This is a genomic window from Mycolicibacter algericus DSM 45454, from assembly GCF_002086455.1.
Lineage (GTDB): Bacteria > Actinomycetota > Actinomycetes > Mycobacteriales > Mycobacteriaceae > Mycobacterium > Mycobacterium algericum.
This window is the reverse complement of the sequence record NZ_MVHC01000019.1, coordinates 1-57496: the sequence shown is the minus strand read 5'-3', so window position 1 is coordinate 57496 and position 57496 is coordinate 1. Positions and strand designations below refer to the sequence as shown.

Below are 57496 nucleotides of genomic sequence, written 5' to 3'. Positions count from 1 at the left end.
TGGTGGGCCGGTGCGAGCACTGGTCACCGGAGCAGCCGGATTCATCGGATCGTCGCTGGTCGACCGCCTGCGGGCGGACGGGCACCCGGTGGTCGGGCTGGACAATTTCGCGACCGGACGGGCCACCAACATCGAGCATCTGGCCGGTGACGCCGACTTCAGCTTCGTCGAGGCCGACATCGTCACCGCCGACCTGGCCGACGTGCTGGCGCAGTACCGCCCGGAGGTCATCTTCCACCTGGCCGCCCAGATCGACGTGCGGCACTCGGTCGCCGACCCGGCCTTCGACGCCTCGGTCAACGTCGTCGGGACGATCCGGCTCGCCGAGGCGGCGCGTGCCGCCGGCGTCCGCAAGATCGTGCACACCTCGTCGGGCGGGTCGATCTACGGCACCCCGCCGCGCTATCCGACCACCGAGGACGACCCCACCGACCCGGCGTCACCCTATGCCGCCGGCAAGGTGGCTGGTGAGATCTACCTCAACACCTTCCGGCACCTCTACGGGCTGCAGTGCTCGGCCATCGCGCCGGCCAACGTCTACGGCCCGCGGCAGGATCCGCACGGCGAGGCCGGCGTGGTGGCGATCTTCGCCCAGGCGCTGTTACAGGGCGCCCCCACCAAGGTGTTCGGCGACGGATCCAACACGCGCGACTACGTGTTCGTCGACGACGTGGTCGACGCCTTCGTGCGGGCGTCGGGTCCGGCGGGCGACGGCCAGCGGTTCAATGTGGGCACCGGCGTGGAAACCTCGGACCGCCAACTGCATTCAGCGGTCGCCGCCGCGGTCGGGGCACCCGACGACCCGGAGTTCCACCCCCCTCGGCTGGGTGATCTGAAACGGTCCTGCCTGGACGTCTCCCGGGCGCGGGAGGTGCTGGGCTGGCAGCCGCGAGTCGCGCTGGCCGACGGCGTGGCCCGCACCGTGTCGTATTTCCGGCAGGTGAAATCGGCCTGAACGATGTGGCATACTGGCCCGTCGGAGGGGAGTATTCCTTCGTCGCAGTGTCGTCATCTCGTCGCCCGTCATCGGACGACCGGTGCTGTGGGCCGGTTACCGGCGGAAGAGACCTCCAGCGCATCAAAGACGCTGGAGGCAATCCATGGACGTGTTCTCGATCGGCCGCTTCGGTCTGGAGACAGTCGGCGCGGCGGCAACGTCGGTTCTGGGGGCCAGCCTGGACTTGGCCGCCATCCCACTGCGCGAAAGCGCCAAAATCCTTGCCGGTGAGCGCTCCGATCTGACCAGCCGGCGCAGCTGGCGCGGTGCCGGACGGGCCTGGATCGAGATCCGCGGGCTCGACGAGGACGGTGGGGCCGATATCGGCGCCGAGGTGCTCGACGCGCTGCGGGCCCGCCCGGACGTGACCTCGGTGCGGCTGAACCGCCCGCTGTCGCGGGTGATCGTCGAGATTGACGACGACGCGTCGCTGGCCGACCTGTGCGCCACGGTGGGTGCGGTCGAAAAGTCCGCAGCGCTCAGCGTCACCGAGACCGCCGCACTGCCCGGCGACGGGCTGTTGTTGGCCGCCAAGGGTGCGATGGTGGGCGCCAACGCGGTGGGGTTGGCGATCGCGACAGCGGGCAGCGTGCTGCGCTGGCCGGCAGCGCCCAAGATCTTCGACGCCGCGGCGTCGGTGGCGCGCTACCAGCCGCTGGTCCGGAACGCGCTGGAAAGCCGGATCGGGCCCGCCCGCACCGACGCGGTGCTGTCGCTGGCCTCGCTCGGCTCGCACATCATCACCATGTCGCCGGCGATCCTGGCGGTGGACCTGATGGTGGAGGGCCTGAAGGCGTCCGAGGCCCGCGCCGGGGCGCTGGCCTGGAATCGCTACGAGCCGGAGCTGGCCCGCTGGGCGGAGCACTCGGAGGTGCACCGCGCGCCGCGTCCGGTGCCACGGCCGCACGGGCCGGCCGAACGGTATCTGAGACGAACCGCGGTCGCCCAGGTGCTCGCCACCGGGGTGGTGGGCGCCATCACCCGCAACGTGGACATGACCTCGAGTGCGATCCTGGCGACCTCGCCGAAAGCGGTACGCACCAGCTGCGAGTCGTTCGCCGCGACCCTGGGGCAGGGACTGGCGGACTCCCACGAGGTGCTGCCGCTGCGGCCGGACAGCCTGCGCCGGCTCGACAAGATCGACACCGTGGTCATCGATCCGCGGGTGCTCGCCGGCGAACAGCGCCGCGTGGTGCAGATCCACGGCGCCACCGAGCACGAGCTGCCACAGGCCTGGAACAACGCGCAGCGGCTGCTCGACAAGCCCGGGCTGCGTCCCGGCTGGCACCGGGTCCGCATGACGGCACGCGACCGCGCCGAAGCGGTGGAGGCGTTGATCCTGCCCACCCACCACGCACTGGCCTCTGCGGTGGTGCTCGAGGGTCGGGCCTCCGGCGCGCAACTGGTCACCGTGGACACCGACATCCTCGGTGAGCTGCGCCCCGGTTTCGACGACATCCGCCCGGCGCCCGGCGCCGGTGACATCGACGGGATGGACGCCGCACTGGCTGCCGCCGTGACCGAGCTGCAGCAGGCGGGCCGCACCGTCGCCGTGCTGTCGAGCTCTGCGGCGCAGGCGCTGGCGGCGGCCGATCTGGCGCTCGGGGTCATGCCGGCAAGCGAAAATGACTCCCTGCCTCCTCCTTTCTATGCCGACCTGCTGCTGGCCGATCTGGGTGCGGCATGGCAGTTGCTGCGCGCGCTACCGGCCGCCCGCGACGCCACCGAGCGCGGTGTGGCGATCTCGATCGGCGCGTCGACCATCGCCGGGCTGCTGTTGGTGCGCGGTGTCCGGGCGACCATTCCCGGTCTCGGGGCGGCACCGGGCCGCGGCCCCGGCCCCGTGACGGTCGGTGCGGGCGCCGGGATGCTGTCGGGGTATCTGCTCGCCCGCCGGGTGCTGCGTGCCCGCGCTCCGCAGCCGGCACCGGCCTACGAGTGGCACGCCATGTCGGTCGAGCAGGTGCGTGAGTTGTTGGGGCCGGATGCGGTGACGCCGCTGGCCGAGCGCGCCCCGGTCGACACGGGCCCGCAGGGCATGTTCTGGCCGTACTTCCACGCCGTGCGCGCCGAATTGTCCGACCCGATGACCCCGATCCTGGCGCTGTGCTCGGCGGCGACCGCCATGCTGGGTTCGCCGATCGATGCCGTGATGGTGGGCACCGTGCTCACCGGCAACGCCATGCTGGCCGCCTACCAGCGGCTGCGTGCCGAGAGCCGGCTGAACACCCTGCTGGCGCAGCAGGCCCCGCCGGCGCGGGTCGCCTTGACCGGGGCGGACGGTTCGCGGACTTACCACGAGATCGTGGCCGAACAGCTGCTGCCCGGCGACGTGATCGAGGTGCGCAGCAACGAGGTGGTGCCGGCCGATGCCCGGCTGATCGAGCAGTGCGACGTCGAGGTCGACGAGTCGTCGTTGACCGGTGAATCGTTGTCGGTCGGCAAGCAGCTGGACCCGACGCCCGGCGCCGAACTGGCCGAGCGCAGTTCCATGCTCTACGCGGGCACCACGGTGATCGCCGGGACGGCGCTGGCCATCGTGACCGCGGTGGGCGCCGACACCCAGTCCCGTCGGGCCTCCGAACTGGCCTCCGGAGAGCTGCCCGAAGTCGGCCTGCAACACCACTTGTCGCAGCTGATGCATCGGACGTTCCCCTACAGCGCTGCCGGCGGTGTGGCCGTCGGTGCGCTCGGCCTGCTGCGGCAGGGCGGCCTGCGGGTGGCACTGGGCAACGCGATCGCGGTCGCGATCGCGGCGGTTCCGGAGGGGATGCCGCTGATGGCGACCCTGGCCCAGCACGCGTCATCGCAGCGGTTGAGCAAATCCGGTGCGCTGGTGCGGATCCCACGATCGGTGGAGGCACTGGGCCGGGTCGACGTGGTCTGCTTCGACAAGACCGGAACGCTGTCCGAGAACCGGTTGCGGGTCACCACGGTGCACCCGGTCGGGGGATACTCCGACGACGACGTGCTCGGCACTGCGGCGCAGGCGGCGCCGGCTCCCGGCGGTGCGGCGTACGCGCACGCCACCGACCAGGCGATCGTCGAGGGCGCGGCCGCCGCAGCCGGCGCGCGGCCGTGGACCGAACCGGACGCGCACCTGCCGTTCCGCTCCGGGCGCGCGTTCTCGGCCTCGGCGCTGGGATCGGAGCTCGTGGTCAAGGGCGCACCCGAAGTGGTGCTCGAGGCCTGCAAGAACGCCGGTGCCGAGGAGGAACAGCAGGTTGCCGAGATGGCTGCCCGCGGGCTGCGGGTCATCGCCGTGGCGCAGCGCAAGCTGACCGCGGCGCAGCTGCGAGCGGTTCGCGACGACCCGGAAGGCACCGAGCGGATCACCGAGGTGGCCGGTTCCGGATTGACGCTGATCGGGTTCCTCGGCCTGGCGGACACGCCCCGTGCCGACGCCCCGCAGTTGCTGTCCGATCTGGCGGCCCGTGGCATCGACATCCGGATGATCACCGGCGACCACCCCATCACAGCCTCCGCGATCGCGGCCGAGATGGGCGTCACCGTCGCCGCCGAGCAGGTCATCACCGGCTCGGAGTGGAACGCGTTGAACCGCAAGGAACAAGAGCGAGTGGTCTGCGAGCGGGTGATCTTCGCGCGAATGTCGCCGGAGAACAAGGTGCAGATCGTGCAGACCCTGGAGCGCGCCGGCCGGGTGTCGGCGATGGTCGGTGACGGCGCCAACGACGCCGCCGCCATCCGGGCCGCCACGGTGGGGCTGGGGGTGGTGGCGCACGGCAGCGACTCCGCGCATGCCACCGCCGACGTGGTGCTGACCGACGGGAAGATCGGGGCACTGGTCGACGCGATCGACGAGGGCAGGCGGCTGTGGCGGGGTGTTCAACTGGCCATCTCCGGGCTGCTGGGCGGCAATGCCGGCGAGGTGATGTTCTCCGTCATCGGGACCGCGGTCACCGGCGATTCGCCGCTGAACACCCGGCAGTTGCTGCTGATGAACACCCTGACCGACGCACTGCCGGCCACCGCGGTGGCGGTCAGCACCCCGGCGGGCCCCATCGGCGACGCCGTGCCCGGCCTCGACGAGAAGAAACTGTGGCGCGCGGTGGCGTTCCGCGGCGGGGTCACCGCGGCGGCGGGCACGGCCGCCTGGGCCATGGGGCGGGTGAGCGGCACGCCGCAGCGGGCCTCGACGGTGGCGCTGATCTCGCTGGTGACCACCGAACTCGGTCAGACCGTGGTCGACTCGCGGGCGCCGCTGGTGCTGGCGACCGCGGCCGGATCCTTCGTGTTGTTCGCCGCGATGGTCTCCACGCCCGGAGTCAGTCAGTTGCTGGGCTGCACTCCGGTCGGCCCGATCGGTTGGGCGCAGGGGGTCGGCACCGCGGCGGTGGCCACCGCCGCGGTGGCCGTGGCGGGCCGGCGCTCCGACGTCGTTAAGGAGATCGCTGCGGCCGTGCCCGAGGCGCCGACGGTGGCGGCGGCTCCGGCGGACAAAGCGGTGGCGGCCAAGAAGGTTCCGGCGAAGAAAGGTCCGGCGGCCAAGAAACCTCCAGCCAAGAAGGCTCCGGCGGCCAAGAAAGCCGCGGCCAAGAACGCCTCGGCGAAGAAGGCCGCCGCGAAGAAGCCGACCCGGAAACTCGAAGTGGTGCGCTGAGGCGGAGCTTCATCACGCCGACCTGAGGACCGGCGCGGCGGCTGCCGGGCGGGTTGAGCGGCGTTGCTCGACGTCGAGCACGCCGGCCCGCCAGAGCACCGCGTACAACTCGACGATAGGCACCGTCAGGGCCGTGGCCGTGACTTCGGCCAGTGGCTCCGCGAGGACTTCGGTCGCCTTCATAGGCCTCAGGGTGTCCGCCGCAACCAGACGAATGGGAAACCGACTGTTACGAGTCGGCCAACTGTCGCCGAACTACTGTGTTTTTTGCGGCAGTTACAGCCGCGGCTCTCCTTCGTCGGGCCTCGCTGAACCGCGGTGTTGATGCGGCGGGCCCAGCTTCGGCTCTCCTTCGTCGGGCCTCGCTGAACCGCGGTGTTGGTGCGGCGGTTCCAGCTTCGGCTCTCCTTCGTCGAGCCTCGCTGAACCGCCGGGTTCAGGCGATTGGGCCTGGGCGAGCGCGACCACTCGCGCCAGCCGTGCATAACGCAACTCCAGGTCGCGGAACCGCATGTAGGTGCTCAGCGTGGTGAACGCGAACACCATGATCAGCACATACAGCATCAGGTCGGTGCCGCGGCGCACCCCGAGCCAGTTGGCCACCACCGTGGTGTCATCGGGGCGCAGCACCGCATAGATGCCGGCCACCACGAACCCCAGGTAGCCGATCTTGACCCAGGCCCGGGACTGGGCGGACCCCCGCGACAGCAGTAGATAGATCAACAGTGCCAGCACCGCCGCGATCAGCAGCACTTTGATCCAGTTCACGAGGCGATCCTTGTCATCGCGACATCCTTTTGCGCAGTAACCCGTCGAACAGGATGTTGACGCCGTTGAGCAGCGGCTGACCCTTCGACTTGGAGTAGTCGGTGTAGAGCACCTCGACCGGCTCTTCGCCTACCCGCCAACGGTTTTCGGCGATCAGAGCGATGATCTCCCCGGCGTGGCTCATCCCGGTCATGGTGAGATCCAGCCGGTCGGCGACCCGCCGGTTGAACACCCGCAGGCCGTTGTGGGCATCAGAGAGCCCAAGTCGGCGGATCCGCGGGTTCAGCCACACCGCGGCACGCAACACCAGCCGTTTGAGTGGCGGTACGGCGGCTGCCGCCTCAGCAGCGGCGAACCGCGTGCCGATCACGATGTCGAGGTGGTCGTCATCGAGGCGCTCGATCATGCGCAGCACGTCGGCCACCCGGTGCTGACCGTCGGCGTCGAAGGTGGCGAACAGCCGGGCGCCGGGTCGGCTGCGGGCGAACTCGACCCCGGTCTGGATCGCCGCGCCCTGGCCGAGGTTGACCGGATGCCGCACGACATGGGCGCCGGCGCGCCGGGCGATCGCGGCGGTGTCGTCGGCGCTGCCGTCGTCCACGCAGACCACCGCATCGAAAACGGAGCGGATTCCGGCGATCACGTCGCCGATGACTGCCGCCTCGCCGAAGGCCGGGACGATGATCCAGACGTCGGGGTACATGCGGCGGTTCCAGCTTCGGCTCTCCTGCGTCGAGCCTTGCTGAACTGCCGGGTAACGGGTCTTTGACCTGGTATCGATGCCTAAAAAATACACGTGGGGACGCCGCCGTCGGCGCAGCCGGGCCGGTCGGCGGGTCAGGGCGCCGCACGCAGCGCGGTCAGGTGAGCCGCGATTCCGACCAGCGGTCCGCACAGCAGTGCCACGACGGTTCGGGTCGGCAGTTCCAGCGGCAGCATCAGCAGCAACGTGGAGGCCACGGTCGCCCCCACCCAGCCCAGCGCGTAGGCGCGATGCAGTGCCGCGGCCACCGTCGCCGCGCCGGTGAGTGTCAGCAGTGCGATCGCGGTCGCCCCCGCCGTCAGTCCGGCCAGCAGCGGCCCGCTGGCATGGTAGTCCGGACCGAACACGGTGCGCAGCAGCCACGGGCCGACCAGGCCGGCGGCCACCGCTCCGGCCGCGCCCACCGCGGCGACGGACGCGGCCGGGATGCTCAGCGCTCGCAGTCGTCGGCCGCGCTGGTCGACGAAGTGCGCGATCAGGTTGCCCTGCAGCGCGGTCAGCGGCACCAGCAGCGGCGCGCGGGTCACGGTGACCGCCAGGATCACTACGCCGCCTTGGGCGCCCAGCTCGCCGTAGGTGGCCTGCAGCAGCACCGGGAAACCCATCACCAGGATGGCGCTGGCACCGGCCGCGGTGATCGAATGCGCGGCGCCGCGCAGGAAGTCGGTGGTGCCCACCGGGGTCAGCAGCCGGGCCGCCGATCGGGCCGCGGGGGAGGCGGCCAGCAGCAGCAGCCAGGCCATCGCGCCGGCGACGGTGGCCCACAGGAATCCGACCAGCCCCCAGCCGACGGCGAATGTCGCGGTGGCCACCGCCACCCGGATGCCGGCGTCGGTCACCATCAACGCCCCGTACTGGGTCCACCTGTTGGTGCCGGCCAGCATGCCCAGCAGCGTGGCGTGCACCGCGAAGTTGGCCAGCCCGAAGCACAGTAGCCCCACCGACAACCAGCGGGCCTCGACGAACACATGGCCGCTCCACAGCGGCGAGGTCCCCGCCAGCAGCCCGGCTGCCACCACCCCGGCCAGCCCGGCCACCCACAGCGGGCGGGTGTGCCGAGTCGACGGGCGGCCCGCACCGACCTCCCTGGCGAACCGGACCTCCCGGGTGGTTTCCTGCAGCAAGCCGTTGGCGGCACCGGCGACCAGGCCGAACGCGCCCCAGAACACGCTGAAAACCGAGAAACCGGCCGGATCCAGGTCACGTGCCGCCAGGTAGAGCACCGCATAGCCGCACAGTGCGCTGAGCAGGGTTGCGGTGCCGACCCGGGCCACACTGGCCCGGGTGACGGGACCGGCGGGCAACCCGCCGGTGGATCGGCGGGGTCCGGTACCACCGATTTCGGTCACCACGGCGAAAATACTAAGCGGGTCGCACGGTAGGTTCGGGCGGCCCGCTCAACACCGCAGACTCGCCGACCGGAGGCCCACCCTTGGACCCGTCGCTGTTGGAATGGCTGGTGACGGTCGCGGGGCTGTCCGCGGTACTCGGATTCGACCTGTTCCTGGTCGCCCGCCGGCTGCATGAGCCGACGATCCGCGAGGTCGCGATGCGGTTGACGTTCTACATCGGTCTGGCGGTGGCGTTCGGCGTCTGGGTGTGGGCGCATCACGGTTCGAAGTACGGCATGCAGTTCTTCGCAGGCTGGCTCACCGAGTACAGCCTGTCGGTGGACAACCTGTTCGTCTTCGTGATCATCATGAACAGCTTCAACGTGCCCAAGAAGTACCGGCAGGAGGCACTGTTCGTCGGGATCGTGCTGGCGTTGTCGTTCCGGTCGGTGTTCATCGCGTTGGGTGGGGTTGCCGCGCAACGGCTCTCGTGGACGTTCTACCTGTTCGGGGCGTTCATGGCCTACACCGCGATCAAACTGCTGCGCCACGGTGACCACGTCGGCGACGGCGGCGAGGGCAACAACTTCGTGGTGCGGTTCGCCCGCAACCACTTCAATGTCACCGATCGCTGGGCAGGCGTGCGGTTCTTCGTCCGGGACGGCGCCGGGGCCTGGGCTGTCACCCCGATGTTCCTGGTGGCGCTGGCGCTGGGCACCACCGACCTGGTGTTCGCCATGGATTCCATACCGGCCATCTACGGCCTGACCCGCCAGCCCTACCTGGTCTTCGCCGCCACCGTGTTCGCCCTGATGGGTCTGCGTCAGCTCTACTTCATCCTCGGCAAACTGCTGAACCGGTTCGTGTATCTGTCCCGCGGTCTGGCCCTGATCCTGGGTTTCATCGGGGTGCGGATGGTGTTGCACGCGTTGCGCACCAACGAGGTGTGGTTCATCAACTCCGGCCGTAATTTCAATGTCCCGGAGATCCCCACGCCGGCGAGTCTGGCGGTCGTCGCCGGGGTGCTGGTGCTGACGACGGTGGCCAGCCTGTACCGGACCCGCGGCGGGGCCAAGGCCGGCGGGTTACCCGAGTGAGAAGACCGGGATCGAGGGCGCCGCGGACCGCAGTTCGTCGTCGTCGGAGTCCGGTGTCACCCCCGCCATGAACCCCTTGACCTGCCAGTGCCACCGCCGAAGGTACTGGCGCAGCACCACCGGTTTGTCGTCGTCGGAGACTTCGGTGACCCGGGTCGGGGTCCGCCGCCACCGCGGCCCGAGCAGCACCTCGCCGGCGGCTCGCGCATTGCGTACCCACTCGGTTTCGCCGCGGGGCGCCACCAGGTAGTCCACCCCGTCGACGGACAGCAGATTGATCACGACACCGCGGAGTTCGCCGCTCTTGCGGCCTCGCACGGTGAGCGCGCGGGTGCCGGCGACGCTGATGCCCGCCTCGGCGAGCCGGCGGATCAGCGCATTGCCGAATCGGGCCGTCGCGCTCGGTCGGTCGTAACGGGTGGTCATGCCCCGCCCCTTCCACTATGAGAGCATTGCTCTCGCTTGAAGGTGATCCTGGCACGACGAGCCGGCAAATACAAGAGCGGTGCTCTCGAATCTGTCAGACTCAACCCCATGGGTAAACGGCAGGAGGCGCGGGAACGCATCGAGGCGAAGATCATCGAGGTCGGCCGGCGCCAGCTGCTGGCGCACGGCGCCGCGGGGCTGTCACTGCGTGCCGTCGCCCGAGACCTCGGCATGGTCTCGTCGGCGGTCTACCGCTATGTGGCCGGCCGCGACGAGTTGCTCACCCTGCTGGTGGTCGACGCCTATTCCGACCTGGCCGACACGGTGGACCGGGCCCGCAGCCCGGGGGCTCGGTGGCGCGACGAGATACGGGTCATCGGCCACGCGGTGCGGGACTGGGCGCTGGCGCATCCGGCCCGGTGGGCATTGCTGTACGGCAGCCCGGTTCCGGGGTATCACGCGCCGGCCGAACGGACCGTCGTGCCCGGCACCCGGGTGATCGCGGCCATGCTCGAGACCGTCGCGGCCGGCATCGCCGCCGGGGACATACCGCCCACGAGTCAACTTGCGACGCAGCCGTTGTCGGCCGACTCCGACCGGATCCGCGCGGAATTCGGCTTCATCGGCGACGACGGCGTCATCGCGAAATGCCTCCTGCTGTGGGCCGCCCTGGTCGGCGCCATCAGTCTGGACGTGTTCGGCGGCTACGGCGCCGACACCCTGACCCGACCGCGGGCGGTGTTCGACGCCCAGCTCAGCCTGCTGCTGGGGATGCTGACCCAGCCGCCGGATTAACGCGGCGGTCCCAGCTTCGGCTCTCCTTCGTCGAGCCTCGCTAAACCGCCGGATCAGTGACCGGAGGTCTTGAACCGCTCGATCGACCGGGTGATCTCGGCCTCGGCCTCGGCGCGGCCCACCCAGTCGGCGGCCTTGACGAACTTGCCCGGCTCCAGGTCCTTGTAGTGCACGAAGAAGTGCTTGATCGCGTCCAGCTCGTACTCCGGCACGTCGCCGATGTCGGCGATGTGGTCCCAGCGGTGGTCGCCGGCCGGCACGCACAGCACCTTGTCGTCGCCGCCGGCCTCGTCGGTCATCCGGAACATCCCCACCGGACGAGCCTCGACGATCACGCCGGGGAACACCGACTGCGGCAGCAGCACCATCGCGTCCAGCGGGTCGCCGTCCTCGCCGAGGGTGTCCTCGATGAAGCCGTAGTCGGCGGGGTAGCCCATCGGCGTGTAGAGGTAGCGGTCGAGCTTGACCCGCCCGGTGGCGTGGTCGATCTCGTACTTGTTGCGCTGGCCCTTGGGGATTTCGATGGTCACGTCGAATTGCACGCCGCACAGTCTAAGGCGGCCGGAGTCATGCCCCCACCCCGCCCTTCCGGCACAATTGGCCCCGACAGGCAGGGAGGGACATGGACTCCACTCGGTGGCGGCACAGCAGCACCCATCTGGGCATCGCGGGCGCGGTCCTGGCATTGGCCGCCGCCGTGGTGGTGGTGGCAGCGATTGTGCTCCCGGACGAGTCCGGCGCCGGCGCCCACGTCGTCGCGCCGGCACCGACCGCGACCGCCGAACCCGGGGTCGTCCCGGTCGTCGACGACGCCCCGGTGCCGACCGGCAGCGCCCTGACAGCAGCCATGTCGGCCGCGCTGGCCGACCCCAACCTGGGCCGCCTCACCGGCCGGATTACCGACGCGCTGACCGGCAAGGCGCTGTGGACACAGCAGGAAGACCTGCCGATGCAGCCGGCGTCCACCAACAAGGTGCTCACCGCGGCGGCCGCGCTGCTGGCGCTGGATCTGAGCACCCGCGTCACCACCCGGGTGACCGCGGGTGACCAGCCCGGCGTGGTGGTGCTGGTCGGCGCCGGCGACCCGACGCTGTCGACGGCCGAGGTCGGCCAGGACACCTGGTACCGCGACGCCGCCCGGATCAGCGACCTGGCCGATCAGGTCCGCCGCAGCGGCGTGACGCCCACCGAGGTCCGGGTGGACGTGTCGGCGTTCAGCGGCCCGAGCATGGCGCCGGGCTGGGACCCGGACGACATCGAAGGCGGCGACATCGCCCCGATCGAGGCGGTGATGGTCGACGGCGGCAGGATCCAGCCGACCACGGTCGAATCCCGGCGGTCGCGGACCCCCGCGCTGGACGCCGGCGAGGCGCTGGCCGCCGAACTCGGACTCGACGCCGACAAGGTCAGCATCGCGACCGCGTCGGTGACCGGACGGGAACTGGGCGCGGTGTCCTCGGCGCCACTGGTGGTGCGACTGGGCGAGATGATGAACGCCTCGGACAACGTGATGGCCGAATGCATCGGCCGGGAGGTGGCCGCGGCGATGGGCCGGCCGCGATCCTTCGCCGGCGCGGTCGACGCGGTGACCAACCGGCTGGCCACCGCCCATATCGCGGTCAGCGGCGCCAGTCTTTATGACTCCAGCGGGCTGTCGGTCGACAACCGGTTGTCCGCCCGCAACCTCGACGCGGTGGTGCAGGCGGCGGCCGGCCCCGACCAGCCGGAGTTGCGGCCGCTGTTGGACATGCTGCCGGTTGCCGGTGGCAGCGGCACGCTGTCCGATCGTTTCCTCGACCCCAGGACCGGCCGCGGTGCGGCCGGCTGGCTGCGTGCCAAGACGGGCTCGTTGACCCGGACCAACGCGCTGGCCGGCATCGTCACCGACCGCGACCGCCGGGTGCTGACATTCGCGTTCATCTCCAACGACGCCGGGCCGACCGGTCGGACCTCGATCGATGCCTTGGCCGCGGTGTTGCGGACGTGCGGATGCGGATGACCGAGCCCGATATCGGCCGCGCGGTGGACTGGGGGTTCGCCGCCACGGTGGGCGGCTGGCTGGTGCGCCCGGCGCCGCCGATGACCGACTACACCCGACGCCAGGTGATCGACGACCTGCACCGCAGCGCCCGGGCCGCCGAACCGCTGGTGCGGGAGGTCACCGGGCTGGGCGCCGACGGCCCGGTGCCCGAAGCGCGCATCATCGACCGGCCGCAGTGGATCGCCGCCGCCGCCGACTCGATGCGGGTGATGACGGGCGGCACCGAGACGTCGGTCGGGTTCTTCAGCGGCCGGCTGGCCGGGGCGCAGACCGGCGCGTTGCTGGCCTTCGTCTCCTCGGGCATCCTGGGCCAGTACGACCCGTTCTGTGCCGAAGACGGGCACGGGACGGGGCTGCTGCTGCTGGTCTACCCCAACGTGGTCGCCGTCGAGCGGCAACTGCGGGTCTCACCGGCCGACTTCCGGCTGTGGGTGTGCCTGCACGAGGTGACTCACCGGGTGCAGTTTTCCGTGAACCCGTGGCTGGCCGACTACATGTCGACGGCGCTGGGGGTGCTCACCGGCGACGGCAGCCCGGACCTCACCCAGGTGGTGAGCAGATTGGCCGACTACGTGCGGGGCCGCCGCGATGAGGCCGGACCGTCGGGAATCCTGGGTCTGGTGCGGGCGGTGCAGTCCGAGGACCAGCGCACCGCGCTGGACCAGCTGCTGACGCTGGGGGCGCTGCTCGAGGGACATGCCGACCACGTGATGGACGCGGTCGGTCCGGCGGCGGTGCCCTCGGTGGCGACGATCCGGAACCGCTTCGAGGAACGTCGTCAGCGCAGCCAGCCGCCGCTGCAACGGTTGTTGCGCGCGCTGATGGGTCTCGACGCCAAGCTCAGCCAGTACACCCGCGGCAAGGCCTTCGTCGACACCGTGGTCGGCCGGGTCGGCATGGACCGGTTCAACGCGGTGTGGTCGAGCCCGCAGCACCTGCCGTTGCCCGCCGAGATCGAAGAGCCGCAGCAGTGGATCGATCGGGTGCTGTAGCCGGGCTGCGCGCCGCGCTGCTGGCGTTCGCCGAACGCCACCTGCCCGAAGTGGAGCCCTGGTGCGTGGCGCTGTCGGGCGGTCCGGACTCGCTGGCCCTGACCGCCGTCGCGGCGCAGCTGCGGCCCACCACGGCGCTGATCGTCGACCACGGCCTGCAAGCCGGCTCCGCGCAGGTGGCCGGTCGTGCGCGCAGCCAGGCTATCGAGCTGGGATGCGTTGACGCGCAGGTCATCCCGGTGACCGTCGGAGGCAAAGGTTTTCGAGGCGGGCCGGAAGCCGCGGCACGCACCGCTCGTTACGGCGCGTTGGAGCGCGCCCGTGACCGGCGCCCGGTGTTGCTGGGTCACACCCTTGACGACCAGGCGGAGACGGTGCTGCTCGGGCTGGGGCGCGGGTCGGGGCCCCGGTCGCTGGCCGGAATGCGGCCCCATGACCCGCCGTGGTGCCGGCCGCTGCTGGGAGTGCGGCGTGCGGCGACCCGGGAGGCCTGCACCGAGCTGGCATTGACGCCCTGGCTCGATCCGCACAACAGTGATAAGCGCTTCACCCGGGTGCGACTGCGCTTGCAGGTGCTGCCACTGCTGGAGGATGTGCTGGGCGGCGGGGTGGCCGAGGCGCTGGCCCGCAGCGCGACCGCGTTGCGGGAGAACACCGAGCTGATCGACGCCCTGGCCGAGCAGGCCGCGCCGGAGGTCACGGCCGGCGCCGGGCTGGACACCGCTGGTCTTGCCGGTCTGGCCGGTCCGGTGCGCCGGGCGGTGATCCGTCGCTGGTTGCTGGCCGGTGGCGGCCGCGGGCTGACCGACCTGCAGATCCGCGCGGTGGATCGGCTGGTCACGCAGTGGCGCGGCCAGGGTGGGGTGGCGGTCGGATCGGACCTGCGCGGCGAGCGGCTCTTCGCCGTCCGCGACGACGGCGTGCTGCGGCTGCGCCGGGAGCCGGTCTGAGCATCGGGAGTTGGTCGTCGCGCGCCGGGCATGGCACGCTGTGCTGGTGGCTGCGTTCTCGCCGGGGGAGACACCCGAGTCGTACGCGGGCGACATCAAATCGGTGCTGCTGACCGAGCAGCAGATTCGAGCCCGCACCGCCGAACTGGGCGCGCAGATCGCCGCCGACTACACCGACGGCTCGAGGCCGGCCACCCAGGGTGAAAGCGGAGATCTACTGCTGATCACCGTGCTCAAGGGCGCCGTGCTGTTCGTCACCGACCTGGCCCGCGCCATCCCGCTGCCCACCCAGTTCGAGTTCATGGCGGTCAGCTCCTACGGTTCCTCCACGTCCTCGTCGGGGGTGGTGCGCATCCTCAAGGACCTGGACCGCGACATCAGCGACCGCGACGTGCTGATCGTCGAGGACGTCGTCGACTCCGGCCTGACCCTGTCGTGGCTGCTGCGCAACCTGGCCGCCCGCCGGCCCCGGTCGCTGCGGGTCTGCACGCTGTTGCGCAAACCCGAGGCGGTGCGCGCCGGAGTCGACATCGCCTACGTGGGTTTCGACATCCCGAATGACTTCGTGGTCGGCTACGGGCTGGACTACATCGAGCGCTACCGCGACCTGCCCTACATCGGCACCCTGGATCCGCGGATCTATCAGAGCTGATCGCCGACGAATGCTCTCCGTTCCGCCGAGCGTTATTCGGGGTGACGCGCCGGGGTGGCCGGCTTACTGATTTGGTTGGCGTTGGCGGAACTCTAGCGTCGGTTGCCGCTTTCAGTGTGTCGATGCCACGGCAACATCGGACGGCGCGCGAGAATCGCTGGATGAGCCACCCGGAGAATCAGCCAGAATCGTTCTCATCAACCGGTGGTGCCGCCTCGGATCCTCGATCTGCATTACGTCATCGCGATCCCGGCATCCCCGCCGCTCAGGACAAATGGCCAGCGCCGTGGCTGATAGTTGCCAGCGTTGCTGCGGCTTTGGCTCTGATATTTTTTCTCGGCGTTGGCTATGGGCTGCAGTGGGGTGCACAACAATGGGGGCCGGTGGCCGTATGGATTGGAACCGCAGCGACGTTCGCGGCTGTGGTCGTCGCGCTTGTGCAGTCGCGCGCTGCGCAGCGCACAGCCCAGCAACAAGAACTGGACAGGCGTATAGACCATGAAGTCAGTCGACGCCGGGAGTGCATCAGAGCACTGAGCGACCTCTGGGGCGGGATCAACAGCTTGAATCTCGACTTCCGTGCTTACGTCCTCTATCTACGACATTCTTTACCGCCAAATTTTAACTCCAAAGATCAGCATCCCGACGCGGCGCCGGGGCAAACGTACTCGAATGTGAATTATAACGAATTGCATAAATTTGTTGCTAAGCGCGCAGATAATCTCGAAACGCCGCTGTTCTACGCTATGGCACTGCTTAATGGGACGCCAATGGATGCCGCTTTGGACCAGCTTCAGGAACGAGTCAACAGCTGGCATGACGAGATTTACGCAATCCAACGAGACCTAACCGATGGCGCACGGCCCTGCCTCGACTTGTGGGTACAAGCATGGGACGACGTTCTAGCCCTGCGCCCCGAACATCTCGACTTGACACGACAGCACTTCGGTTTGGTCCGCGCGGACATTGCATCGCATATACGCAGTTGATCGTGATCTCATGGGGCGGGCGCTGGGAGGACCGCTAGCGCGGTCTTGAGGGAGCAACCCTCTCGTGCTCGACTGATCCGGTGATTCCGGCCCCATACCTTCGCCGACCGATCCTCAGCTCAGTTCCCACACCGCGGTCACCGAGAAGCCCACCGTCTGCTGGCCGGGCTCCACCGGGGGCGGTGCGGCCATCGCGCGCGGCATCGGCGCCTCGACCGATGTCGGCGACGGCGTGCCGCCGGCCACCTCGGAGATTGAGAGCACCCGGCCCAGCTGCAGGCCCGACAGCTGGGCGTACTGCTCGGCGCGGTCCCTGGCGTCGTTGAAGGCGCGCTCGCGGGCGTCGCGCACCAGCTGCGAATCATCCTCGATGGAGTAGCTGATCCCGTGGATCCGGGTGGCGTCCCCGCCGGCGCGCACGATCACGGCCAGCACCTGGGAGGCGGATTCGCGCTCGACCTTGACCCGGATGGTGTTGCCGGCCCGGTACCCGGTGATGTTCGCCGACCCGCCGGGCTCGGCGTTGCCGTACTGCGGCTGCAGGCTGACTCCGGTGGTGCTGATGTCCTTGCGGTCCACCCCGGCGTCGATCAGCGCGTCGATCACCGCCTGCTGGCGCTCGCTGGTCTGATTCATCGCGGTGGTGACATCGGCGGCGACGAACTCGATGCTTGCCTCGGTGGTCAAGGTATCCGGGATGCCTTGCACCTCACCGGATCCGACGACAGTCACCTGCCGGGACGGTTCCGGGCCGTCGGCACCGGGCACGGCGTCGCAGCCGGCCAACGCGGCGGTGGTCAGGCCCGCCAGGGCCAGCGTCGTCGACCAGCGGAGGCTCATCCGGGCGCGGCGTGTCGGCATGACTGGCACCTTATCGGAGTCGGGGACCGGGTCTTGCCAAAAGCCCGATGCGGCACACTGGGACGATGACCGTTGCCCCCGCGAGAGCGCTGTCCAAGGCCATCGAAGCCTTCGCCGGGCAGGTGTATTTCGCGCCGGAGTGTCACCGCGGCTACGCGGCGCTCGGTTTCGGGGCCAGTCCGGGGACGTCCGGTGGCGTCGAGCTGCCCGACGGCCCGGCCTACTTCTGCAGTCGTGGCTCGGCGCTCGGACAGGCCTCCGGGCAGGTGATCGCCGCGACCTTCGGGGTGTTCAACCCGGCGGTGGTGGTTCCGGCGGTCGACTACGGCTGGACGCTCACCGACGCGCCGGCCATCCGCGCGGCGCGCACCGACGGCTCGGCGGCCCAGCTGCGCCGCGTCCTCGGCGATGCGCCCGAGGGTCTCGATCGGGCGACGGCGCTGCTGGGCCGAGCCGCTGACGGGCTGCCGTTGGCGGGCAAGCCGCTGTTCGCCGGGCTGGTCGCCGCCGGACTTCTGGGCGACCCGCTCACCGACGCCTGGCTGTTGGCCGACCAGTTGCGGGAGTTCCGTGGCGACGCGCACGTGAACGCCTGGGTCGCAGCGGGTTTCGACGCCGTCGAGATCGGCCTGATCACCGAGCTGTACCGCGGGTTGCCGCCGCGCAGCTATGTGCGCAGCAGGGCTTTCAGCGAGGATGAGCTGAGTGCCGGCGAGGCGCGGCTCGCCGAGCGGGGCTTGGCCCGCGACGGCGTGCTCAGCGACGCCGGGCGCGCGGCCCGCGAGTCGGTGGAGACGGCGACCGATGCGGCGTGCGAACAGATCGTGGCCCGGCTCGGCGACGAGCTGCCCGAGTTGGTCGAGCTGGTGGGCGGCTGGTCGAAGCGGTTGCGTGAGGCCGGCGCCTTCCCCGCCTGAGCCTGCTTCAGGGTGTGACCAGGATCTTGCAGTGCCGGTCCGGGTCGGCCAGATCGTCGAATGCCGTCCCCACGGCGTCGAGTCCGACCTCGCCGGTGATCAGCGGTGCCACGTCGATCCGGCCCTCGGCGATCGCCTGTAGCGACGCGGCGAACTCCGCGGGCTCGTAGGCCAACACGAACTGCACGTTGATCTCCTTGGCGACACCGAAGAACGGGTGCACGGTGTCGGGCTGCATGCACACTCCCGCGACCACCAGCCGGGCCCCGACCGGCGCGCGCCGCAGCACGTCGTCGATGATGCCGGGCACGCCGATCGCTTCGAAGACCACCTTCGGCGTGACCGTGTCGAACGGAGAACCATCGGCCGGGTCGAGTGACCGATGCGCGCCCATCGCCGTCGCGAGGTCGCGCCGGGCGTGTGAATAGTCCGCTGCCACAATGTGTTCCACGCCGTGGGTTCGCAGTGCGGCGACGATCGCAATCCCGATCGGGCCGCAGCCCAGCACCAGCGCCGTATCGCCGGGCGTGATGCCGGACTTGTTGACCGCATGCAGTCCCACCGCCATCGGCTCGGTCAGCGCGGCGTGCCGGGGGTCCAGCCCGTTCGGGATGGGCACCAGCAGCGGGGCCGACAACAACATCTTCTCGGCATAACCGCCCACCGTGGCGTTGGAGTAGACGATCGGTTCAATACCCTTGGCGGCCAGCAGAACCGGAATCGACGTGACGGGCGTGCCGGCGGGAAAGGTGTCGGTGTCGGGACCGGCCTGCAGTACCCGAGCGCTGAATTCGTGGCCCATGAAGATGTCGGCGCCCAGGTCGACGGCGGTCTCGGCGGCCGGGGTGCCGGACATGGCCTGGGTCGCGGCCAGGACCTGCTCGCCGTGCGCGGCGAAGTGCAGGTCGGATCCGCAGATGCCGCAGGCCAACACCTCGACCAGCACCTGACCCTGGCCCGGCGTCGGCTCCGGCACGTCGTCGCGGTAGACCATCCGCCCGTCGCGCAGCACCGCGGCGCGCATCACCGCGGTCCGGACTCGGCGGCGTGCTCCACCACGGCGTTCTTGATCGCCTCGCCGGCCCGGCCGAACAACGTGTCACGCATGCCCTTGGCCCACTCGTGTGACGCCCGAGGCGCGGCGAGTTGGCCCTTGAAGTGGGGAATCACCTTGCGGGCCAACAGCTCATAACTGTGGTAGGTCGCCTCCGGCGAGGCCCAGTCGTGTCCCAGGAACAGCAGGGTGCCGAACCCGCCGGAGCGCTCCAGCAGGTCGGTGATGTGCTCGATGGCATCGTCGGGGGTGCCGATGCAGCAGCTGCCCGCCGCCGCATAGGCCTCGACGAACTCGGTCGGGGTCTGCGGCGAGCCCTCGACCTCGCTGGCCAGCGGAACGAACCCGGCCGCGCCGAAATAGTTCGCGAAATCCTGCAGGCCGTAAGTGCAGTCGGCCACCGCCTGTTCGCGGGTGTCGGCGATGTGCATGATGCTCAACACCCGCCAGCCGGCACGGTCCGGCTCGTCGCGGCCGGCCTTGACGGCCTGGTCGCAAACCACCTGCCAAGCGCTCTCGAGCGCGGCGAAGCCGCCCGGCACCGACATCGACAGCGACAGCAGTGAGGTGCCCAGTGCGCCGGCCAGTCGCGGTCCGGACGGCGAGATCATCGCCGCGGTCGAGACCTCCGGATACGGCCAGGTGTAGGGCCGGATGTGCAACGCGGCGTCACGCAGCGTGAACCAGTCCGAATGGCGGGTGACCAACTCGCCGGGCTCGGCGCGGAACAGCGCAAGGATCGCCTCCAGTGACTCCTGCATCATCCGGCGCTGCTCGACGGGATCGATGCCCATCATGTGTGCGTCGGTGGGCAGCGCGCCCGGTCCGGTGCCGAACATCACCCGGCCCCGGGTCAGGTGGTCCAGCAGTACCCAGCGGTCGGCGACCATCAGCGGGTGGTGATAGGGCAGCGAGACCACGCCGGTGCCCAGCCGGATGTGCTTGGTGCGTTCGGCGGCCGCGGCGATGAACACCTCCGGGCAGGCGATCAGCTCGTAGCCACCCGAGTGGTGCTCGCCGAACCAGGCCTCGTCGAACCCCAGCCGGTCCAGCGCGACCACCCGTTCAAGGTCGTATTCCAGTGCGACCGTCGGCGACTGGCCCAGCGCGTGAAACGGGGTGATGAAAACCCCGAAGCGCAGCGGCGCGGCCATCACGACACGGCTCCGGCCGGCAGGCCCGCCAGAAACTCGAGCAGCGCGGCGTTGACCTCGTCGGGCCGCTCCTGCTGCAGCCAGTGACCGGCGCCGTCGATCATCACCTCGCGGTAGGGCCCGGTGACCAGTTCACTGGCCCGATCCCGGCGGGTGAAGCTCAGCACCGGATCAGCGGACCCGGCGATGAACAGTGCTGGAACGTCGATGGTGGCAGCAGGTGGATTGGCCATGATCTCCCAGTTGCGGTCGAGATTGCGATACCAGTTCAGCCCGCCGGTGAAACCGGTACGGGTGAACTCGGCGATGTAGTGGTCCAGTTCGTCGGCGCTGATCCAGTCCGGCCGTGCGGCCGGTTCGGCCAGCCGTTCGATGAAACCCGCCGGGCCGGGAGCGGTCATCCGGATCGCCGAGTCATGATCGCCCGGGCTCAGGCTGCCCATCATCCGGCGCATGGTGCGAGCCGGGTCGGAGCCCAGTTCGGCGTCGGCGACACCGGGCTGCTGGAAATAGAGCATGTAGAAGAAGTTCTCGCCGAAGATCTTGCGGAACGCCTCGGTGGGCGGGGCCTGCGGGCGGGGTACCGGCGGCACGCTGAGCCCCGCCACAGCGACCACCCGCTCGGGGTGCAGTTGCGCGGCACTCCAGACCACCGGCGCACCCCAGTCGTGGCCGATCCAGACCGCACGGGTGGCCCCGACGTCGTCGAGCAGACCGACCAGGTCGCCGGTGAGCGCCGCGATGTCGTAGGCCGCGATCTCCTCCGGCCGCGACGAACCGCCGTAGCCGCGCTGATCGGGGGCCAGCACATGAAAGCCCGCGTCGGCCAGCGCGGGAATCTGATGTCGCCACGAGTAGGCCAGTTCCGGGAAGCCGTGTGCCAGCAACACCACCGGGGCGCCGGATTCGCCCGCTTCGGTGACCCGCAGGGTCACGCCGTTGGTGTCGACGAGACGTTCGGTTTGGTTGGCCACCGTCCCACCAAAGCACAACCGGTCCCGGGCGGAGAAGGGATTGCCGGGTCCGGCCAGCTCCAACCCATGCCGGACGACCGGGGCGGTAGCCTGAACATGCCCAGCTGCATGTACTGGAAGGATTTGGGCCGAGTTCGGCCGATGTCTGATGAATCGCAAAAACGTGATCCGCACCGTCACCGCGATCGCCGTGGTGCTGTTGCTCGGTTGGTCGTTCTTCTATTTCAGTGACGACACCCGCGGATACAAACCGGTCGACACCTCGGTCGCGGTGGCCCAGATCCACAGCGGAAACGTCAAGAGCGCCCAGCTCGACGACCGCGAGCAACAGTTGCGGCTGGTGCTGAAGAACCCGCTCACCAGCGTCGAGCTCTCCGACAAGGACGACAAGGCCGCCAGATCGGGCAAGTCCGAGCAGGTCGACAAGCTGATAGCGAAGTACCCGACCGGGTACGCGGTTCCGCTCTACACCGCGCTGACCAAGCAGAAGGCGGAGATCAACACCGTCGTCAACCAGGGCAGCATGCTGGGCACGCTGCTGATCTACATGCTGCCGATGTTGTTGCTGATCGGCCTGTTCGTGATGTTCTCCCGCATGCAGGGCGGTGCCCGGATGGGCTTCGGCTTCGGCAAGTCGCGGGCCAAACAGCTGGGTAAGGACATGCCCAAGACCACCTTCGCCGACGTCGCCGGCGTCGACGAGGCGGTCGAGGAGCTCTACGAGATCAAGGACTTCCTGCAGAACCCGGGCCGGTATCAGGCGCTGGGCGCCAAGATCCCCAAGGGTGTGCTGCTCTACGGCCCGCCCGGCACCGGCAAGACGCTGCTGGCCCGGGCGGTGGCCGGCGAGGCCGGTGTGCCCTTCTTCACCATCTCCGGCTCGGATTTCGTGGAGATGTTCGTCGGTGTGGGTGCCTCCCGGGTGCGCGACCTGTTCGAGCAGGCCAAACAGAACAGCCCCTGCATCGTGTTCGTCGACGAGATCGACGCGGTCGGGCGGCAGCGGGGCGCCGGCATGGGCGGCGGGCACGACGAGCGCGAACAGACCCTCAACCAGTTGCTGGTGGAGATGGACGGGTTCGGTGAGCGGGCCGGCGTCATCTTGATCGCAGCGACCAACCGGCCCGACATCCTCGACCCTGCGTTGCTGCGGCCCGGCCGGTTCGACCGCCAGATCCCGGTGACCAACCCCGACATCGCCGGCCGGCGCGCGGTGCTGCGGGTGCATTCGGCGGGCAAGCCGATCGGGCCGGACGCCGATCTGGACGGGCTGGCCAAGCGCACCGTCGGCATGTCCGGCGCCGATCTGGCCAACGTGATCAACGAGGCGGCGTTGCTGACCGCACGGGAGAACGGCACCGTCATCACCGGCGCGGCGCTGGAGGAGGCCGTCGACCGGGTGATCGGCGGCCCGCGGCGCAAGAGCCGGATCATCAGCGAACACGAGAAGAAGATCACCGCCTACCACGAGGGCGGACACACCTTGGCGGCGTGGGCGATGCCGGACATCGACCCCGTCTACAAGGTCACCATCCTGGCCCGCGGCCGCACCGGCGGGCATGCGGTGGCGGTGCCCGAAGAGGACAAGGGACTGCGCACCCGCTCGGAGATGATCGCCCAGTTGGTGTTCGCGATGGGTGGGCGTGCCGCCGAGGAACTGGTGTTCCGCGAGCCGACCACCGGCGCGGTCTCCGACATCGAAAAGGCCACCCAGGTCGCCCGGGCGATGGTCACCGAGTACGGCATGAGCGCCAAGCTCGGCGCGGTGCGCTACGGCAGCGAACACGGTGACCCGTTCGTGGGGCGCACCATGGGGACTCAACCGGACTATTCCCACGAGGTGGCCCGCGACATCGACGACGAAGTGCGCAAGCTCATCGAGGCGGCCCACACCGAGGCCTGGGAGATCCTCACCGAATACCGCGACGTGCTCGACACGCTGGCAGGCGAACTGCTGGAGAAGGAGACGCTGCACCGCGCCGATCTGGAGAAGATCTTCGGTGACGTGGCCAAGCGACCACGGCTGACCATGTTCGACGACTTCGGCGGCCGGGTCCCGTCCGACAAGCCGCCGATCAAGACTCCCGGTGAGCTGGCCATCGAGCGTGGTGAACCGTGGCCGCAGCCCCGGCCCGAGCCGGCGTTCAAGGCCGCCATCGCCCAGGCGACGCGCGAGGCGGCGGCCCGGGCGGGCGAATCCGGTACCAACGGCAGCAACGGCGTGCCCGCCGGTGACGCCGGAGCGGGAACCCAGCCGGACTATGGTGCCCCCGCGGGCTGGCATGCGCCGGGCTGGCCGCCGCCTCCCCAGCAGCAGCAGCCGCAGCCGCAGCCGCACTCCGGCTACTGGTACCCGCCGCAGCAGTGGCCGCAGCAGGGTTACCCGCCGGCGCAGCCCTACCCGCCGTATCAGCCCTACCCCGCACCCCCGCCGGCGCCGGCGGCGCCGCCCGGCGAGGGCGACGGCCACCAGCGCGGCACTGAGAAGAACAGGTCCGAACCGCCGTCCGGCGACTGAGAGAGTGGGATCGGCGATGACCTCAACAGGTTTCGATCAAGCGCGCGCCGAAGCCGCGGTGCGCGAACTGCTGTACGCGGTCGGCGAAGATCCGGACCGGGCGGGTCTGGTCGACACCCCGGCGCGGGTGGCCAGGGCGTACCAGGAGATGTTCGCCGGGCTCTACACCGACCCGGACACGGTGCTGGAGACCACCTTCGACGAACAGCACGATGAAATGGTGCTGGTCAAGGAGATCCCGCTGTACTCGACCTGCGAGCACCACCTGGTCTCCTTTCACGGCGTCGCTCATGTCGGCTACATCCCCGGCGACGACGGCCGGATCACCGGTTTGTCCAAGCTGGCGCGGGTGGTGGACCTCTACGCCAAGCGGCCGCAGGTGCAGGAGCGGTTGACCGGGCAGGTCGCCGACGCCCTGATGCGCAAACTGAACCCGCGCGGGGTCATCGTGGTGGTCGAGGCCGAGCACTTGTGCATGGCGATGCGGGGGGTGCGCAAGCCCGGTGCGATCACCACGACGTCGGCGGTGCGCGGCCAGTTCAAGTCCGACAGCGCGTCGCGCGCCGAAGCCCTGGAACTCATCCGGCGCAAGTGAACCCGACATGCGCCCAGGTCGTCGGGGTGGTCAACGTCACCGCCGACTCGTTCTCCGATGGCGGGCGCTACCTGAACGCCGACCGTGCCGTGGCGCACGGTCTGGAACTGGTGGCTGAGGGGGCTGCGATCATCGACGTCGGGGGTGAATCGACCCGGCCCGGCGCGGTGCGTGCCGATCCGCGGGCAGAAGCGCAACGGGTCGTTCCCGTTGTGAGAGAACTTGCAGCCCAGGGTATTACCGTCAGTATCGACACGATGAACGCAGCCGTCGCCCGGGCCGCGCTGGACTGCGGAGCCGAGATCGTCAACGACGTCTCCGGAGGGCGGGCCGATCCGGCGATGGCGCCGCTGCTGGCCGCCTCGGGTGCCGGCTGGGTGCTGATGCACTGGCGCCCGGTCGATCCCGGGCATCCGCATCGCGTTCCGGGCTACCGTGACGTCGTCGCCGAGGTGCGTGCCGACCTGCTCGCCTCGGTCGACGCCGCGGTCGCCGGCGGTGTGGACCCGACGAAGTTGATCATCGACCCCGGGCTGGGATTCGCCAAAACGGCGCAACACAATTGGACCCTGTTGAAGGCGCTGCCAGAGCTGGTCGGCATCGGCATACCGGTGCTCGTCGGAGCGTCGCGCAAACGGTTTCTCGGTACGCTGCTGGCTGGAGCCGACGGTGCGCCGCGGCCGCCCGACGAGCGGGAGACCGCCACCGCGGTCATCTCCGCGCTCGCCGGCCTGCACGGCGCCTGGGGCGTGCGGGTGCACGACGTGCGGGCCTCGGTCGACGCGCTCAGGGTCGTCGACGCCTGGACCGCAGCCGGGTCGCAAGGAGGCACGAGCGATGACTGACCGGATCGAATTGCGCGGGCTGAAGGTTCGCGGCAACCACGGCGTATTCGCCCACGAGCGGGCCGACGGCCAGGACTTCATCGTTGACATCACGGTGTGGATGGACCTGTCGGTCGCGGCCGCCAGCGACGCGCTGGCCGACACCTACGACTACGGGGTACTGGCGCAGCGCGCCGCCGAGATCATCGCCGGGCCGGCCCGCGACCTCATCGAGACCGTGGCCGCCGAGATAGCCGACGAGGTCATGGCCGATGCGCGGGTGCAGGCGGTGGAGGTAACGCTGCACAAGCCGCACGCCCCGATCCCGCTGACCTTTGCCGACGTCGCGGTGGTGGCGCGGCGATCACGACGCGACCGGCGCGGGACGGTGGTCCCGGCATGAGTGTGAGGAGGAGCGGCGCCGATGACTGAAGCGGTGCTTTCCATCGGATCCAACCTGGGTGATCGGTTGGCCAGGTTGCAGTCGGCCGTCGACGGCTTCGGCACGGCGGTCCGCGAGGTGTCCGGGGTCTACGAGAGCGAAGCGTGGGGCGGGGTCGATCAGGGTCGCTTCCTCAACGCGGTGCTGATCGTGGAGGATCCGGCCGTCGACAAACACGGTTGGCTGCACCGCGCACAGGACCTGGAACAGGCGGCGGACCGGGTCCGTGGCGAACGCTGGGGCCCGCGAACCCTCGACGTCGACGTGATCAGCTGCCGCGAACAACCCGGGGGCGCGGAGCTGTTCTCCCGCGACGACGGGCTGACACTGCCGCACCCGCTGGCGCATCTGCGCGCGTTCGTCATGGTTCCGTGGCTGGCGGTCGAGCCGGAGGCGCAGCTGACGGTGGCCGGCCGGCAGTGCGCGGTGGCGGGCCTGCTGGACGAACTGGAACCCGCCGACCGCACCTCGCTGCGGCTGACCGACCTGGTGCTGCAGCGCTGATGGGCCCGACCCGTAAACGAGACGTCACCGCAGGCGTGGTCGCCGCTGCGGTGCTCAGCTACCTGGCGGTTCCGCTGTTGTACCGATGGTTCCCGCCGATCACCGCCTGGACCGGGATATCGCTGCTGGTGGCCGCGATCGCCGAGGCGGCCTGGGGCCGGTATGTCCGGGAGAAGATCGATGACGGCCAGATCGGCGTGGGGCCCGGGTGGCTGCACCCGCTGGCGGTGGCGCGCACCGTGGTGGTCGCCAAGGCCTCGGCCTGGATGGGTGCGCTGGTGCTCGGCTTCTGGCTCGGTGTGCTGGGCTACCTGTTGCCGCGCCGCGCCGCGCTGCACGTCGCCGCCGAGGACACCGGAGGCGCGGTGGTCGCCGCGGTCAGTGCACTGGCACTGCTCATCGCTGCGCTGTGGTTGCAGAACTGCTGCAAGTCGCCGCAGGACCCCGGACAGTCCGGGCAGCTGACCGGAAATCAGCCGGGGTGAGAATCGCCGGAGCAGGGCGACACGCGGAGTGACCTCGTACAGGTACAGTCGGGCAATGCGTGTCGGCAACGATGCGGACGCGCTGGGGCGCCCCCGTCCGCGCAGCGGCGAGGGGGACGAGGCGACGAGGTGGAGCGGCGCAGATGAATTCGGTCCTGTCCCGCGCCCCGGGTCGGCGTGGCGGTCGCAGGCCGGGCTGGACGCTGATGACGGCCTTGCTGATCCTCGCTATCGCGTCGAGTTCGGCATTGGTGTTCACCAGTCGGGTGGAACTGCTGAAGCTCGCGGTCATCGTGGCGCTGTGGGCGGCGGTCGCGGCGGCGTTTGTGTCGGTGATCTACCGGCGGCAAAGCGACGTCGACCAGGCCCGGGCCCGGGACCTGAAGCTGGTCTACGACCTGCAGCTGGATCGCGAGATCTCGGCGCGGCGTGAATACGAGCTGACGGTGGAGTCGCAGCTGCGCCGTGAGCTGGCCTCGGAGCTGCGGGCGCAGGCCGCCGACGAGGTCGCCGCGCTGCGAGCCGAGTTGGCCGCGCTGCGGACCAACCTGGAGATCCTCTTCGACTCCGACCTGAGTCACCGGCCGGCGCTGGAGACTGATTCCTCTGCGCGCACGACTATTCGTGCCTACAGCGACTGGGCCCGCTCGGGTGGGGAGTCCGACGGCGCGCGCGCCACTCCGGCCGCTGCGGCCTACTACCCCGAGGATCCGGTCACCCAAACCACCGAGAGCCCGATCATCGACGTTCCGGAGGTGGGGATCCCGACCGGTGGAATCCCCACGCCGGCGGCGCATCAGACATATCAGCCGCCCCAGCCGTCGCAGACCTCGCAGCCGCCGCCTGCCGAGCCGACCTACCGCGGTTCGCATCGCCGGGCCGCCGACGAGACGCCGCGCCGAGCCGCGGAGGATGGCGGCGCCCGTCGAGCCGCGGAGGAGGCGGTCCAGCGTCACCCCGCGGAGGAGGTCCAGCAGCCCGCTGGCCGTTGGGCGCAGCCCCCGCAGCCGTTCGTCCCGCCCGAGCCCCGCAGGGAAGCCGAGTCCCGTCGCGAGCCCGCCCCGCCGCCGACGCCACCTCCGGCCGCGCCACCGCCGCCGCCCTGGGTGGCGGGACCGCCGGCTTCGCCACCGGCTTCAGAACCGGCGTGGAAACCGGTTGGCGCCGAGGGCGAGTGGCTGCCCCCGGGCTCGCCGGGCAGCAACTGGTCCGCGGAGACTCCTCCCACTGCCGCGGACTCCGGCCGGCACGGCGCCGCCGAACCCCGGCATGCCGGCGAAGACGCGGTGGCGGCCGCACCCGAACGCAGCGCCGAAGCGCCGTCGCGGCACGGCCGTCACGCGGGGCCGGGCACACTGGCAGACGGCCCGGTCAACGGCGCCGAGCGGGCCCGCCACGACGGGGAGGGGCGTCGGCGGGCGCGCTCCCGGCACTCGGCGGAGCCGGTCGGCAGCCATGCCCAGCCGGAGTCGGCGCCCGGGAGCGCCCCGGGTCGCTCGGCACGGCATTCCACCGGCGCTGAGCCGGGAACCGAGGCCGCCCCGAACACCGGCGGGCAGTCGGTCGCCGAACTGCTGGCCCGGCTGCAGGCAACCCCGACCGAGGGGCGCCGGCGTCGCCGCCGCGAGGAATAGCGGCCGCGGCTGCGACCAACGTCACTCTCCGGGCCAGGGCCGATCGGGATAGACTCTGCCCGACCGTCCGGTACCCGCAACGCGGGACTGGAACGAACCAAGAGAACCTGTGAGGTCGTCTGCATGGTGCAGTTCGACGGACTGCGGCCCGCCCGACTCAAGGTGGGAGTCATCTCGGCAGGCCGGGTCGGCACCGCGTTGGGTATCGCTTTGGAGCGCGCCGACCACGTCGTGGTGGCGTGCAGCGCCATCTCCGAGGCGTCGCGGCAGCGCGCTGCCCGGCGGCTGCCCGACACCTTGGTGCGTCCGGCCCACGATGTCGCCGGTGATGCCGAATTGCTGCTGCTGGCGGTGCCCGACACCGAACTGGCCGGCATCGTGTCCGGCCTCGCCGCCACCGGTGCGGTACGCGCCGGCACGATCGTCGTGCACACCTCCGGTGCCACCGGGATCGGCGTGCTGGCGCCGCTGACCGAGCAGGGCTGTTTGCCGTTGGCGATCCACCCCGCGATGACGTTCACCGGCGCCGACGAGGACATCGACCGGCTGACCGACAGCTGTTTCGGCATCACCGCCGCCGACGAGATCGGCTATGCCATCGGCGAGTCGCTGACGCTGGAGATCGGCGCCGAGCCGTTCCGGGTCGACGAAACCGTCCGCACGCTCTATCACGCCGCGCTCTGTCACGGCGGCAACCACGTCGTCACCGTGATCGACGACGCGCTGGCGGCGCTGCGGGCGGCGCTGCCCGGCCGGTTGGGCGCCACCGAGGTACCCGACCCCGACGGCGTTGCCGAACGGGTGCTGGGGCCGTTGGTGCGGGCTGCGCTGGCCAACACCCTGCGAGACGGCCGGGCCGCGCTGACCGGGCCGGTGGCCCGTGGCGACGCGGCCACCTTGGCCCGCCACCTCGAGGCGCTGACCGGCGTGGACCCGGAGCTGGCCGAGGCCTACCGCAGCAACGCGCTGCGCACCGCGCGCCGCGCCGGCGCCGCCGAGGACGTGCTGGCGGTGCTGGCCCGGTGATCCCCAACGCTGCCCGGGGCGCGCAGCCCACCTTCGCCGCCGGTGAGCTCAACGTCTACGCCCGGCCGGACGAGATCGCCCGCGTCACCCGGGCGCTGCGCTCGACCGGCCGTCGGGTGATGCTGGTGCCGACCATGGGCGCGCTGCACGACGGCCACCTGGCGTTGGTGCGTGCCGCCCGCAAGGTGCCGGGCGCCGTTGTGGTGGTGTCGATCTTCGTCAACCCACTGCAGTTCGGCGCCGGCGAGGATCTCGAGGCCTATCCGCGGACCCTGGACGACGACCTGGCCCTGTTGCGCGCTGCGGGTGTCGAGCTGGTCTTCGCCCCGACCGCCGCCGCGATGTATCCCGACGGGCCGCGCACCGCCGTGCACCCGGGCCCGCTGGGATCCGAGCTCGAAGGTGCCGCGCGCCCGACGCATTTCGCCGGAATGCTCACCGTGGTCGCCAAATTACTGTCGATCGTGCGGCCCGACCGGGCGTTCCTCGGCGAAAAGGATTATCAGCAGCTGGTGCTGGTGCGCCAGATGGTCGCGGACCTCGATCTCGACGTGACCGTGGTGGGGGTGCCGACGGTGCGTGAGCCAGACGGCCTGGCGCTGTCGTCGCGCAACCGCTACCTCGACCCGGCGCAGCGCGAGGCCGCGGCGGCGTTGTCGGCGGCGCTGGCCGCCGGTGAGCGCGCCGCATCGGCCGGGGCGACCGCGGCTCTCGACGCCGCCGGCGCGGTGCTCTCCGCGGTTCCGGCGGTCGATGTCGACTACCTGCAGGTGCGCGGCGTCGACCTCGGGCCCGCGCCGGCCGAAGGGCAGGCGCGGCTGCTGATCGCCGCCCGGCTCGGAGCGACCCGACTGATCGACAACGCCGCCATAACACTCGGATTTCCCGCCGACGACACGTCGGTCGGTTCGGATGGATATCCCGCCGCACAAAACCGGAGGAATTGATGTTTCGGACGATGCTCAAGTCGAAGATTCACCGCGCCACGGTGACCCACGCCGACCTGCACTACGTCGGATCGGTGACCATCGATGCCGACCTGATGGACGCCGCCGACCTGCTCGAGGGCGAGCAGGTGACGATCGTCGACATCGACAACGGCGCTCGACTGGTCACCTACGCCATCACCGGCGAGCGGGGGACAGGCGTCATCGGAATCAATGGTGCCGCAGCGCATCTGGTGCATCCGGGTGATCTGGTGATCCTGATCGCCTACGGCACCATGGAGGACGCCGAGGCCCGCCGGTATCGGCCGCGGATCGTGTTCGTCGACTCCGACAACAAGCAGGTGGATCTGGGTGACGACCCCGCCTTCGTGCCCGACGACGTGGCCGACCTGCTCTCACCGAGAAGCGTGGGGTAGCTGTGCTGCTGGCGATCGACGTCCGAAACACCCACACCGTGATCGGCCTGCTGGCCGGTTCGGGTGAGCACGGAAACGTGGTGCAGCAGTGGCGAATCCGCACCGAGGCGGAGATCACCGCCGACGAGCTGGCGCTGACCCTGGACGGACTGATCGGTGACGACGGCGAACAGCTCACCGGGGCTGCGGCGCTGTCCACCGTGCCGTCGGTGCTGCACGAAGTGCGAGTGATGCTCGATCAATACTGGCCCTCGGTGCCGTCGGTGCTGATCGAACCGGGAGTGCGTACCGGGATCCCGCTGCTGGTCGACAATCCCAAGGAAGTCGGCGCCGACCGGATCGTCAACTGCCTCGCTGCTTTTCACAAGTTCAACAAGGCGGCGATCGTCGTCGACTTCGGTTCGTCGATCTGCGTCGACGTGGTGTCGGCCAAGGGCGAATTCCTGGGCGGCGCGATAGCCCCTGGTGTTCAGATCTCCTCGGATGCCGCTGCGGCCCGCTCTGCGGGGTTGCGTCGGGTCGAGCTCACCCGGCCGCGCTCGGTGATCGGCAAGAACACCGTCGAATGCATGCAGGCCGGCGCCGTGTTCGGCTTCGCCGGACTGGTCGACGGGCTGGTTCGCCGGGTCCGCGACGATACGCCGGGCTTGGCCGACGCCACCGTGGTGGCCACCGGGCACACCGCGCGTGAGTTGCTCGCCGATCTGGAGACGGTCGACCACTACGACGCCAATCTCACCCTGGACGGTTTGCGCTTGGTGTTCGAGCGCAACCGGGACAGTCAGCGGGGCAGGCTGCGGCCGGCGCGCTGAGCGCCCGCCGGTTGATTAAGCTGGCACGTCGTGAGCTCCGCCGATACCCCCGACACCCCAGAGCTGTCGCACCCCGAGGACCCCGACCTTCCCGAGCAGTTCCGCATTCGCCGCGACAAGCGGGCGCGGTTGCTGGCCCAGGGCCGCGATCCCTATCCGGTGGCGGTGGACCGCACCCACACGCTCGCCCAGATCCGGGCCGCCTACCCTGACCTCGCCGCCGACACCGAAACCGGCGACGTTGTCGGCGTGGCCGGTCGGGTGGTGTTCGCCCGCAACTCCGGAAAGCTGTGTTTCGCAACCCTGCAGGAGGGCGACGGTACCCAGTTGCAGGTGATGATCAGCCTGGCCAGCGTCGGCGAACAGCCGTTGGAGTCGTGGAAGGCCGATGTCGACCTGGGCGACATCGTCCACGTGCACGGCGAGGTGATCAGCTCCCGCCGCGGCGAGCTGTCGGTGTTGGCCGACTCGTGGCAGATGGCGTCGAAATCGCTGCGGCCGTTGCCGGTCGCGCACAAGGAGATGAGCGAGGAGTCGCGGGTCCGGCAGCGCTACGTCGACCTGATCGTCCGGCCGGAGGCGCGGATCGTGGCTCGCCAGCGGATCCTGGTGATTCGAGCCATTCGCTCCGCCTTGGAACGTCGCGGATTCCTCGAAGTCGAAACGCCGATGTTGCAGACATTGGCCGGTGGGGCGGCGGCCCGACCGTTCGTCACGCATTCGAACGCACTCGATGTCGACCTCTACCTGCGAATCGCTCCTGAGCTTTTCCTGAAACGCTGTGTTGTCGGTGGCTTCGAGCGGGTCTTCGAACTCAATCGGGTGTTCCGAAACGAAGGCGCCGATTCTACGCATTCGCCCGAATTCTCGATGCTGGAGACCTACCAGGCCTATGGCACCTACGATGACTCGGCCGTGGCCACGCGGGAGATTATTCAAGAGGTCGCCGACGAGGTGATCGGGACCCGCCGACTACCACTGCCCGACGGCAGCACCTACGACATTGACGGCGAATGGGCGACGGTGGAGATGTACCCGTCACTGTCGCACGCGATCGGCGAGGAGATCACCCCGGCGACCTCTGCGGATCGGCTGTGGGCGGTGGCCGACCGGCTCGGTGTGGAGATTCCCACCGACCGCGGCTACGGACACGGCAAGCTGGTCGAGGAACTGTGGGAACATGCCGTGGGTAATGCCCTGAGTGCGCCCACGTTCGTGCGGGACTTCCCGGTTGAGACGACTCCGCTGACGCGGCAACACCGCAGTATCGACGGGGTCACCGAGAAGTGGGATCTCTACATGCGCGGGGTCGAACTGGCCACCGGCTACTCCGAACTCATCGACCCGGTGGTGCAGCGCGCGCGTTTTGAGGATCAGGCGCGCGCCGCGGCGGCCGGCGACGACGAGGCGATGGCACTGGACGAAGACTTCCTGGTAGCGATGGAACACGCGATGCCACCCTGCACCGGCACCGGAATGGGCATCGATCGCCTGCTGATGGTCTTGACGGGCCTGTCAATTAGGGACACCGTTTTGTTCCCGATTGTTCGGCGCCACGGCAACTGAACTCCTGACGACGGCTGTTGTGTTGAAGCAGGCGTATTTTTATGGCACATTGGTCCGCGAGGTCGAATACGGCTTTGCGCACAGTTTGCGCGCAGGAAAGCTAACTTAGGGGTACCGATGGCGAAAAAAGTGACCGTCACCTTGATCGATGATTTCGATGGTGAGGGTGCCGCCGACGAAACAGTCGAATTCGGGCTGGACGGGGTGACCTATGAGATCGATCTTTCAACCAAGAATGCCACGAAACTGCGCTCCGACTTGAAGAAGTGGGCGGACGCGGGCCGTCGGGTCGGCGGCCGGCGGCGGGGACGGGCCGGCGGCGCCCGCCGCGGGGCGATCGACCGGGAACAAAGCGCCGCGATCCGCGAATGGGCTCGCCGCAACGGCCACAACGTGTCGACCCGCGGCCGTATCCCGGCCGACATCATCGACGCATTTCACGCCGCCACTTAGAGTTGCCACCGGCCCCGGCGGTTTAGCGAAGCTGGAACCGCCGCATAGTTTCGGTTTTCGCTGCTGGCGAACCCGGTGACCCGGCGGAACGTATTCGGGGGTCGCGCCGTTGCTCCCTTGCATCAGGTGCCAGGCCTTTCGGGGTCTGCCACCCGCAGGTAGTCGATATCGGTACGCATTGCACGGCAGGTCCCAGCGCGCTCGGCCGCCCACTACAGTGGACGGCAGGTGCGCGCGGCCGAGCCGAGGCCGACCAAGTACCGATGGTGAGGGAGAGCAGGTAAACACCGATGTTCGAAAGATTTACCGACCGGGCCCGCAGGGTTGTCGTCCTCGCGCAGGAAGAGGCGCGGATGCTCAACCACAACTACATCGGGACCGAGCACATCCTGCTCGGGTTGATCCACGAGGGCGAGGGCGTGGCCGCCAAGTCGCTGGAGTCGCTGGGCATCTCCCTGGAGGGGGTGCGCAGCCAGGTCGAGGAGATCATCGGCCAGGGCCAGCAGGCGCCGTCCGGGCACATCCCGTTCACCCCGCGCGCCAAGAAGGTGCTCGAGCTGAGTCTGCGTGAGGCGTTGCAGCTCGGCCACAACTACATCGGCACCGAGCACATCCTGCTCGGCCTGATCCGTGAGGGCGAGGGCGTCGCGGCACAGGTGCTGGTCAAGTTGGGCGCCGACCTGACCCGGGTGCGCCAGCAGGTCATCCAGCTGCTGAGCGGCTACCAGGGCAAGGAGACCGCCGAGGCCGGCACCGGCGGCCGGGGCGGAGAGTCCGGCTCGCCGTCCACCTCGCTGGTGCTCGACCAGTTCGGCCGCAACCTGACCGCCGCGGCCATGGAGGGCAAGCTCGACCCGGTGATCGGCCGGGAGAAGGAAATCGAGCGGGTCATGCAGGTGCTTTCCCGGCGCACCAAGAACAACCCGGTGCTGATCGGTGAGCCCGGCGTCGGCAAGACGGCCGTGGTGGAGGGGCTGGCGCAGGCGATCGTGGCCGGCGAGGTCCCCGAGACGCTGAAGGACAAGCAGCTCTACACCCTGGACCTGGGTTCGCTGGTCGCCGGCAGCCGCTACCGCGGTGACTTCGAGGAGCGGCTGAAGAAGGTCCTCAAGGAGATCAACACCCGCGGCGACATCATCTTGTTCATCGACGAGCTGCACACCCTGGTGGGCGCCGGCGCGGCCGAGGGCGCGATCGACGCGGCCTCGATCCTTAAGCCCAAGCTGGCGCGCGGCGAGCTGCAGACGATCGGCGCCACCACCCTCGACGAGTACCGCAAGTACATCGAGAAGGACGCCGCGCTGGAGCGCCGGTTCCAGCCGGTGCAGGTCGGTGAGCCCACCGTGGAGCACACCATCGAGATCCTCAAGGGCCTGCGGGACCGCTACGAGGCCCACCACCGGGTCTCGATCAGCGACTCGGCGATCGTGGCCGCGGCCACCCTGGCCGACCGCTACATCAACGACCGGTTCCTGCCGGACAAGGCGATCGACCTGATCGACGAGGCCGGTGCACGGATGCGGATCCGCCGGATGACCGCGCCGCCGGACCTGCGCGAGTTCGACGAGAAGATCGCCGACGCGCGCCGCGAGAAGGAGTCCGCGATCGACGCGCAGGACTTCGAGAAGGCCGCCAGCCTCCGCGACCGCGAGAAGCAACTGGTCGCCCAGCGCGCAGAGCGTGAGAAGCAGTGGCGCGCCGGGGATCTCGACGTCGTGGCCGAAGTCGATGACGAGCAGATCGCCGAGGTGCTGGGCAACTGGACCGGCATCCCGGTGTTCAAGCTGACCGAGGCTGAGACCACCCGCCTGCTGCGGATGGAAGACGAGCTGCACAAGCGGATCATCGGGCAGAAGGATGCCGTCAACGCCGTCTCGAAGGCGATCCGCCGCACCCGTGCCGGGTTGAAAGACCCCAAGCGGCCGTCCGGCTCGTTCATCTTCGCCGGTCCCTCCGGTGTCGGTAAGACCGAGCTGTCCAAGGCGCTGGCGGAGTTCCTGTTCGGCGACGACGATGCGCTCATCCAGATCGACATGGGCGAGTTCCACGACCGCTTCACCGCCTCTAGGCTGTTCGGGGCCCCTCCGGGCTACGTCGGCTACGAGGAGGGCGGCCAGCTGACCGAGAAGGTGCGGCGCAAGCCGTTCTCGGTGGTGCTGTTCGACGAGATCGAGAAGGCGCACCAGGAGATCTACAACTCGCTGTTGCAGGTCCTCGAGGACGGTCGGCTCACCGACGGTCAGGGTCGCACGGTGGACTTCAAGAACTGCGTGCTGATCTTCACCTCCAACCTGGGCACTTCCGACATCTCCAAGGCGGTCGGACTGGGCTTCACCCAGGGCGGCGGGGAGAACAACTACGAGCGGATGAAGCTCAAGGTCAACGACGAGCTCAAGAAGCACTTCCGCCCGGAGTTCCTCAACCGCATCGACGACATCATCGTCTTCCACCAGCTGTCCAAGGAAGAGATCATCCAGATGGTGGATCTGATGATCGGCCGGGTGGCCAAGCAGCTCAAGGCCAAGGACATGGACATCGCGCTGTCCGACAAGGCCAAGTCGCTGCTGGCCAAGCGCGGCTTCGACCCGGTGCTGGGGGCGCGTCCGCTGCGGCGCACCATCCAGCGCGAGATCGAGGACCAGCTCTCCGAGAAGATCCTGTTCGAGGAGCTCGGCCCCGGCCAGCTGGTGACCGTCGACGTCGACAATTGGGACGGCGAGGGTCCGCAGGAGGACGCGGTGTTCACCTTCGTCGGCAGCCAGAAGCCGGCGGCGGACCTCGCTCAGGCAGGCGCGCCGGCCGAATAGTCGCCGAGCAGTCGCGAAAGCCCCCTTTTCCGTGAGGAATTGGGGGCTTTCGCGACTGCTCGCCCGCTCAGCGCGCTACCGGCAGCAGTCCGAACGCCTGCTTGGCGACCTGCAGCATCCAGCTGCCGACGCTCTTGCCGTGATCACGCGGCCAGTTGAGCTGGAAGCTGACGACCCACGGTTGGCCGCCGCGGTCGACGGCGTACCAGCTGAAGGTCAGGTCGCCGGGCAGGCCGCCGGCTTTCGCGCCGATGTAGGGCCAGTCGGCGCGGGGCAGGTCGATGCCGCGGACCGCGGACAGGATCTCGTGGACGGGAGCGGCCTTGCCCACCGCACCGGCCTGCAGCGCCACGTGTACTCGGCAGATGTCCTCTGCGCTGCCGTACCACTCCGCGCCGTAGGCCGACGCCGGAACGTGTGCGCGGACCGGATCCGGCTCGTACGGCCGCGAGTTGGCCTGCTGCAGTAGCTTTGCCCGCTCTTGCGGGGAGCCGTGCTGCCACTGCTCGCGCAGGTCGGGCTTTCCCCAGCCCACCGAGAACAACTCGTACATGGTGGGAAACGGCGTCATGCTGGCCGGGTCGTGGTGGCCGGCCGTGACCAGTGCCCGCTCGACGGCATGGGTTCCCACATGGTCGATCAGCAGGTCGGTCGCCATGTTGTCGCTGGTGGCGATCATCTTCTCGGCGGCCTTGCGCACCGACACGTGGGCGCCCTCGGGTAGTTCCTCCAGTCCCGACGAGCCGACCACCTTGGCCCGACCGGTGATGGTCAGCGGATCGTCCCAGGACACCCGGCCGGCCTTTACCTCGTTGGCCACCGCCAACAGCACATACAGCTTGAAGATCGACGCCAGCGGCAGCGACTGTCGGGCATTGGTGCCGGCCACCGGCTTGCACGTGCCGTCCTCGATGCGCGACGCCTGATAGGAGTAGCGCGCGCCGGTCCGGCTCAACACCGCGTCGAGGTCACGCCAGGAGCGGATCGTCGGTGCCTCGGTGGTCGGTTTGAACAGGTCCACCATCCCGTTGTCGTCGGTGCGGATCCTGATGTCCTGGTGGGCACCGTAGGAGGTGGTCAGGTGCAAGGTGGCCGCGCCGGCGCTGATGTCGACGCTGTCCAGCTGAAACGGCCGGTCCCACCACAGCGACTCCATGGTGGCGACCACCTGATCGACCTTGTCCGGTGCGGCCAGGGTGGCCACCCCGACCGGGCCGATCGGCCAGTCGGAGTTGAGCATGTCCATGGTCTGCTTGGCGCGCAGACCCGGCGGGGTCTTGGTGGAGATCGCCGCCCCGCCGGTGTCGGCCGGTGAGGCAGGCGAGGGTGCACAGCCGGTGGCCGACGCGGCGAGCAGGCTCGCCAGGGCCACGGCGGTCGTGCATGCCGCCAGTCGGCGCCGCACCGAGCTAGGCCTGGGAGGCGGTTCCGGCCACGTCCAGCACGACCTCGAACTCCAGCAACGACGCACCGGTCGCCACCGGCTTGGCCCGCTGCCCGGCGTGTGCTTCGACGGCGGGGCCCTGAGCCCACGCCTGGAAGGCCTCGTCGGACTCCCAGTGCGTCACCACGAAGTAGCGGTCTTCCCCCTTGACCGGCCGCAGCAGCTGGAAGCCGAGAAAACCGGGCTGGTTCTCCACCGCATGCGCACGGTGGGCGAACCGGTTCTCCAGCTCCGGGCCGGCGTCGGCGGGCACCTCGATTGCATTGATCTTGACCACGGACATGTGGCCTAGGCTACCGTGCCCCGGGTGGACACCCCCTCGAGCGAGCTGCTGACCTATCGCGGCGGACACGGCGCACCGCTGGTGTTGGTGCACGGCCTGATGGGTCGCGGCAGCACCTGGCCGCGGCAACTGCCCTGGCTCAGCCGGCTGGGGGCGGTCTACACCTACGACGCGCCGTGGCATCGCGGTCGCGACGTCGCCGACCCGTACCCGATCGCCACCGAACGGTTCGTTGCCGACCTGGCCGCCGCCGTCGAGCAGCTGCCGTGTCCGGTCCGCCTGGTCGGCCACTCGATGGGCGCGTTGCACGCCTGGTGCCTGGCGGCCAGTCGGCCCGAGCTGATCTCCGCGCTGGTGGTGGAGGACATGGCACCGGACTTCCGGGGCCGTACCACCGGCCCGTGGGAGCCCTGGGTTCATGCTCTGCCGGTCGAATACACCCGTGCCGAGCAGGTGATCGAGGAGTTCGGCGACGTCGCCGGGCGGTACTTCCTGGAGGCCTTCGACCGCACCGCTACCGGCTGGCGGCTGCACGGCCGGCCCGAGCGGTGGGTGCAGATCGCCGCCGAGTGGGGCACCCGCGACTACTGGGACCAGTGGCAGCAGGTGCGCTGCGCGACATTGTTGATCGAGGCCGGTAACTCGGTGACACCCGCCGGCCAGATGCGCGAAATGCACCGCATCGCCGCCCAGAGCAGCTATTTGCACGTCCCGGACGCCGGCCACCTGGTGCACGACGAGGCGCCGCAGACCTACCGCGAGGCCGTCGAGTCGTTTCTCTCCTGACCGGGCAGCGCGAAGCGGCCGTCGGCGAGCTGTTCCACCAGGCCGTCGTCCAGCAGTGAGGCCAGTGCACGTTCGCGCTGCACCGGATCCACCGGCCACGCCACGTCGAGGTCGGCCCGTGTGACCGAGAATTCGTTGTCTCGCAACACATCCAGCAGGCGCCCACGCACCTGCCGATCAGTGCCGGCATAGCGTTGGACGGGCCGCCTGGGGCCGTCGGCTGACGGTGAGCCGGCCAGCCGCCAGCGGCAGTGCTCGCGCAGCGGACAGCTGTCGCAGCGCGGGGTGCGGGCCGTGCACACCAGCGCCCCGAGTTCCATCAGGGCCGCCGAGAACCGGGCTGCCCGAGCGCCATCGGGCAGCAGTGCGGCGACATCGGCGTGGTCGCGCTTCGCCGACGGGCCCGCCGCATCGGCACGTCCGTGCACGGCCCGGGCCACCACCCGGCGCACATTGGTGTCCACCACCGGGACCGGTTTGCGATAGGCGAAGCAGGCCACCGCCCGCGCGGTGTAGCTGCCGATCCCGGGCAGTTGCTCCAGGGTCTCGACGTCGTCGGGGACCACGTCGGCGAAGTCCCGGGCGATCGTGACTGCGCATTCGTGCAGTCGCTTGGCCCGGCGCGGATAGCCCAGCTTTCCCCAGGCCCGCAACACGTCCGCGGGGGTGGCGGCGGCTGTCGCCGACGGTGTGGGCCAACGCGCCACCCAGTCGGTCCAGATCGGCAGCACCCGCGCGACCGGGGTCTGCTGCAACATGAACTCGCTGACCAGGATCTGCCACGGTGACACCCCGACCGCCCGCCACGGCAGATCCCGTTCGGCGGAATCGAACCAGCCGAGTAGGTCACCGGCGTCGACGGTCATCGGTCCGCCGTGCACAATGTCGGATATGCCCAACTCCAACCCGATATCCGCATGGAAGGCACTCAAGGAGGGTAACGAGCGCTTCGTCGCCGGCGAACCCCTCCATCCCAGCCAGGACGTCGCGCGTCGCGCCGCGCTGGCCGACGGCCAGAAGCCGACCGCGGTGGTGTTCGGTTGCGGCGACAGCAGGGTCGCGGCCGAAATTATCTTCGATCAGGGCCTGGGCGACATGTTCGTGGTCCGCACCGCCGGCCATGTCATCGATGCAGCGGTGCTGGGTTCCATCGAGTTCGGGGTGGCGGTGCTTGACGTGCCGCTGATTGTGGTGCTCGGTCACGACAGCTGCGGGGCGGTCAAGGCCGCGCTGGCCGCTCTCGACGACGGTGCCGTACCAGGCGGCTACCTGCGTGATATCGCCGAACGGGTGGCCTCGTCGATCCTGGTCGGCCGGCGCGAAGGCCTGCGCAGCATCGATGAGTTTGAGACCTGCCACGTCAACGAGACCGTGCGGCAACTAGCGACCCGGTCGACCGTCATCGCCGAGCAGGTCGAGGCCGGGACGCTGGCGATCGTGGGCGCCACCTACCACCTGGCCGACGGGCGGGTGCAGGTCCGCGACCACCTCGGCGACATCGGCGAAGAGTCGTAGCTGTCCCCGGGACATCTCGGTCGGGCGGGCCACCGGCGGTGGTCCGAATACTCGGGCGAGGTCACAATGCGGCAACGACACGCCGTGAAGGGTCGGACAACTCTGCCTGAGCACGTCCTACCGTGAGAACGTGCTCGATTTAGAACCGCAGGGTCCGCTGCCTTCGCAGATCTACTGGCGACGCCGGGGACTGGCGCTGGGCATCGCGGTCGCGGTGATCGCGGTGGTGGCGGCCATCATCTTCGCTGTCGTGAACAGCAGCGCGGGCGCCGAGAACGCCGACGGGAAGAAGACGACCGCCACGCAGCAAGCCAAGCCGCCGGGCGCGCCGGCCGAAGAGGCCAAGACGCCCGTCGTGCCGCCCGCCGAGGAGGCTCCCCCGCCGGCCCCGACCCCGACCGCGGCGGTGATCCCGCCGCCGGTGCTCAAGGAGGGCGACGACTGCCCCGACTCGACGCTGGCGGTCAAGGGCATCACCGGGCCGCAGTACACGGTGGGTGAGCAGCCGCAGTTCACCATGGTGGTCACCAACATCGGCCTGGTCGCCTGCAAGCGGGACGTGGGGGCAGCGGTGTTGGCCGCCTACGTCTACTCGCTGGACAACCAGCGGCTGTGGTCGAACCTGGACTGCGCGCCGTCGAACGAGACCCTGGTGAAGACCTTCGATCCCGGCGAGCAGGTGACGACCACGGTGACCTGGACCGGAATGGGTTCAGCGCCGCAATGTCCACTGCCGCGACAGCCGATCGGCCCGGGCACCTACAACCTGGTGGTTCAACTGGGCAATCTGCGGTCCGCGACGGTGCCGTTCATGCTGACCGAGCCCGCGCCGGATGCCCCGCCGCCGCCGATCGACCACCTTCCGATGCCGGAAGCGCCGCCGGGCAACTAAGGCGCCGCCGGGGCGTCAGGATCGATCCAGCAACCGAGGCGGCGGGCGCAGACCCGCGCCATGGTCGGCGATGTCGACCAGGTGGTGAAGCGCCGCAACGATATTGGCGGCCGCCACCGTGCGCAGCTCACCCACGGTGGCCGGGGCGCCGGGAGGTGTCAGCGCGGTGGTGAACCCCAGCCGGGCCGCCTCGGCCAGCCGGCGGTCCATGCCGCTGATCGGACGCAGGTCGCCGGCCAAGCCCACCTCACCGACCACCACCGTGGTCGCCGGCAGCGGCAGTCCCGCGTAGGCCGATGCCAGCGCGATGGCGACGGCCAGATCCGTGGACGGATCGGTCAATCGCATACCGCCCACCGTGGACAGGTAGATGTCGGCGGCCCCGACCGGCAGCTTGGCGTGCTTGTCGAGCACCGCGGTGATCATGGCGGCGCGCGCGTGGTCGATGCCGCTGACCGCCCGGCGCGGCGACCCGCCGGCCGGGTTCGCCAGCAGCGCCTGCACCTCGCCGATCAACGGTCGCTTGCCGTCCAGCGCGACGGTGATCGCGGTGCCGGGCACCGGTTCGCTGCGCTGTTCCAGGAACAGCCCGGACGGGTCGGCGACCCCTTCGATGCCGCTGTCGCACAGCAGAAAACAGCCTACCTCGTCGGTGGCCCCGAAGCGGTTCTTCACGGCCCGCACCATCCGCAGCACCGAGTTTCGGTCGCCGTCGAAATGCAGCACCACGTCGACGAGGTGTTCCAGCGAACGCGGGCCGGCGATCGCACCGTCCTTGGTGACATGACCGACCAGGATCAGCGCCACGTCGCCGGCCTTGGCGGCCGCGGTCAGCGCGGCCGTGACAGCACGCACCTGGGTGACCCCGCCGGCCACCCCGTCGGTGTCGGCGGCGGCGATGGTCTGCACCGAATCGACCACCACCAGCGTCGGCCGCACCGCCTCGATGTGGCCCAACACAGTCTGCAGGTCTGACTCGGCGGCCAGGTAGATCTCGTCGTGGCTGCAGCCGGTGCGCTCGGCACGCAACCGGATCTGCCCGCCGGACTCTTCTCCGGAGACGTACAGCGCCCGCCGCCCCGCGAGCGCCCAACGGTGGGCGACCTCGAGCAGCAGCGTGGACTTGCCCACGCCGGGGTCGCCGGCGAGCAACGTGACCGAGCCGGAGACCACCCCGCCGCCGAGCACCCGGTCGAGTTCGGCCACACCGGTCTGCTGGTGGCGCGCGCTACCGGGCGCGATGGAGCTGATCGGGACCGCGGGCCGGGCCGGTGCGGCAGGCCGCAGGCCGTTCGGCGGCACCGTCGACTCCGCCACCGGGTCGATGCCGCCCCAACTACCGCACTCGGGGCAACGCCCCAGCCATTTCGCGCAGGTGTTCCCGCACTCTGAACAGCGGTACAGCGAACGCGCCTTGGAGGTTCTGGCCACCCGCTGACGGTATCCGCTGGGTCCGACAGCGAGCGCCGGCGACGCGGTCGGTCAGTGGTGCGAAAGTACGCCGGCCGAGATCGGCACGGCGATGCGGACGGGGCCCGCGTTCTTGAAGTCGAACGTGAAGTCGTAGGTCAGCCCGTTGGAGATCGCCTTGTCCAGCGTCACCGTGGCCGCTGCGGTGCTGGCGTTGCTGACCTCGGACAGTGCCTTGGAGGCGGGCGCCGTGGGCAAGTCCGGGCCGGCCGGGGCGCTGACCACCAGGACGCCGCCGGCGGGCACCGACCTGCCGCCGACCACCGACACCTTCCCAATCGAGCTGCTGATTCCGGTGAGCTCCTCGCCGGTGTCCGTCGACTGGTTGGTGGCGACGAACAGCAAATCGACCGTCTGGCCGGCCTCGAGCGCGTCACCGTCCTGCGCGGCCTGGATGCGCACGTCACGCAGTGCCAGATCCCCGACGGTCGCCGAGGTGCCGTTGACCGCGGGCGCCTGGTCGGCGGACTGGGAGATCTGGCCGGTGCCGCAACCGGCGAGTGCCGCGGCGACGGCCAACGCGGTGACGACCCTGTTGAACCGGTTCACTTGAGGCCTCCTGCTCGGCGCGGCGGTTTGTGACTATGCACTGTAGTAGCACGCTTACAGCGGCGGTAGTTCAGGGTTGGGGCTCGCTTGCGGGGTGCCCAGGAGCGTGATCGAGCGCCCCGAACCGGCCCATCGTGGCCCCCGTCATGCATGGTTTGACCTTGCTGTCAAGCCCCCGCCCGGGGCTGCGATGCCCCTGACCTGCACCGTTGTTCGTCCGGTGGCTGAGCGACGTGTTAGCATGGGGTAGCGAAAGGGGCTCAAATCAGATGATCTTTAAGGTCGGAGACACCGTCGTCTATCCACACCACGGTGCAGCGTTAATCGAGGCGATTGAAACCCGGACCATCAAAGGCGAGCAGAAGGACTATCTGGTCCTGAAGGTGGCGCAGGGCGACCTCACCGTTCGAGTTCCCGCTGAAAATGCAGAATATGTCGGCGTGCGCGACGTGGTCGGGCAGGAGGGCCTCGACAAGGTCTTCCAGGTACTGCGCGCCCCGCACACCGAGGAGCCGACCAACTGGTCGCGTCGTTACAAGGCCAACCTGGAAAAACTCGCCTCCGGCGACGTGCACAAGGTAGCCGAAGTGGTTCGTGACCTGTGGCGTCGCGACCAGGAGCGCGGTCTGTCCGCCGGGGAGAAGCGGATGCTGGCCAAGGCGCGCCAGATCCTGGTCGGTGAACTGGCCCTGGCCGAGAACACCGACGACGCCAAGGCGGAGACCATCCTCGACGAGGTGCTGGCCGCGGCCTCCTGACCACCGGAGTATCGGTGGCAAGCACAGTTGCCGTGGTTCCGGCCGCGGGTTCGGGTGTTCGGCTCGGCGCCGGGATTCCCAAGGCGTTCTTTCTGCTCGGCGGGCAGACCCTGGTCGAGCGCACCGTGGCGGTCTTGCGGGAATCCGGCGTCGTCGATCAAGTGGTGGTCGCGGTACCGCCGGACCGCACCGACGAGGCCAAACTGATCCTGGGCAGTAAAGCCATGGTTGTCGCCGGCGGTGAGAACCGCGTCGAATCGGTTCGCCTGGCGCTGGCGAGTGCCGGCGAACCCGACTTCGTATTGGTCCACGATGCCGCACGACCGTTGACCCCGGTGGACCTGGTGGTCCGGGTGGTCGAGGCGCTGCACGCCGGGCAACGGGCGGTGGTTCCCGCGTTGCCGGTGCCCGACACCATCAAGGCCGTCGACGCCAACGGGGTGGTGCTGGGAACCCCGGAGCGGGCCGGCCTGCGGGCGGTGCAGACACCGCAGGGGTTCGCGGCGGACCTGCTGTTGCGGGCCTATCAGCAGGCCGGCGCGGGCACCGAGTTCACCGACGACGCCTCGATGGTCGAGCACATCGGCGGCCAGGTCCAGATCGTCGACGGCGACCCGCTGGCCTTCAAGATCACCACCGCATTGGACGCGGTGCTCGCCGAGGCGGTGCTGAACCGGTGAGCGCGCTGCCGCGGGTCGGGGTGGCCACCGATGTGCATCCCATCGAGCCGGGACGGCCCTGCTGGCTGCTGGGGTTGCTGTTTCCCGACGCCGACGGCTGCGCCGGGCACTCCGACGGCGATGTGGCCGTGCACGCGCTGTGTGACGCGCTGCTGTCGGCGGCAGGGTTGGGGGACCTGGGCACGGTGTTCGGCGTCGACGAGCCGCGCTGGGCCGGGGTAACGGGGGCCGTGATGCTCGGCCATGTGCGCGGGTTGCTCGGCGAGAGCGGATTCACTGTCGGCAATGCCGCGGTGCAGGTCATCGGGAACCGGCCGAAGGTGGGGCCGCGCCGCGCCGAGGCGCAACAACTGCTGTCCGAACTGCTGGGGGCGCCGGTATCGGTGTCGGCGACCACCACCGACGGGCTCGGGCTGACCGGCCGCGGTGAGGGGCTGGCGGCGGTCGCCACCGCGCTGGTGGTGCCGGGCTAGTTCCTTCGAGGATCGGCTAGCACAAACCGATCAGGGCGAGGCCCACGCACACGCCGGTGCCGGCGACCTCGCTACCGATGTTCACGCCGGCATCGGCGAGACCTGGCACCACCGCGTCGCCCAGCGAGTCGAGCACCAAGGACGGGTCGATGTCGGGCACCGATGCGTCGAACGGCACGTCGAGCGGCAAGCCGGTGACCAGGTCGGTGCCGACGTCCGTAGCCGCGCCCGCCAGCAAGTCAGGGTCGAGGGTCAGGTCGAGATTGGCCAGGTCACTGGCGATCGGAGCCGCCAGGCCCCAGGCGTCGGTGGCCGCCGCCGAACCGGCGAAATCCGTAGCCGCGGCCGAAGCGGCCTCCGCGCCGGTGGCCGGGGCTCCCCCGACGAGACTGGTCACACCCGACATCAGCATGGGTGCGAGCATCATGGGCGCGTACATCGCCATCATCGGGCCCATCATCGCCATCGAGCTGCCGATGGAGGCGCCCATGCCGCCGGCGCCGGCGGTCGTGGCACCCGCGGTGGTGGCCTGCTCGGCGTGCTGCTCGGCAACCTGCTGCTGCTGCTCGGCTGCAGCCTGCTGCTCTGCCACCTGCTGCTCTGCAGCCAGCGTCGGCTCATCGGCGTACGCCAACCCTGTACCCGCGAATGTGGCCGCAGCCAGGAGCACACCGGAGACTGCCACCAGACGTTTACTCACTGCCGCAATATATGCCACCCGTAACCACCTGTCCACCGATGCGGTCGTGAGTATCGATTCCTGGGAAATACCTGGTAGCGGCGGTCGCGCCGGTCGCCCACCACCGGCCCGGTAAGCTGGCCCGTCGTGACCGATCGCCCCAGCCTGCGACTGCACGACACGGCAACCGGCGCCGTGCGTGACTTTGTCCCGCTGCGGCCCGGTCAGGTGTCGATCTACCTGTGCGGCGCGACCGTTCAGGCGCCGCCGCACATCGGCCACGTCCGCAGCGGGGTGGCGTTCGATGTGCTGCGCCGATGGCTGACCGCCCGGGGCTACGACGTCGCCTTCGTTCGCAACGTGACCGACATCGATGACAAGATCCTCACCAAGGCCGCCGCGGCCGGCCGGCCCTGGTGGGAGTGGGCCGCCACCTACGAGCGGGAGTTCACCGCCGCCTACGACGCGCTGGGCGTGCTGCCGCCGTCGGTCGAACCGCGTGCCACCGGCCACATCACCCAGATGATCGAGCTGATCGAGCGGCTGATCGACTCGGGCCACGCCTATCCCGGCGGCGGCGACGTGTATTTCGACGTGCTCAGCTATCCCGAATACGGTCAGCTGTCCGGTCACAAGATCGACGACGTGCACCAGGGCGAGGGTGCGGCCACCGGTAAACGCGATCCGCGTGACTTCACGCTGTGGAAGGGCGCCAAGCCCGGCGAGCCCAGCTGGCCGACGCCGTGGGGCCGGGGCCGCCCCGGCTGGCACCTGGAGTGCTCGGCGATGGCTCGGACCTACCTCGGCCCCGAATTCGATATCCATTGCGGTGGAATGGATCTCGTTTTCCCGCACCACGAGAACGAGATCGCTCAGAGTCGTGCCGCCGGTGACGGATTCGCCAACTACTGGCTGCACAACGGCTGGGTCACCCTCGGTGGCGAGAAGATGAGCAAGTCGCTGGGCAACGTGTTGTCGATGTCGGCGGTGCTGCAACGGGTTCGGCCCGCCGAACTGCGCTACTACCTGGGCAGTGCGCACTACCGCTCGATGCTGGAGTTCTCCGAGACCGCCCTGCACGACGCCGTCAACGCCTACGTCGGCATCGAGGACTTCCTGCACCGGGTGCGCAGTCGGGCCGGTGCGGTGGCCGTCGGCACCTGGACGCCCCGGTTCGCCGCCGCGCTCGACGACGACCTCTCGGTGCCGATCGCGCTGGCCGAGGTACACCGGGCCCGCGCGGAGGGCAACCGGGCCCTCGACGCCAGCGATCACGACGGCGCGCTGGCGTCCGCCGGCGCCATCCGCGCCATGATGAACGTGCTGGGCTGCGACCCGCTCGACGAACGGTGGGAATCGCGCGACGAGACCTCGGCGGCACTGGCGGCGGTCGACGTGCTGGTGCGTGCCGAACTACAACGCCGGGAAACCGCTCGCACGGAACGGGATTGGCAGCTGGCCGACGAGATCCGCGGCAGGCTCAAAGACGCCGGCATCGACGTCACCGACACCGGGGACGGCCCGCAGTGGTCGCTGCTGCTCGACGGGGCGGGCTAGATGGCCGGCAACTCCAAACGCAAGGGTGCGGTGCGCAAGCCCGGTACCAAGAAGGGCCCGACCGTCGGTTCCGGCGGGCAGCGGCGTCGCGGGCTCGAGGGTCGCGGCGCCACGCCGCCGGCGCACCTGCGCGAGTATCACCCGGCCGCCAAAGCCGCCAAGCGCGCCGCCAAGCAGCGGGCCTATCGGACCGCCAAGCGCACCGACGAGAACGAAACCGTGCTGGGCCGCAACCCGGTGCTGGAGTGTCTGCGGGCCGGGATCCCGGCCACCGCACTGTATGTCGCACTCGGCGCCGAGGCGGATGAGCGCTTGACCGAATCGGTAACGAGGGCAGCCGATTCCGGGCTGCCGATCCTGGAGGTCCCCCGGTCGGACCTGGACAAGATGACCACCAACGGCCTGCACCAGGGCATCGCGCTGCAGGTGCCGCCGTACAACTACGCGCACCCCGACGACCTGCTGGCCGCGGCGCGGAAGGATGTCGCGCCTGCGCTGCTGGTTGCGTTGGACAACATCTCCGACCCGCGCAACCTCGGCGCCATCGTGCGGTCGGTGGCGGCATTCGGCGGTCACGGCGTGCTCATCCCGCAGCGCCGGTCCGCGTCAGTCACGGCGGTCGCCTGGCGCACCAGTGCCGGTGCGGCGGCCCGTATCCCGGTCGGGCGCGCACCCAACTTGACGCAAACTCTCAAAGGGTGGGCGGACCGCGGCCTGCAGGTGGTCGGGTTGGACGCCGGCGGTGACACCGTGGTCGACGAGTTGGACGGGACCGGACCGATGGTGCTGGTCGTCGGCTCCGAGGGTAAAGGCTTGTCCCGGCTGGTCCGACAGAACTGCGATGCGATCGTGTCGATTCCGATGGCCGGGCCCACCGAGTCGCTCAACGCGTCGGTGGCCGCCGGGGTGGTGCTGGCCGAGATCGCCCGCCAGCGACGGTGATCCGTCGCGCTGCCGTCGCGACAGTGGCGGTGGCTGCGGTGCTCGCCGGCTCCCCGGTTGCGGCGCAGCCGGCGAGTTTCGATCTGCAGGCGCATCGCGGCGGGCGCGGCGAGACCACCGAGGAGTCGCTGCGCGCGTTCGCCAAGGCGATCGAATCTGGGGTCACCACTTTAGAACTGGATATCGTGCTGACCCGAGATGCCCAGCCGCTGGTCTGGCACGATCTGGTGATCGAGCCCGCCAAGTGCGCCGATACCGGGCCGGTCGTCGCCGCAGACCCCGACTACCCGTACCTGGGCAAGCGGGTGGCCGACCTCACCCTGGCCCAGCTGCGCACCCTGGACTGCGGTCAACCGCTGCCGGAGTTCCCCGATGCGGAAGTGGTGCGCGGCAACGTGATCGCGACGCTGCCCGAGGTCTTCGCCCTGGCCGACTCCTACCGCTCCGGCGTGCGCTACAACATCGAGACCAAGGTCGACGGCGGCAACCAACGGCAGATCGTCGAGGTGATCCTGGCGGCGGTGCGGGCCGGCGGCAAGCTCGACGCCGTCGAGATCCAGAGCTTCGACTGGCGCACCCTGTCGCTGGTGCGCGCCGCCGAGCCGGCCATTCCGCTTGTCGCGCTGTGGGAACGGGGCCCGGACCCGATCACCGGCGCCGCGGCCGTCGGTGCCGACGGGGTGTCCCCGGATCACCGGATCGTCGACCGGGCCTTCGTCGAGCGCGCCCACGCCGCCGGGCTCAGGGTGGTTCCGTGGACCGTCAACGATGCCGACGCGATGCGCCGGCAGATCGCCGCCGGGGTCGACGGGTTCATCACCGACTACCCGAGTCGGGCACGCGCGGTGCTGGCCGAGTCCGGTATGCCGCTGCCGCCTGCGACCGGTTAGGCGCCCAACAGCCGCGCGCCGGCCCACAGCGCCAGCACCGCGGCCAGCAGGGTCGGCGGAACCGTGCACAGCCCCAGTCGGGTGTACTCGCCGACACCGGCCGGGACGCCATACCGGCGCAGCACCCGGCGCCACAACAAGTTCGACAATGAGCCGGCATAGGTCAGGTTGGGGCCGATGTTGACCCCGATCAGCACCGCCAGCACCGCCACCGGGCCGGCGGGTGCCACCAGCGGCGCCAGCACCAGCGTGGCGGGCAGGTTGTTGACCAGGTTGGCCAGCACCGCGGCCACCGCCGCCACGCCGAGCAGCGCCGCGAGCCCGGAGCCCGCCGGCAGCAGCGCACTCATCCGGTCGCCCAGACCGTTGTCGACGACCGCGCGCACCACCACACCGAGGGCCAGGACGAACACCAGAAAGCCCGCGTTGGCGGCCCGCAGTATGCCGACCGGGGTGCTGCGCCGCAGCACCAGGCCGCGTCCGGCCAGCACGGTGGCGCCGGCCACCGCCGCCCACGCGGGCGCCACGCCGAACGTCTCGGCGACCACGAAACCGGCCAGCGTCAGACCCAGCACCACCAATGCGAAGACCGGGACCGGGGGAGGCGGGCCGGCCCGCAGGTGCTCCGGCGTCGCGCGCAGATCGGCGCGGAAGAACCACCTGAAGATCAGGTAGACCACCGCCGTCGCAACGAGCCACGGCGCCGCCATCAGCGCGGTGAACCGCACGAACGACAGGCCGGTCGCCTGGAAGGCCAGCAGGTTGGTCAGGTTGGACACCGGGAGCAGCAGTGATGCCGTGTTGGCCAGGTGCGCGGTCGCATAGGCGTGCGGGCGTATCGGCGCGCGGCGGCGCCGGACCATCATCAACACCACCGGGGTCAGCAGCACCACTGTCGCGTCCAGGCTCAATACCGCGGTCAGGCAGGCCGCGATGACGAAGACCCGGCGCAGCAGGTGCTGTGGCGGCCCGACATCGGCGCGGGCCATCGCCGCCCCGGCCGCCTCGAACAACCCCTCGTCGTCGCAGAGTTGTGCCAGCACTAGCACCGCACCCAGGAACGCGACGACGTGCAGCAGCGTGGCGACTTCGGCTGCCGCGTCGTGCACCGAGATCGCCCCGGTCGCAATCAGGATGGCCGCGGCCGGCACCGCCGCGAACAGTTCCGGCCAGCCTCGCGGTCTGGCCACCGCGAAGCCCAGCACCACGACGAGCAGCAGCAGTGCGAGTATCGGATTCAGCGCCACGGGTCTTCGCGCCGCCACACCGTGGGAAGGTGCAGCGCGACGCCGTCGGCCTCGGCCAGCTCGCAGAGGATCCGCATCGAGAAATCCAGATCATCACCGGCGTAAGGCAAGGCACGCAACGGCTTTGACAGTGGCCGGAAGAAATCGTCCCAGTGGGTCAACACGACCGTCTTCGCGCCGACGGTGCGCACCGTCTCCGACCAGTAGTCGACGAGGTATTGACGGGGTTGCAGGCCGAGTTGGCCCACACCCAGGTACACCACCTCGGCGCGGTGACCGGCCAGCGCGCCGGGAACGAACCCGGCGCTGCCGACGATCAGCAGGCCGTGCCCCGAGGGCCGGTGGGTCACCAGCGCCGACCATGCCTCACCGCACTTGTAGGCCGACGCCTTGACCGGCGGAACCACCGCGGTGGTGATGACACCGGGGAAGCGGTCCGGCGGGCAGTGCCGCGACTCGACCAGGGTGACGTCGTAGGCGCCCAGCGTGATGGGTGTCCCCGGAACGGCAACGATCAAGCGATCGTCTGAGAGCCCTTGGCCGCGGCCGATATTGGCGGCAGACTGACCACCAACCAGTGCTGCACCGGTGCGTTCGGCCACCACCGCTGAGTCCAGCGCGTGATCGATGTGGGTGTGCAGGGGGATCAGTGCGGCCAGCTCACGCGCCCCGGCCCGGGCCAGGCAGCCGTCGATGCGAGCAGCCGACGGCGACACCTTGCGCAACGCCACCCGGATCAGACCCGGACGCGAGAAGTAGCCGTCGGTCATCAGCGCCGACGATCCGTCGTCGATCAGCATGCTGGTCACGCCGAGCCACGTCACCCACAGCGGTGCGTCCCGCGCCGCGGCCGGGACGGTGAACCGGTGCGCGTACCTGCCGATGTCGGGGCGGCCGGGCTTGAGACGCATCGGCGGGCGGGGTCAGACCTTGGGGCTGTCGTCGTCGCCGATCAGCAGCCGCACCGCCAGGTCCAGTCGCGTGGTGAAGTCGGTCGCCGACGCCCGCCGGGTCAGCCAGGCGAGCAGGTTGGACAACCACACATCGGAGATGACCCGGGAGATGTGGTACTGCTCCTCGGTCGGCTCGCCGTCGCTCATCGCCCCGGCGAACATCGAGTCGATCAGCTTCTGGACGTGGTCGACCTCACCGGCGGCCGACGCGTCGGCGAAAACGTAGGCCCGGGTCATGGCTTCGGTGAGCAGTGGGTTGCGCTGCATGGCGCGGTTGAGTTTGTTGACCACGAGGTTGAGCCGCTGATGCCGGGTGGTTTCGGCGTAGGTGGCCGGGTCGGGCTTGGTCTCGACGCGCGCGATCTCGCGGCCCATCGCCGAGACCAGCAGGTGGACCTTCGACGGGAAGTACCGGTAGAGGGTGCCCACGGCGACGTCGGCGCGGTCGGCGACCGCACGCATCTGCACCGCGTCGTAGCCGCCCTTGGAGGCGATGGCCAACGTGGCGTCCAGGATGCGCTTGCGCCGTTCCCGCTGCGCCTCGGAACCGAGGTCGGACTCGGTCAGCACGGCCACGCTGGTGACCTCGCGGGGCTGGATGCCGGCTCCGCGGCCTGGGTTGCTGTCGGCTGGTGACGACATGAGAGGGGCAGCTCCTTCAGTTGGCCTACTCGCCAGTAACGATACGCATCGCGTAGCTGAATCTCTCACTCCCAACACCGGCGGGACGTGATGTGTCCTGCCACAATGGTTCGACTTGACGTTTGGACGCTGGCACTATTAGAACACGTTCTAGTGAGCGTGGTGGGTCTTCTCACCACCGAAATTCCATACCGCCATGAGCCCGAGGAGTCCAGCGTGTCAGCGAATACCACGGAGACCAGTGCCGCCGACCAGTTCGCCGCCCGCGAGCTGGTCCGTGACTGGGCCGCCGCAGCCGGCACCGCGGAGGCGATTCGCGCCGTGGAACTCGGCGAAACCGACGCCTGGAAACCGGTTTTCGCCCGGCTGGCCGAGTTGGGTCTATTCGGGGTGGCCGTCCCCGAGGAGTGCGGGGGCGCCGGCGGCCGGCTCGAAGACCTGTGCGCGATGGTCGACGAGGCCGCCAAGGCGCTGGTGCCGGGTCCGGTGGCGACCACCGCGCTGGCCACCCTGGTGGTCGCCGATCCCCAGCTGACCGAAGCCCTGGCAGTCGGTGAGCGGGTCGCCGGGGTTGCGATCGACGCCAGCCTGCACTTCGACGCCGCGGCCGGGAAGGTCTCCGGCACCGCCGAGTGGGTGCTGGGAGCGACCGCTGACGCGCTGCTGGTGCTGCCGGCCGGGCAGGACTGGGTGCTGGTGGATTCCCGGGCCGACGGGGTCGATGTCGAGCCGCTGATCGCGACCGACTTCTCCCGACCGCTGGCGAAGGTGACGTTGTCGGACGCGCCGGCCGTAATTCTGGAGTCGGGCGGCCGCGTGGAGAACCTGGCGGTCACGGTGCTGTCCGCCGAGGCGGCCGGTGTTGCTCGCTGGGCACTGGACACCGCCGTCGCCTATGCGAAGGTCCGTGAGCAGTTCGGCAAGCCGATCGGCAGCTTCCAGGCCGTCAAACACCTGTGCGCCGAGATGCTGTGCCGTGCCGAACAGGCGGCGGTGGCGGCGGCCGACGCGGCTCGCGCCGCCTCGGACTCCGATCAGCAGCAGTTCGCAATCGCCGCCGCGGTGGCCGCCGCGATCTGCATCGATGCCGCCAAGGCCAACGCCAAGGACTGCATCCAGGTGCTCGGCGGCATCGGCATCACCTGGGAACACGACGCCCACTTGTACCTGCGTCGGGCCTACGGCATCGGCCAGGCGCTGGGCGGACAGGAGCGCTGGCTGCGCCGTACTACCGCGCTGACCCGGGCCGGGGTGCGGCGCCGGCTGGAGGTCGACCTCGACGACGCGGCGAGCGACATCCGGCCCGAGATCGCCGAGGCGGCGGCCCGAATCGCCGCGCTACCCGAGGAGCAGCGCCAGGTGGCGCTCGCCGAATCGGGCCTGTTGGCGCCGCACTGGCCGGCCCCCTACGGCCGCGCCGCCGGGCCCGCCGAGCAGCTGGTGATCGACCAGGAGCTCGCCGCCGCCGGTGTCGCGCGCCCCGACCTGGTGATCGGATGGTGGGCGGCACCGACGATCCTCGAGCACGGCACGCCCGAACAGATCGAGCGCTTCATCCCGGCCACCCTGACCGGCGAGGTGTTCTGGTGCCAGCTGTTCTCCGAGCCGGGCGCCGGCTCGGATCTGGCGGCGCTGCGAACCAAGGCGGTCAAGGTCGACGGCGGCTGGCGACTGACCGGGCAGAAGGTGTGGACCTCGCGGGCGGACGACTCGCAGTGGGGCATCTGCCTGGCCCGCACCGACGCCGACGCGCCGAAACATAAAGGCATCACCTATTTCCTGCTCGACATGTCCGCCGAGGGCATCGACATCCGGCCGCTGCGCGAGATCACCGGTGATGCGCTGTTCAATGAGGTCTTCCTCGACGACGTGTTCGTGCCCGACGAGATGGTGGTGGGCGGCGTCAACGACGGCTGGCGGCTGGCCCGCACCACGTTGGCCAACGAGCGGGTCGCGATCGCCGGCGGCACCGCGCTGGGCAACCCGATGGAGGAACTGCTGAAAGCCCTGTTCGGCGGGCAGCACGATCGGGAACCGGACACCGCCACCGCCGACCGGCTGGCTCGGCTGATCATCGCCGCCCAGGCGGGTTCGTTGCTGGATCAGCGCATTGCTCAGCTCGCCGTCGGCGGCCAGGATCCCGGCTCGGAGTCCTCGGTCCGCAAGCTGATCGGGGTGCGCTACCGCCAGGACCTGGCCGAGTATCGGATGGAGGTGGCCGACGGGGCCGGCGCCGTGTCCGGGCGCCCGGTGCACGACTTCCTCAATACCCGCTGCCTCTCGATCGCCGGCGGCACCGAACAGATCCTGCTGACGCTGGCCGCTGAACGGCTGCTGGGGCTGCCGCGCGGGTAGCTTCCCGGCACTGCGGGTACCCCCCTGTCGGAAACGCAGCCGACGAACGGAGTGGTGGTGCCGGGCCGAATCGAGGTCGATGGCGTTACGCCGGTTGTGTCCTGCGGCAGGTATCCCGCCAAAGCCGTGGTGGGCGAGGTGGTACCGGTCGAGGCCGCCGTCTGGCGCGACGGACACGATGCTGTCGCGGCCACCTTGGTGGTGGGCTACCTCGGCCGCGACTACCCGGCACCCCCGGGTCCGCACGGGCTGGACCAGGACGCCCCGGAGGGCCGTGCCGCATGCCCGCGAACCGAGCCACTGCTGGTAGCGATGACGGCCGGTGCGCAACCCTACGTTTTTCACGGTCAGTTCGTTCCCGACCAGATCGGGTTGTGGTCGTTTCGGGTCGACGGCTGGACCGATTCGATCCGCAGCTGGCGCGACGCGGTGCTGGCGAAGCTCGACGCCGGCCAGGGCGAAGCCGAGCTGTCCAACGATCTGTTGATCGGCGCCGAGTTGTTCGACCGTGCCGCCGCGGCGGCACCGGTCGGCAGCCGCCGGCCGCTGTCGGTCGCCGCCGCCGCGTTACGCGACCCCGGCGATCCGCTGACCCGGTCGGCGCCGGCGTTGTCGGACGACGTCGCCGAGCTGCTCGGCCGCTATCCGCTGCGTGACCTGCTCACCCGGGGACGACAGCAGCTGGTCTGGGTGGATCGGCCGCTGGCCCGCTTCAGCGCCTGGTATGAGATCTTCCCGCGCTCCACCGGCGGCTGGGACTCGGCAGGAAACCCGGTGCACGGCACGCTGGCCACCGCGGCAGCAGCGCTGCCGCGCATCGCCGGGATGGGGTTCGACGTGGTGTACCTGCCGCCGATCCACCCGATCGGAAAGATTCACCGGAAGGGTCGTGACAACAGCGCTGTCGCCGAGTCGGGTGACGTCGGTTCACCGTGGGCGATCGGCAGTGACGAGGGCGGTCACGACGCGGTTCACCCCGCCCTGGGGTCGCTCGAGGATTTCGACCGCTTCGTCGCCCGGGCACGCGAGCTCGGTTTGGAGGTGGCCCTCGACCTGGCGTTGCAGTGCGCGCCCGATCACCCGTGGGTTCGCCGTCATCGCCAGTGGTTCACCGAACTGCCCGACGGCACGATCGCCTACGCCGAGAACCCCCCGAAGAAATACCAGGACATCTACCCACTGAACTTCGACAACGATCCGGCCGGCTTGTACGCCGAGGTGCTTCGGGTGGTGCAGCACTGGATCAAGCACGGAGTCAAGGTGTTTCGGGTCGACAATCCGCACACCAAGCCGCCCGACTTCTGGGCGTGGCTGATCGCGAAGGTGAAGGCCGCCGATCCGGACGTGGTGTTCTTGTCCGAGGCGTTCACCCCGCCGGCACGCCAGTACGGACTGGCCAAACTCGGTTTCACGCAGTCCTACACCTACTTCACCTGGCGCACCTCCAAGGCCGAGCTCGTCGAATTCGGCGACGAGATCGCCGAACTCGCAGATTTCCGCCGTCCGAACCTATTCGTCAACACACCGGACATCCTGCACGCCAGCCTGCAACACCACGGTCCCGGCATGTTCGCGATCCGGGCGGTGCTGGCGGCGACGATGGGCCCGTCGTGGGGGGTGTACTCCGGTTATGAGTTGTTCGAACACCAAGCCCTGCGTGAAGGAAGCGAAGAATACCTTCACTCGGAGAAATACGAGTTGCGGCCACGCGATTTCGCCACCGCCTTGGAGCAGGGCCGATCGCTAGAACCGTTCATCGCGCGACTCAACGCCATTCGCCGCAGTCATCCCGCGCTGCAGCAACTGCGAACCCTGCACTTCCACCATGTCGACAACGATGCGCTGTTGGCCTACAGCAAGTTCGATCCGGTCAGCGGCGACACGGTGCTGGTGGTGGTGACGCTGAACGCGTTCGCCGCCGAGGAGGCGACGCTGTCGCTGGACATGGCGGCGTTGGGAATGCAGGCCTACCAGCGTTTCTGGGTGCGTGACGAGATCAGCGGGGAGGAATACCAATGGGGACAGCAGAATTACGTACGACTCGACCCGGGCCGCGCGGTCGCCCATATCGTCAACATGCCGGTGATGGGCGCCGGCGTGCGAGCCGGCCTTGAGTGAGGGGAAGGCCCGATGACCCGAAGCAAACACACGTCCGCCGGCCGGCTGGCGGTGAATCCCGAGGACATCAACCGGTTGCTGTCCGGTGTGTACCACGATCCCCACGCCATCCTCGGCGCGCACGACGACCGTGAACGCACGGTGATCCGAACACTGCGGCCGGGCGCTGCCGCGGTGACCGTCCTGGTGGGCGGTGACCGGTTGTCGATGAAGCAGGTGGCCGAAGGGCTGTTCGCCGCGACGTTGCCGTTCGCCGACTTGATCGACTACCGGTTGCTGATCGACTATCCCGGCGTCGCGGAACCGCAGACCGTGGCCGACGGATATCGTTTCCTGCCGACGCTGGGCGAGGTTGACCTGCATCTGTTCGCCGAGGGAAGACACGAACGGCTGTGGGACGTGCTCGGCGCTCATCCCCGCGCGTTCACCACCGCAGACGGGACCGTGACCGGGGTGTCGTTCGCGGTGTGGGCGCCCAACGCCAGGGGGGTGGGCCTGATCAGTGACGTCACCGGTTGGGAGGGCATCGGCGCACCGATGCGGGCCCTCGGCTCTTCGGGCGTGTGGGAGCTGTTCTGGCCGGGCTTTCCGATCGGCGGCCTGTACAAGTTCCGGATTCACGGCGCCGACGACGTCGTCACCGAACGCGCCGACCCGATGGCGTTCTCCGCCGAAGTCCCGCCGCAGACCGCCTCCCGGGTGACCACCAGCGGTCATACCTGGCACGACGACGAGTGGATGAGCCGGCGCCCCGCGGGGAATCCGGCACTGGAAGCGATGAGCATCTACGAGGTGCACCTCGGGTCGTGGCGTCCCGGTCTGAGTTATCGCCAGCTCGCGGTGGAGCTGACC

54 protein-coding genes and 1 pseudogene are annotated in these 57496 nt (G+C 69.7%); 36 read left to right on the top strand and 19 right to left on the bottom strand.

Features of this window, described 5'->3' with window-relative positions; translation table 11 throughout:
• Nucleotides 1-10: 10 nt before the first annotated feature.
• The gene (locus tag BST10_RS16225; protein WP_013830842.1) at nt 11-955 is read left to right on the top strand and encodes an NAD-dependent epimerase/dehydratase family protein; all 945 of its coding nucleotides are present in this window, start codon (nt 11-13) and stop codon (nt 953-955) included.
• Nucleotides 956-1100: 145 nt separating this feature from the next.
• Nucleotides 1101-5618 carry a cation-translocating P-type ATPase gene (locus BST10_RS16220; protein ID WP_083039013.1) on the top strand — a complete coding sequence of 1506 codons (4518 nt, stop codon included), beginning with the start codon at nt 1101-1103 and terminating at the stop codon, nt 5616-5618.
• A gap of 12 nt (nt 5619-5630) precedes the next feature.
• On the opposite strand, the gene BST10_RS23335 is transcribed toward BST10_RS16220, so the two are convergent.
• From BST10_RS23335 to BST10_RS16205, 4 genes and pseudogenes are all read right to left on the bottom strand, one after another.
• Nucleotides 5631-5801: an Rv1535 domain-containing protein gene (locus BST10_RS23335; protein ID WP_013830840.1), complete on the bottom strand. Its 171-nt coding sequence runs from the start codon at nt 5799-5801 to the stop codon at nt 5631-5633.
• A gap of 252 nt (nt 5802-6053) precedes the next feature.
• Nucleotides 6054-6386 (bottom strand): annotated as a pseudogene (locus BST10_RS16215) (DUF2304 domain-containing protein); the annotation flags it as partial.
• A gap of 13 nt (nt 6387-6399) precedes the next feature.
• Nucleotides 6400-7089: a glycosyltransferase family 2 protein gene (locus BST10_RS16210; protein WP_013830838.1), complete on the bottom strand. Its 690-nt coding sequence runs from the start codon at nt 7087-7089 to the stop codon at nt 6400-6402.
• Between the two features lie 134 nt (nt 7090-7223).
• On the bottom strand, nt 7224-8501 hold the full coding sequence (locus tag BST10_RS16205) for a polysaccharide biosynthesis protein (protein WP_205277434.1): 1278 nt from the start codon (nt 8499-8501) through the stop codon (nt 7224-7226).
• 80 nt (nt 8502-8581) lie between these two features.
• Here BST10_RS16205 and BST10_RS16200 point away from each other — a divergent pair, with 80 nt between their 5' ends.
• Nucleotides 8582-9577, top strand: coding sequence for a TerC/Alx family metal homeostasis membrane protein (locus tag BST10_RS16200; RefSeq protein ID WP_083039009.1), 996 nt, complete (start codon nt 8582-8584; stop codon nt 9575-9577).
• Here the strand turns inward: BST10_RS16200 and BST10_RS16195 are convergent.
• Nucleotides 9566-10003, bottom strand: coding sequence for a PNPOx family protein (locus BST10_RS16195; RefSeq protein WP_083039007.1), 438 nt, complete (start codon nt 10001-10003; stop codon nt 9566-9568). The genes BST10_RS16200 and BST10_RS16195 overlap by 12 nt on opposite strands.
• A gap of 108 nt (nt 10004-10111) precedes the next feature.
• Here BST10_RS16195 and BST10_RS16190 point away from each other — a divergent pair, with 108 nt between their 5' ends.
• Complete coding sequence (locus BST10_RS16190) at nt 10112-10798, top strand: TetR/AcrR family transcriptional regulator (protein WP_083039004.1); 687 nt, start codon at nt 10112-10114, stop codon at nt 10796-10798.
• 53 nt (nt 10799-10851) lie between these two features.
• Here the strand turns inward: BST10_RS16190 and BST10_RS16185 are convergent, their stop codons facing one another.
• A complete protein-coding gene (locus tag BST10_RS16185) occupies nt 10852-11340 on the bottom strand; it encodes an inorganic diphosphatase (RefSeq protein WP_013830833.1) in 489 nt (162 codons plus the stop codon).
• A gap of 80 nt (nt 11341-11420) precedes the next feature.
• Here BST10_RS16185 and dacB point away from each other — a divergent pair, with 80 nt between their 5' ends.
• The 5 genes from dacB (at nt 11421) to BST10_RS23870 (ending at nt 16422) form a co-directional block, all read left to right on the top strand.
• Nucleotides 11421-12797 carry a D-alanyl-D-alanine carboxypeptidase/D-alanyl-D-alanine endopeptidase gene (gene dacB / locus BST10_RS16180; protein WP_083039002.1) on the top strand — a complete coding sequence of 459 codons (1377 nt, stop codon included), beginning with the start codon at nt 11421-11423 and terminating at the stop codon, nt 12795-12797.
• On the top strand, nt 12788-13831 hold the full coding sequence (locus tag BST10_RS16175; protein WP_371869167.1) for a zinc-dependent metalloprotease: 1044 nt from the start codon (nt 12788-12790) through the stop codon (nt 13829-13831). Before dacB ends, BST10_RS16175 begins: the two co-directional genes overlap by 10 nt.
• Complete coding sequence (gene tilS / locus BST10_RS16170; RefSeq protein WP_013830829.1) at nt 13810-14781, top strand: tRNA lysidine(34) synthetase TilS; 972 nt, start codon at nt 13810-13812, stop codon at nt 14779-14781. Before BST10_RS16175 ends, tilS begins: the two co-directional genes overlap by 22 nt.
• A gap of 10 nt (nt 14782-14791) precedes the next feature.
• Nucleotides 14792-15433: a hypoxanthine phosphoribosyltransferase gene (gene hpt / locus BST10_RS16165; RefSeq protein WP_083039000.1), complete on the top strand. Its 642-nt coding sequence runs from the start codon at nt 14792-14794 to the stop codon at nt 15431-15433.
• 161 nt (nt 15434-15594) lie between these two features.
• Nucleotides 15595-16422, top strand: a complete 828-nt coding sequence (locus BST10_RS23870) for a hypothetical protein (protein ID WP_235673646.1) — start codon at nt 15595-15597, stop codon at nt 16420-16422.
• A gap of 114 nt (nt 16423-16536) precedes the next feature.
• Here the strand turns inward: BST10_RS23870 and BST10_RS16160 are convergent, their stop codons facing one another.
• Nucleotides 16537-17283, bottom strand: coding sequence for an SIMPL domain-containing protein (locus BST10_RS16160; protein WP_083038998.1), 747 nt, complete (start codon nt 17281-17283; stop codon nt 16537-16539).
• Nucleotides 17284-17348: 65 nt separating this feature from the next.
• Here BST10_RS16160 and BST10_RS16155 point away from each other — a divergent pair, with 65 nt between their 5' ends.
• On the top strand, nt 17349-18200 hold the full coding sequence (locus BST10_RS16155; protein ID WP_083038996.1) for an SCO6745 family protein: 852 nt from the start codon (nt 17349-17351) through the stop codon (nt 18198-18200).
• A 7-nt stretch (nt 18201-18207) separates the two neighbouring features.
• On the opposite strand, the gene BST10_RS16150 is transcribed toward BST10_RS16155, so the two are convergent.
• The 3 genes from BST10_RS16150 to BST10_RS16140 are packed head-to-tail and all read right to left on the bottom strand — an operon-like array spanning nt 18208 to nt 21382.
• Nucleotides 18208-19224, bottom strand: a complete 1017-nt coding sequence (locus BST10_RS16150) for a zinc-binding dehydrogenase (protein ID WP_083038994.1) — start codon at nt 19222-19224, stop codon at nt 18208-18210.
• The gene (locus tag BST10_RS16145) at nt 19224-20408 is read right to left on the bottom strand and encodes an LLM class flavin-dependent oxidoreductase (RefSeq protein ID WP_083038992.1); all 1185 of its coding nucleotides are present in this window, start codon (nt 20406-20408) and stop codon (nt 19224-19226) included. The genes BST10_RS16150 and BST10_RS16145 overlap by 1 nt, the downstream gene beginning before the upstream one ends.
• Nucleotides 20408-21382 carry an alpha/beta fold hydrolase gene (locus tag BST10_RS16140; RefSeq protein ID WP_013830823.1) on the bottom strand — a complete coding sequence of 325 codons (975 nt, stop codon included), beginning with the start codon at nt 21380-21382 and terminating at the stop codon, nt 20408-20410. Before BST10_RS16140 ends, BST10_RS16145 begins: the two co-directional genes overlap by 1 nt.
• 148 nt (nt 21383-21530) lie before the next feature.
• On the opposite strand from BST10_RS16140, the gene ftsH reads away from it, so the two are divergent.
• The 14 genes from ftsH (at nt 21531) to clpC1 (ending at nt 36411) form a co-directional block, all read left to right on the top strand.
• On the top strand, nt 21531-23900 hold the full coding sequence (gene ftsH / locus BST10_RS16135) for an ATP-dependent zinc metalloprotease FtsH (RefSeq protein ID WP_083038990.1): 2370 nt from the start codon (nt 21531-21533) through the stop codon (nt 23898-23900).
• A 16-nt stretch (nt 23901-23916) separates the two neighbouring features.
• A complete protein-coding gene (folE, locus tag BST10_RS16130; RefSeq protein ID WP_041318987.1) occupies nt 23917-24495 on the top strand; it encodes a GTP cyclohydrolase I FolE in 579 nt (192 codons plus the stop codon).
• A complete protein-coding gene (gene folP, locus BST10_RS16125; RefSeq protein WP_083038988.1) occupies nt 24492-25340 on the top strand; it encodes a dihydropteroate synthase in 849 nt (282 codons plus the stop codon). Before folE ends, folP begins: the two co-directional genes overlap by 4 nt.
• Nucleotides 25333-25722, top strand: coding sequence for a dihydroneopterin aldolase (gene folB / locus BST10_RS16120; protein WP_013830819.1), 390 nt, complete (start codon nt 25333-25335; stop codon nt 25720-25722). The genes folP and folB overlap by 8 nt, the downstream gene beginning before the upstream one ends.
• Before the next feature lie 21 nt (nt 25723-25743).
• Entirely contained in the window at nt 25744-26265 is a 522-nt protein-coding gene (gene folK / locus BST10_RS16115) for a 2-amino-4-hydroxy-6-hydroxymethyldihydropteridine diphosphokinase (RefSeq protein WP_013830818.1), read from the top strand.
• Nucleotides 26265-26750 carry a DUF3180 domain-containing protein gene (locus tag BST10_RS16110; protein WP_083038986.1) on the top strand — a complete coding sequence of 162 codons (486 nt, stop codon included), beginning with the start codon at nt 26265-26267 and terminating at the stop codon, nt 26748-26750. Before folK ends, BST10_RS16110 begins: the two co-directional genes overlap by 1 nt.
• 143 nt (nt 26751-26893) lie before the next feature.
• Nucleotides 26894-28384 (top strand): DUF6779 domain-containing protein, encoded by a 1491-nt coding sequence (locus BST10_RS16105; RefSeq protein ID WP_083038984.1) that lies wholly within the window; start codon nt 26894-26896, stop codon nt 28382-28384.
• A gap of 123 nt (nt 28385-28507) precedes the next feature.
• The gene (locus BST10_RS16100) at nt 28508-29410 is read left to right on the top strand and encodes a Rossmann-like and DUF2520 domain-containing protein (RefSeq protein ID WP_013830815.1); all 903 of its coding nucleotides are present in this window, start codon (nt 28508-28510) and stop codon (nt 29408-29410) included.
• Nucleotides 29407-30357: a pantoate--beta-alanine ligase gene (panC, locus tag BST10_RS16095; RefSeq protein ID WP_013830814.1), complete on the top strand. Its 951-nt coding sequence runs from the start codon at nt 29407-29409 to the stop codon at nt 30355-30357. The genes BST10_RS16100 and panC overlap by 4 nt, the downstream gene beginning before the upstream one ends.
• A complete protein-coding gene (gene panD, locus BST10_RS16090) occupies nt 30357-30773 on the top strand; it encodes an aspartate 1-decarboxylase (RefSeq protein WP_013830813.1) in 417 nt (138 codons plus the stop codon). Before panC ends, panD begins: the two co-directional genes overlap by 1 nt.
• A gap of 2 nt (nt 30774-30775) precedes the next feature.
• On the top strand, nt 30776-31585 hold the full coding sequence (locus tag BST10_RS16085; protein WP_083038983.1) for a type III pantothenate kinase: 810 nt from the start codon (nt 30776-30778) through the stop codon (nt 31583-31585).
• A gap of 30 nt (nt 31586-31615) precedes the next feature.
• A complete protein-coding gene (gene lysS / locus BST10_RS16080) occupies nt 31616-33151 on the top strand; it encodes a lysine--tRNA ligase (RefSeq protein WP_205277433.1) in 1536 nt (511 codons plus the stop codon).
• A 117-nt stretch (nt 33152-33268) separates the two neighbouring features.
• On the top strand, nt 33269-33604 hold the full coding sequence (gene lsr2, locus BST10_RS16075; protein WP_041318978.1) for a histone-like nucleoid-structuring protein Lsr2: 336 nt from the start codon (nt 33269-33271) through the stop codon (nt 33602-33604).
• A gap of 290 nt (nt 33605-33894) precedes the next feature.
• A complete protein-coding gene (clpC1, locus tag BST10_RS16070) occupies nt 33895-36411 on the top strand; it encodes an ATP-dependent protease ATP-binding subunit ClpC (protein ID WP_083038981.1) in 2517 nt (838 codons plus the stop codon).
• A 67-nt stretch (nt 36412-36478) separates the two neighbouring features.
• On the opposite strand, the gene BST10_RS16065 is transcribed toward clpC1, so the two are convergent.
• Together BST10_RS16065 and mhuD are read right to left on the bottom strand one after the other, a co-directional pair.
• Nucleotides 36479-37816: a serine hydrolase gene (locus tag BST10_RS16065; RefSeq protein WP_083038979.1), complete on the bottom strand. Its 1338-nt coding sequence runs from the start codon at nt 37814-37816 to the stop codon at nt 36479-36481.
• A gap of 4 nt (nt 37817-37820) precedes the next feature.
• Entirely contained in the window at nt 37821-38138 is a 318-nt protein-coding gene (mhuD, locus tag BST10_RS16060; RefSeq protein WP_083038977.1) for a mycobilin-forming heme oxygenase MhuD, read from the bottom strand.
• Between the two features lie 24 nt (nt 38139-38162).
• On the opposite strand from mhuD, the gene BST10_RS16055 reads away from it, so the two are divergent.
• On the top strand, nt 38163-38924 hold the full coding sequence (locus BST10_RS16055) for an alpha/beta fold hydrolase (protein ID WP_371869165.1): 762 nt from the start codon (nt 38163-38165) through the stop codon (nt 38922-38924).
• Here BST10_RS16055 and BST10_RS16050 read toward each other — a convergent pair.
• Nucleotides 38891-39790: an HhH-GPD family protein gene (locus BST10_RS16050; RefSeq protein ID WP_109559546.1), complete on the bottom strand. Its 900-nt coding sequence runs from the start codon at nt 39788-39790 to the stop codon at nt 38891-38893. The genes BST10_RS16055 and BST10_RS16050 overlap by 34 nt on opposite strands.
• 25 nt (nt 39791-39815) lie before the next feature.
• On the opposite strand from BST10_RS16050, the gene BST10_RS16045 reads away from it, so the two are divergent.
• Complete coding sequence (locus BST10_RS16045; RefSeq protein ID WP_083038974.1) at nt 39816-40439, top strand: carbonic anhydrase; 624 nt, start codon at nt 39816-39818, stop codon at nt 40437-40439.
• 130 nt (nt 40440-40569) lie between these two features.
• On the top strand, nt 40570-41331 hold the full coding sequence (locus BST10_RS16040) for a hypothetical protein (RefSeq protein ID WP_013830802.1): 762 nt from the start codon (nt 40570-40572) through the stop codon (nt 41329-41331).
• Nucleotides 41332-41346: 15 nt separating this feature from the next.
• Here the strand turns inward: BST10_RS16040 and radA are convergent, their stop codons facing one another.
• Nucleotides 41347-42762, bottom strand: coding sequence for a DNA repair protein RadA (gene radA / locus BST10_RS16035; protein WP_083038972.1), 1416 nt, complete (start codon nt 42760-42762; stop codon nt 41347-41349).
• Between the two features lie 51 nt (nt 42763-42813).
• Nucleotides 42814-43350, bottom strand: coding sequence for a copper chaperone PCu(A)C domain-containing protein (locus tag BST10_RS16030; RefSeq protein ID WP_083038970.1), 537 nt, complete (start codon nt 43348-43350; stop codon nt 42814-42816).
• Nucleotides 43351-43619: 269 nt separating this feature from the next.
• Between BST10_RS16030 and carD the strand changes: the two genes are divergently transcribed.
• Genes carD through ispF form a run of 3 tightly spaced genes read left to right on the top strand, consistent with a single transcriptional unit; the run spans nt 43620 to nt 45261 of the window.
• Complete coding sequence (gene carD / locus BST10_RS16025) at nt 43620-44108, top strand: RNA polymerase-binding transcription factor CarD (RefSeq protein ID WP_013830798.1); 489 nt, start codon at nt 43620-43622, stop codon at nt 44106-44108.
• 14 nt (nt 44109-44122) lie between these two features.
• Nucleotides 44123-44788 carry a 2-C-methyl-D-erythritol 4-phosphate cytidylyltransferase gene (gene ispD, locus BST10_RS16020; protein ID WP_083038969.1) on the top strand — a complete coding sequence of 222 codons (666 nt, stop codon included), beginning with the start codon at nt 44123-44125 and terminating at the stop codon, nt 44786-44788.
• Nucleotides 44785-45261 (top strand): 2-C-methyl-D-erythritol 2,4-cyclodiphosphate synthase, encoded by a 477-nt coding sequence (gene ispF, locus BST10_RS16015; RefSeq protein ID WP_083038967.1) that lies wholly within the window; start codon nt 44785-44787, stop codon nt 45259-45261. The genes ispD and ispF overlap by 4 nt, the downstream gene beginning before the upstream one ends.
• Nucleotides 45262-45277: 16 nt before the next feature.
• Here the strand turns inward: ispF and BST10_RS16010 are convergent, their stop codons facing one another.
• Nucleotides 45278-45961, bottom strand: a complete 684-nt coding sequence (locus BST10_RS16010) for a hypothetical protein (protein ID WP_083038966.1) — start codon at nt 45959-45961, stop codon at nt 45278-45280.
• A gap of 126 nt (nt 45962-46087) precedes the next feature.
• On the opposite strand from BST10_RS16010, the gene cysS reads away from it, so the two are divergent.
• Genes cysS through BST10_RS15995 form a run of 3 tightly spaced genes read left to right on the top strand, consistent with a single transcriptional unit; the run spans nt 46088 to nt 49329 of the window.
• Nucleotides 46088-47497, top strand: a complete 1410-nt coding sequence (gene cysS / locus BST10_RS16005) for a cysteine--tRNA ligase (RefSeq protein WP_083038964.1) — start codon at nt 46088-46090, stop codon at nt 47495-47497.
• A complete protein-coding gene (gene rlmB / locus BST10_RS16000; RefSeq protein ID WP_013830793.1) occupies nt 47498-48439 on the top strand; it encodes a 23S rRNA (guanosine(2251)-2'-O)-methyltransferase RlmB in 942 nt (313 codons plus the stop codon).
• Nucleotides 48440-48468: 29 nt separating this feature from the next.
• Nucleotides 48469-49329, top strand: a complete 861-nt coding sequence (locus BST10_RS15995; protein WP_371869230.1) for a glycerophosphodiester phosphodiesterase family protein — start codon at nt 48469-48471, stop codon at nt 49327-49329.
• Here the strand turns inward: BST10_RS15995 and BST10_RS15990 are convergent.
• The 3 genes from BST10_RS15990 to kstR are packed head-to-tail and all read right to left on the bottom strand — an operon-like array spanning nt 49326 to nt 52171.
• A complete protein-coding gene (locus BST10_RS15990; protein WP_235620679.1) occupies nt 49326-50570 on the bottom strand; it encodes an SLC13 family permease in 1245 nt (414 codons plus the stop codon). The genes BST10_RS15995 and BST10_RS15990 overlap by 4 nt on opposite strands.
• On the bottom strand, nt 50567-51487 hold the full coding sequence (locus BST10_RS15985; RefSeq protein ID WP_083038961.1) for an MBL fold metallo-hydrolase: 921 nt from the start codon (nt 51485-51487) through the stop codon (nt 50567-50569). Before BST10_RS15985 ends, BST10_RS15990 begins: the two co-directional genes overlap by 4 nt.
• 12 nt (nt 51488-51499) lie before the next feature.
• Nucleotides 51500-52171 (bottom strand): cholesterol catabolism transcriptional regulator KstR, encoded by a 672-nt coding sequence (gene kstR / locus BST10_RS15980; RefSeq protein ID WP_041318956.1) that lies wholly within the window; start codon nt 52169-52171, stop codon nt 51500-51502.
• Between the two features lie 216 nt (nt 52172-52387).
• Between kstR and BST10_RS15975 the strand changes: the two genes are divergently transcribed.
• From BST10_RS15975 to BST10_RS15965, 3 genes are all read left to right on the top strand, one after another.
• Entirely contained in the window at nt 52388-54526 is a 2139-nt protein-coding gene (locus BST10_RS15975; RefSeq protein WP_083038959.1) for an acyl-CoA dehydrogenase family protein, read from the top strand.
• Nucleotides 54527-54577: 51 nt separating this feature from the next.
• Nucleotides 54578-56644 carry an alpha-1,4-glucan--maltose-1-phosphate maltosyltransferase gene (locus BST10_RS15970; RefSeq protein ID WP_083038958.1) on the top strand — a complete coding sequence of 689 codons (2067 nt, stop codon included), beginning with the start codon at nt 54578-54580 and terminating at the stop codon, nt 56642-56644.
• A 12-nt stretch (nt 56645-56656) separates the two neighbouring features.
• The coding region (locus BST10_RS15965; RefSeq protein ID WP_423226885.1) for a GlgB N-terminal domain-containing protein at nt 56657-57496 on the top strand (840 nt) is incomplete at its 3' end.

Coding starts and splice junctions, on each gene's coding strand:
- BST10_RS16220 (WP_083039013.1), top strand. CDS start 1,101: ATGGACGTGTTCTCGATCGGCCGCTTCGGTCTGGAGACAGTCGGCGCG.
- BST10_RS23335 (WP_013830840.1), bottom strand. CDS start 5,801: ATGAAGGCGACCGAAGTCCTCGCGGAGCCACTGGCCGAAGTCACGGCC.
- BST10_RS16210 (WP_013830838.1), bottom strand. CDS start 7,089: ATGTACCCCGACGTCTGGATCATCGTCCCGGCCTTCGGCGAGGCGGCA.
- BST10_RS16195 (WP_083039007.1), bottom strand. CDS start 10,003: ATGACCACCCGTTACGACCGACCGAGCGCGACGGCCCGATTCGGCAAT.
- BST10_RS16190 (WP_083039004.1), top strand. CDS start 10,112: ATGGGTAAACGGCAGGAGGCGCGGGAACGCATCGAGGCGAAGATCATC.
- dacB (WP_083039002.1), top strand. CDS start 11,421: ATGGACTCCACTCGGTGGCGGCACAGCAGCACCCATCTGGGCATCGCG.
- BST10_RS16175 (WP_371869167.1), top strand. CDS start 12,788: ATGCGGATGACCGAGCCCGATATCGGCCGCGCGGTGGACTGGGGGTTC.
- BST10_RS23870 (WP_235673646.1), top strand. CDS start 15,595: ATGAGCCACCCGGAGAATCAGCCAGAATCGTTCTCATCAACCGGTGGT.
- BST10_RS16160 (WP_083038998.1), bottom strand. CDS start 17,283: ATGCCGACACGCCGCGCCCGGATGAGCCTCCGCTGGTCGACGACGCTG.
- BST10_RS16155 (WP_083038996.1), top strand. CDS start 17,349: ATGACCGTTGCCCCCGCGAGAGCGCTGTCCAAGGCCATCGAAGCCTTC.
- BST10_RS16150 (WP_083038994.1), bottom strand. CDS start 19,224: ATGCGCGCCGCGGTGCTGCGCGACGGGCGGATGGTCTACCGCGACGAC.
- BST10_RS16145 (WP_083038992.1), bottom strand. CDS start 20,408: ATGGCCGCGCCGCTGCGCTTCGGGGTTTTCATCACCCCGTTTCACGCG.
- ftsH (WP_083038990.1), top strand. CDS start 21,531: ATGAATCGCAAAAACGTGATCCGCACCGTCACCGCGATCGCCGTGGTG.
- folE (WP_041318987.1), top strand. CDS start 23,917: ATGACCTCAACAGGTTTCGATCAAGCGCGCGCCGAAGCCGCGGTGCGC.
- folB (WP_013830819.1), top strand. CDS start 25,333: ATGACTGACCGGATCGAATTGCGCGGGCTGAAGGTTCGCGGCAACCAC.
- folK (WP_013830818.1), top strand. CDS start 25,744: ATGACTGAAGCGGTGCTTTCCATCGGATCCAACCTGGGTGATCGGTTG.
- BST10_RS16110 (WP_083038986.1), top strand. CDS start 26,265: ATGGGCCCGACCCGTAAACGAGACGTCACCGCAGGCGTGGTCGCCGCT.
- BST10_RS16105 (WP_083038984.1), top strand. CDS start 26,894: ATGAATTCGGTCCTGTCCCGCGCCCCGGGTCGGCGTGGCGGTCGCAGG.
- BST10_RS16100 (WP_013830815.1), top strand. CDS start 28,508: ATGGTGCAGTTCGACGGACTGCGGCCCGCCCGACTCAAGGTGGGAGTC.
- panD (WP_013830813.1), top strand. CDS start 30,357: ATGTTTCGGACGATGCTCAAGTCGAAGATTCACCGCGCCACGGTGACC.
- lsr2 (WP_041318978.1), top strand. CDS start 33,269: ATGGCGAAAAAAGTGACCGTCACCTTGATCGATGATTTCGATGGTGAG.
- clpC1 (WP_083038981.1), top strand. CDS start 33,895: ATGTTCGAAAGATTTACCGACCGGGCCCGCAGGGTTGTCGTCCTCGCG.
- mhuD (WP_083038977.1), bottom strand. CDS start 38,138: ATGTCCGTGGTCAAGATCAATGCAATCGAGGTGCCCGCCGACGCCGGC.
- BST10_RS16050 (WP_109559546.1), bottom strand. CDS start 39,790: ATGACCGTCGACGCCGGTGACCTACTCGGCTGGTTCGATTCCGCCGAA.
- BST10_RS16045 (WP_083038974.1), top strand. CDS start 39,816: ATGCCCAACTCCAACCCGATATCCGCATGGAAGGCACTCAAGGAGGGT.
- carD (WP_013830798.1), top strand. CDS start 43,620: ATGATCTTTAAGGTCGGAGACACCGTCGTCTATCCACACCACGGTGCA.
- rlmB (WP_013830793.1), top strand. CDS start 47,498: ATGGCCGGCAACTCCAAACGCAAGGGTGCGGTGCGCAAGCCCGGTACC.
- BST10_RS15985 (WP_083038961.1), bottom strand. CDS start 51,487: ATGCGTCTCAAGCCCGGCCGCCCCGACATCGGCAGGTACGCGCACCGG.
- kstR (WP_041318956.1), bottom strand. CDS start 52,171: ATGTCGTCACCAGCCGACAGCAACCCAGGCCGCGGAGCCGGCATCCAG.